Raw genomic sequence first — 54796 nt, 5'->3', positions numbered from 1 at the left:
TTCAGCGACTACGCCCGGTTCTTCTCCGACGCGTACGAGCGGGGCACGATCTGGATCACGCTGCGGATCGCGCTGCCTGCCGCGCTCCTGAACGTCCTCGCCGCCGTGCCGATCGCCTACCGGATGCGCGGTCGGTTCCGGGGCAAGCGGCTGGTCACCACACTGCTGGTCGTGCCGATCACGCTCGGCACGGTGCTCACCGCCCAGGGGCTGCTGAACTTCCTCGGCCCGACCGGTTGGTTCAACCGGATCCTGCTCGCCACGAACCTCGTCGACGAGCCGGTGCGGCTGATCCACAACTACTGGGGCGTGTTCTTCTCGCTGGTGATCACCGGCTTTCCGTTCGCGTTCCTGCTGGTGCTCTCCTATCTCTCGGGCATCGACCCGACCCTGGAACGGGCGGCCGCGACGCTCGGGGCGGACTGGCGTCGCCGGTTCCTGCGGATCACGCTCCCGTTGCTGATGCCGGGCCTGGCCACGACCTTCTGCCTGACGTTCGTGCTGGCGTTCAGCGTGTTCCCGTCGGCCGTCCTGGTCGGCAATCCGGCGGGCGAGACGCGGGTCATCTCCCTCGCCGCGTACCAGGCGGCGTACGAGCAGTACGACTACCCGTACGCCTCGGCGATCGCAATGATCATGGGGTTCGTCGAGCTGGTCATCATCGCGGTGGTCCTGGCGGCGCGCAACCGTCTCTACACCGGCTCCACCGGAGGCAAGGGCTGATGGCAACGATCACCCAGGCGCCACCAGCGCGGCCCCCCGCCACCACCGACCGGCGGCGGCGCATCGCCGCGCGACCGGCCGCCTGGATCGTGTGGGGCGTCGTCATCTTCTTCTTCCTCAACCTGCTGGGCGTCGTGGCGTCCGTGCTGGTCAGCTCGTTCGGCCAGCGCTGGTTCGACACCTGGCTCCCCGACGGCTACACCACCAGCTGGTACGGCCGGGCCTGGGACGAGTTCGCGCTCATGCAGGTCATCGTCGTGACGCTCGAGGTCTCCGTGCTCGTCGTTGGCCTCTCGCTGCTGATCGGCGTGCCGGCGGCCTACGTCCTCGCGCGGCGGTCGTTCCCCGGCAAGCGGCTGATCTTCCTCGTGTTCCTGCTGCCCATCCTGATGCCCCCGATCACGTACGGCATCCCGCTGGCGACCGTCCTCTACAAGTTCGGGCTGGCCGGGAACATGTCCGGGGTCGTGCTCGCCAACCTCGTACCGTCGGTTCCCTTCGTCATCCTGACCATGACCCCGTTCATCGAGCAGATCGACCCGCGGATCGAGAGCGCCGCGCGCATGTGCGGCGCGGGCCTGCGGACGGTCTTCCTCCGGGTCCTCACGCCGTTGCTGGTGCCGGGCATCCTCGCCTCCGCGATCCTCGTGCTCGTCCGGACCGTGGGCATGTTCGAGCTCACCTTCCTGACCGCGGGGCCCGACTCGCAGACCATCGTCGTGGCGCTCTACTACTCGATGTCCGCGTCCGGGATCAGGGCGCAGCAGTCAGTCGACGCGATGGCGGTGATCTACACCTCGATGATGCTCGTGCTCCTCGTCGTCGCGCTGCGGTACGTCAACCCGACCCAGCTCGTGGCCCAGGTCAAGGAGGAGCCGGAGCACTGAAGCCCACGGGTGGGGACGGTCCGGCCGCCACCTCGTCGAGGATCTCACCCACCCGGCCCGCGGCGCTGATGAGCGCGGGCAGCTTCGCGCGCAGGCCGCGATAGGTCGCGGCGAGGGCGGGGTCGACCGCGATCGGCTCGCTGCGGGCACGGCCGGGATCGAGCTGGGTGACAGCCCCCTTGAGATCGGGAGCGAGGCCGATCGCGAAGAGTCCGAGCGCGGCCGCGCCGAGGGCGGCGTCATCGCCGTCACCCGCCGCCTGGACCGGACGATCCAGAACGGCGGCCATCACCTCGCGCCACAGTGGAGAGCGGAAGGCGTCACCGGTCAGCCGGACGCTGCTGATCGGCGTCAGCTCGGCCACGCGGTCGAGGACGACACCGAGTTGCAGGCACACGCCTTCGACGGCGGCCCGCACCAGGTGGCCGCGGGAGTGCTCGCTCCGCAGCCCCAGGTACGCCCCCGGCGGGTCGGATCCTGCTGCCGGGTCGTCGAGCAGATAGGGGAGCATCACGAGGCCGTCGCTTCCCGGGGGAATCCGCTCGGCGAGATCCAGAAGCGTGGGCGCGGCATGGTCGAGGTCGGGCGCGAGGGCACGTCCCGCCCAACGTACGACGTTGCCGCCGTTGCTGACCGCTCCGCCGACAACCCACGCGTCCTCGGTCAGCGCGTCGCAGAAGAGGGTTTCCGCCTCGTCGACGAGCGGAGCCGAGACGACCGTGCGCAGGGCCCCGGTGGCCCCGAGCGACAGGTTGCCGACGGTGCTGTCGATCGCCGCCGCGCCGAGGTTGTGCAAAGGGCCGTCGCCCGCACCCACGACGACGGGTGTACCGGACGGGAGGCCGACGGCCCGTCCGGCAGGGGCCGAGAGCCGCAACGCCGCGGTCGTGGGCAGGACCGGGGGCAGTTGACTCTCCGACACACCGACGAGGTCGAGCACGGCGCGGCTCCACGCCCGACGGTGGACGTCGAACATCCCGGTTCCGGAGGCCGAGGACAGCTCGGTCACCAGCTTGCCGGTGAGCCGGTAGAGCAGGTAGTCCTTGAGGCCGATCCACCACCGGGTCGCCGTGCAGAGGTACGGCTCATGGCGGGCAAACCACATGAGCTTGCACAGCGGGCTCATCGGGTGCACCGGCGTGCCCGTCAACCAGTGCAGTTCCCGGCCCTGCCCGGAGATCCGCAGGTCGCGGGCCGCCTCCGACGACCGCGAGTCGGCCCGGGTCAGCAGCGGCGTCACCGGCGTCATCGCCGCGCCGAGCCCGATCAGGCCGTACATGGCGGAGCTCATCGCGAGGGCGACGACCTCCGCCCCGGCGGTGTCGGCGACACACGCGGACGTCGCCTCCAGGGTGGCCGCCACGAGTACGTCCGGATCCTGTACCTGCCAGCCGGGCGCCGGCTGCAGGAGCGGGTACTTCCGCCTCGCGACGTGTCGCGCGGTGCCGTCCAGCGCGAACGCGGCCGCCCGCACCGCCGTGGCGCCCACGTCGACCCCGAGAATGACACGACGTCCTGGCCGCATGCGCACATGGTCGAGCGGCGTCCGGTGGGCCGGCAAGCGGTTGCGCGCAGTTGTCGTCGCCCTGGTTGAGCAACAACTTGCTGATGCGTGGGATCGGGCTGCTCGAGAGCGGAACGCCAAACCTGACGCGTTACGTGTTCACCGATTCGCGTGCCCGGACATTCTTCCCCGATTGGGAGCAGGTGGCCGACGAGCGTGCCTTCGACCTGTGGCTGGGGCCTTCTGCGGAAACCTCCGAATGGTTCCGTGCCGAGCTCGCCCCCCTGGCTGGCATGGAGTTCACCCGACGACTCAACCGCCACCTGCCCCCACCGCCCGCCCCGTTTCGGCTCAACCATCCCATCGGGCAGGAGCTTCGGTGGCAGCGGGAGAAGCTCGAGTTGCCGCGAACCGACGCGCAGGAGCTGGTCGTTCTCCTGCCGGCCGATGACGCGACGGCGCGGGCGATGGAGCGACTGCGCCGCCAACCCGACCGCATGCTTCGCGCGGTCGGCCTACCGAACAGGGTCAAGGCCCCGTTGATGGAGATGGGCTGCGTGCGGTAGCTGCCCGCAGAGCCTGGCGAGGTCGCCTTCGAGGGCTTACCGGGACCAAACCAGGTCTCTACGGGGTCTCCTTTTGCGTACGCTCAAGGTGCATGTCGGCCGGGGTCACGGGGTGACCAGGGACGTTGATGCACAACTGTCCCGCCTCGGCACCGCACATGGGGCAGGGGCGGTACGACTCGACAGGCCCCGGATCGAGGCCCCTCGCCAGGGCCGCTCGGACGATGTCGTCGGCCGCGTGGTGTAGCTCAAGGTCCCGATGTCTCACGGCAGCCTGGTGGATTCGCTGGAGCGCGCTTCGCGCCAGCTCCGATGGGTCATTCATCCAACCGACCTTCCCGCTGTGCTCGCCGTCGCACGTACTTCCCGTGTTCAACTGCCGATCACCGGCCTGGTTGGCTCCGCTGGCGCGTGGCGGCGCCGACGATGTGCTCCAGCGCGGCCGCGTGCCGCTGAAACGCGTGCCGCCCGTGCCGAGTGAGCTGGACGGAGGTCGGCCGTGCCCGGTGGCGGGGCCGGCAGCCGGCCCGACTGCGGCCAGGACCCGCGCGACGTGGGGGAGCACGCGCGAACCAGGGCGAGAACTCTGCCCGCGGCACTGGGCCATCTGGCAGCGTCTACCCTGTCACCGAGGAAGGCGGATCATGATCGTTACGTGTTGTCGGGCGCGGGTCTTCCCCCCGTCCAGGGTCGGCCGATGAGCGCGATCGCGTTCCTCAACATCGCCATGCACGGGCACATCAACCCGACGCTGCCGGTCGTGGCTGAGCTTGTGCGCCGTGGCCACTCCGTCACCTACCACACGACGCCCGCCTACGCGGAGGAAATCGCCACCACCGGCGCGCGAGTGGTCGCCTACTCCGGGGATGACATACCGCTGTCCGGCCCGCCGACGCCCGTCACGGTGATGGAGCAGCTCGCGCGCACCGCCGTACGCGTGCTGCCCGCCGTCCTCACCGATCTGCGCGGTGCCCGGCCGGATCTGGTCGTGCACGACTCCCTCTGCCTGTGGGGGCCGGTGGTCGCCCGCGAACTCGACGTACCGGCGGCGTCGTCGTTCACCACGTTCGCGTTCAACCGGCACGTGCCCAGCCCCACCCACGGCTCCTGGGAGCTGCTCGCGGCGGCGGCGGTCAAGCCCCGCCCCACCGCGGGGTACCTGAAGTCGCGCTGGGAGCTGAGCCGCCGGTACGACACGGAAGCGGTGCCCCTGATCGACCTGGCGAACATCCGCCAGCCGCTCAACCTGGTCTACACCTCGCGGGCGTTCCACCCCGAGGCCGACAGTTTCGACCAGTCCTACCGGTTCGTCGGGCCGAGCATCGGTGCCCGCCCAGCCGACTCGTCGTTCCCGCTCGATCAGCTGCGCGATCCGGTGCTCTACGCCTCGCTGGGCACGGTGTTCGGCGCCGACCCGCAGTTGCTGCGCACCTTTGCCAACGCGCTCGCCCCGCTGGGCGGCACCGTGATCGTCTCCACCGGGCCCACCGACCCCGCCACGGTCGGTCAGCTGCCGGCCAACGTGATCGTCCACCGCTCGGTACCGCAGCTGAAAGTCCTGTCCCGTGCAGCGCTGTTCATCACCCACGGCGGGGTGAACAGCGTCAACGAGGCCCTGTACGCCGGCGTCCCGATGCTGGTGGTCCCGCAGGGCGCCGACCAGTCGTTGGTGGCGTCCCGCATCGTCGAGCTCGATGCCGGCCTCGCGATCCGCACCGAGGACGTCACGGTGGAGGTCCTGCGCGCCCTCGCCCGGCGCCTGTTGGACGAGCCCCGATTCCGGGCCGCCGCGAACACCCTGCGGGTCGCCCAGCGCGAGGCAGGCGGCTATACGCGCGCCGCCGACGAACTCGAGCGCTACGTGCAGCGGACCGCCTCGTCCGCTCAGCCGGCCTCTGCCGACCTGCCACCGCAGGGCTGACCGATGTCCCCGGTCGTCGCCGTCATGCTGCTGTTCGCCGGGCTGTCCGAGGCCGTCGGGCGCCTCCTGCCCGTGGTGGCACGCCTGTCCGGCGTGTCGCACACCAGGGTGTTGGTGATGGTGCTGGCCGGCGCCGTGGTCGACGGCGCGGTGTTCGCGCTCTGGCCACTGTCCGCGTGGACCCTCGCCGAGCTGGTGCTGCCCGCCGCGTCGTCCGACGAATCCGCGCTGGCCTGGACACCGTGCCTGGCCGCCCCGCTGCTGCTTGCCGCGGTCCTCGCGTTTCCGCTGCTCGGGCCGCTGCTGCACCTGGTCCTCATGGTGGGAGTGGGGGCCGGCCTCGCCACTGCCCTGGCCACGGTGGCCGGGCTCGGCTGGTGGGATGCCGCCGGCTGCGTGGCCGTCGCGGGAGTCGGGCTCGGCGTCGCCGTCGAGGGCATCCGCCGCCTGGTCGTGCGGCTCAACACGACAAGAGCACCGGAGCGGTTTCCGTGATCGAACTTGCGCTCCTGCTGCTGCTCGGCGGGATCGGACCGGTCCTGCTCGCCGAAGCACTGCTCGCCCGCTACGAGGTGGTGGTCTACGCCGCAGGCTGGCGGAGCCCCACCGCGGCGCGACCTAAGGGCATGCCCCCCGCCCGAGGCGCGGACCCGGACCGCCCCCCGGACGCGTACCTGGTCTATCTGGACGGTATCGGGAAACGCCGCTTCCACGACACCCGCGACGGCGGCCGACTGGTCAAGGCCCTGATCGCCGGAGCGCCGGAGCTCAGGGTGCTGGGCCAGGTGCAGCCGTACTCCCCGCTGGCTCTGCCGCTCGCCGACCGGCCGGTGTGGGTCTGGCTGCGCCGCCGCATCGGTCTGGTGCTGTTTCTGCACAACGTGATGCAGACCTTCGTCGCCGCCGACCGCCGGTACCGTCCCCTGTACAACCGCGCCGTCGGCTCGCAGATCGCCACTCAGCTCCGAGACGCCGGCTATCGGCGCGACAGCGGCATTCCCGTGGTGATGCTCAGTTACAGCGGTGGCGCCCAGGTCGCCACCGGCGCGGTGGACGAACTGTGGTCCCAGCTGCGTCCTCCGCTCTGGTTGATCACTCTCGGCGGGTTCCACAACGGCGCCAACGACATCAGCCACGCCCAGCACCTCGACCAGCTCACGAGTGCCGGCGACCGGATCGAGCGGGTCGCCACCTGGATGTTCCCGCAGCGGTGGCGGCTGTTCCGCCGGAGCGGATGGAACCGGGCCGACCGCGCAGGGAAGATCACCGTGCACCGCCTCGACCCGGCCACCCACGTGGGTCCGCGCAGCTACATCAGCCCGGAGGCCCGGCTACCCGATGGCCGCAGTCACCTCGACCGGACCGCCGACACCGTGATCGCGCTGATCCGGGATCGCCTCAGCGCGACCGCGCGGAACGACGGCCCGCTGCCCTGAGCGAACCGCCACCACCGGCGCGCGAGTGGTCCCCTACTCCGGGGATGACGTACCGCTGTCCGGCCCGCCGACGCCCGTCACTCAGTCGACGATACGTACGGATGGCCGCGGCCAGATCTCGCGACCCGCTCTCCAGCCCGAGTCCCGGCAGCTACCGCTCCGGCCGCGCCGAACTCGACGTCGTCTTCCGGCCGACGGGGCGTGATCGGGCCGTCATTGGCCGCCCACCGGAACGGGAGCAGACCCGGTAGTTCCGCGGTCATCGCTGGGCTGCCGAGGAGATGACGCGGGGATGGCGTTGTCGATGAGGACGGCGGCGATGGCGGCGGCGGTGGGGAAGGATTCGCTGTTGAGGACTCGGGTGCGGGCCGAGGCGCCGTCGATGAGCAGCGCCAGTTGTTCGCCGAGTTGTTCGGGGTTGGTGGCGCCGGCTTCGCGGGCGGTTTCGGTGAGCCGCGCGGCGATGGCGGTCTTGTAGTCGCGTGCGTACTGGGATGCGGGGTGTTGGGGGTCGTGGAGTTCGACGGCCGCCCCGATGTAGGGGCACAGGGGCGTGGACGCGGGTATCTCGAAGGCGGCGAGGAGTCGTTCGCGGGGTGTGAGGTCGGTGCGCTCGAACACTCCGGGCATGACGTCGGGATCGAATCGGCGCAGGTATTCGGCGACGAGTTCGTCCTTGCTGGTGAAGTGCTGGTAGGCCGTGCGCTTGGACACCTGGGCCACGGCGCAGAGTTGGTCCATGCCGGTGCGGTTGATGCCCTGATCGCGGAACAGCTGCTGTGACGCGCTGAGGATGCGCTCGCGTGCGCCCCTGCCACGGCGCCGGCCCAGGGGGCCCTTCTCCAACTCCGTCATGCCTTCAGTATAGACCGTTCGGTACAGACCGGTCTACATAGCTTGCGTACGGGTTGATCATCGGTTACGTTAAGCATACAGTACGGTGTACATATGCCTGGACCGTGCGCCGATCGCGATGACCGCGATTTCGCAAGGCGAGAGCGGTCCCGATGATCGTCGGTGCGCCATGGCGCACCGGGCGTCCCACGGGTGGGGTCGGTACCGACCGGTGTATGTAGCTTGCGCCCCGACCAGTCATCGGGTACGTTACGTACACAGCCCGGTGTATATAAGAACCGAACTGTTTCGGATACCCATCAATTCAACGGAGTGATCGTGGGAAAGCTCGATGGCAAGGTAGCGGTGATCACCGGCGGATCCACCGGCATGGCACTGGCCGGCGCCAAACTGTTCGTCGAGGAAGGAGCGCACGTCTTCATCCAGGCCCGGCGGCAGGAAGCACTGGACGACGCCGTCAAGCTGATCGGCCGCAACGTCACCGCCGTCCAGGGTGACGCGGCCGAACTGGACGACCTGGACCGCTTGTACGACACCGTCAAGCGGGAAAAGGGCTCGATCGACGTGCTGTGGGCCAGCGCCGGGATGGGCGAACCCGCCGTCCTCGGCGAGATCACCGAGGAACAGTTCCACCGCGCCTTCTGGCTCAACGCGCGCGGCACCCTGTTCACCGTGCAGAAGGCACTGCCGCTGATCAACGACAACGGCTCGATCTTCATGACCGGATCCAACGCCTCCCTCGGCGCCTTCCCCGGCTGGAGCCTCTACGCGGGAAGCAAAGCCGTCCAGCAGGCCTGGGCCCGCGTCTGGCTCAACGAACTGCGCGACCGCAAGATCCGGGTCAACGTCCTGACCCCCGGCCAGGTCGCCACCGCCAAGCAGGAAGAACTGTTCGACGAGGCAACCAAGGCCGCATTCGAGTCCCTCATCCCCCGCGGAAAGATGGGCCGCCCCGAAGAAATCGCCACCGTCGCCCTGTTCCTCGCCTCCGACGACTCCAGCTACGTCAACGGCCTGGAACTGGTCGCCGACGGCGGCACCACCGCCATCTGAGCACACACCAGGAATGCCGCGGGCACCACCCCACAACGAGACAGAGCGACACCTCGAGAACAGGAAGCACCCTCATGAGCAGCATCACCCTCATCGGTACGGGGAACATGGCCCGTACCATCGGCACGCTCGCGGTGGCGGGCGGCAACACCGTCGAGGTCATGGGACGCGATCAGTCCAAGGCCGATGACCTGGCCGAGGCTCTGGGCGGCGGCGCGACGACGGGCAAGTGGGGCACCGTCCCGGCCGGGGACATCGTCATCACGGCCCTGTTGTACGACGGTGTCGTTCCGGTCGTCGCCGAGTACGGAGACGCCCTCGCGGGCAAGGTCATCGTCGACATCAGCAACCCCTTCAACGCCACGTTCGACGGACTGGCCCACAGCGAGGAGACCTCGATCGCGCAGGAGGTCGCCAAGGTGGCCCCGGCCAGCGCCAGCGTGGTGAAGGCATTCAACACCATCTTCCGTAATGTCCTGGAGAAGGGCCGGCCCAACGTCTTCATCGCTGGCGACAATGCGCAGGCCAAGGCGGGCGTGGCGGCATTCATCGAGAGCCTCGGGCTGCGCCCGCTGGACGTCGGCGGCCTGAAGATGGCGCACTGGCTGGAAGGAGTGGGCGTGGTCACGGTGGGCCTCGCCGGCAACGGGGTTGGCCACTGGGACTTCGCCCTCGGCGTCAACGAATTTACCGGCTGAGCCCCCGGGGCCGAGCAGTCGGCGAAAAGGGCGCCGTGCGCCCTGACAATGGTTGATGGATCACCGACTCGCTGATGTCGGATATCAATGTTGGCGAGGCGCGTACCGGCCGGATCATTCGGCTCGTCCCGGCGCTGGGCGCTGCAGCCCGAGGCGACCAGCAAGCCGGTTCACCACCGCCGCGAGGGCGGCCGGAGTGGGGCGGCGGCTCACCATGAAGAGCGTGAGGCGGCCGGGTACGGGCGCGGCGGACACCCGGTCCCCATCCTGGGCGTAGGCGGGCCCGAGCCCGCGGGGCAGGACGGCCGGGCATCCCAGTAGTCGCGCCATTCGTACGGCCGTCTCCGCGGTGGCCGCCGTGCGAGGCCGGGCGCCGAGGCCGGAGAGTCGTTGGTGCAGGGTGTCCGTGGACATGTCGTAGGTGTAGATGGCAACGTCGAGATCGGCGAACGGCCGCCGGCCCTTGCGCAGCGACGCTGCCGGTGGTGTCAGGACGGCCAGTCGGTCGCTCGCAACCGGTACGGCGCTCACGGTGGTGGGTAGACGCATCTGGTTGGCGACGGCGACGAACGCGGCGTCCAGCGACCCTTCGCCGACCCACTCCACGAGCCTGTCGCCATGGTCCGTCACCTGGTTGACGGTCGAGTCGTCCATCAGCACGTCGAGCGCCGGAAAGAGCAACGGCGCGAGGCTGCTGAAGGTGCCGACGTTGAACGTTCGTGCCCGCGCGGCGGCGCGCGTCCGGTCGAAGATGCGTCCCAGATGATCAAGCACGTGGGTCGCCTCGGCGCACAGCGCACGACCGGCCGGCGTCGGCCGCGCCCCGGTCGTGTCCCGGTCGAAGAGCCGTTCACCGACCCGCCGCTCGAGCGCGGCCAGGCGGTTGCTCGCGGCCGGCTGGCTGATGAGCAGCTCCCGCCCGGCGGCTCCGAGAGAGCCGTGCCGCGCCACGGCCTCGACCAACCGGAGATCCTCGACGGAGGGGAATGAGCTCATATCCCCAGGCTATGAGCTCCGATGCCGATCCGCCAACTACCAGCGCTTTCTGCCCCACCCGACGATTACTGCGTGAACGCCAGACGCGAAATCGCCGCCATGCTGACAACCACCTTCGTGAGCTGGATGGGTCAACGTACGACAGCCGTCGCGCTTCCGCTCGTCGCGCTCGCCGAGACCGGATCCGCCTGGTCCACCGGGTTGGTCGGTGGGGCGGTGGGCCTGCCCATGCTCGCCTCGCCCTGGTGGGCCAGGCGCCTGCGTCAGCGACTGACCACGGGCAGAGCCCTCGCCTGGGTGCTCGCGGTCCAGGTGGTCGGCTTGCTCGTCGTTCCGATCGGCGCGGCTGTCGGAACGGTCAGTGCGGTTCACCTCGCCGTCGCCGGGCTGGTCACCGGATGTGCCACCGCTCTGAGTGGCCCGGGGCAACGGGCGGTGCTCTCGGACATCGGCGACAGCCTCGGGTCCACCGTCGCGGCGAAGTTGCTGGCCTGGCAGGATCTCCTGCACCGCAGCACGATGATCCTGGCGCCACCGCTGGCCGGGTGGGCCGTGGCCGTCGGCGGACCGCTGCCCCTGCTCTGGGCAGAGGCCACCGGCGTCGGTGCGGGAGCGGTCCTCCTGCTCACCGTTCGCGCCACCGCGGCGGTCGCCCCGTCAGCCCGTTCGGCCGGTGCTCCGGCCCTGCGGCACGTGCTGGCGCAGCACAGGGACATCCGTCGTGCCGTGACGATGTCGGGAGTCGGCGGGCTCGTATGGTTCGCGTTCACCCTCGGTCTCGCGATCCTCGGCGCCGAGACCGGGCGGCCCGGGGTACTCATAGCGGCAGGCATGACCGGATACGGCCTGGGCTCGCTCAGCGGTGCGCTGCTGGCGCCGATGCTCGTTCCGCGAATGCCGGCGCTCGCGACGATGGCGATCGGATGGGCCGTCCTCGGCGTGACGTTCATGGCCCTGCCCGCCGTGGCATCGTCCGTCGTCCTGCTGGCGTGCGTGGCCGCCGTTGGTGGCTTCTGCATGCCGCTCGGCATCGGCGCCCTCAACCGGATCATCAGCACGCGCACCGATGGCGCCGACCGGCGAGCGGCCTTCGCAGCGGAGAGTCTCGTACACGACGGCGCGGTGTCCATCGGTCTGCTCGCCGGGGGCGCGGTCATCGGCGTCGTCGGCGCGGGCCCGACTCTCGTCGCCGCCGGAGTCGCCCAGGTCGCCGTCGCGCTCTTCGCCGGCCCGTGGCCGAAAATCTCGCGGCTCGGACGACGGCATCGACGTGGTGCCGGCCGTCGAGTACGTTACCGGCGAGTCCGTCTGGCGATGGTGGACGACGGGGAGGCCGCGTGGCCGGGAAACACCGTTCGTGGTGGGGCTGGGGGCACGTCGAGGACGCGGTGACCGGCGCGGAGGCCACGGCGTTGGTGGATCGGGTGCGTACCCTGCTGCCCGACGCCGACCTGACCGCGCACGTCGCCCCGCTGGTGGCCGATCTGGGCCTGCGCGCGCCGCGGGTCGATCCGCCGGCGTCACTGGCCCGACTGTGCTCGACGGACCTCGCCGACCGGGCCGCGCACACCCACGGCAAGGCGTTCCGGGACGTCGTCCGCAACCTGCGCGGGGACGTCCACGACCCGCCGGATCTGGTGGTCCGGCCGATGACCGAGCAGGACGTCGTCGATGTGCTCGACTGGTGCGCCGGCCGGGGCATCGCGGTGATCCCGTACGGCGGCGGCTCGTCGGTGGTTGGCGGTGTGGAGCCGAGGCTCGACGACGCGTATCCCGCGGCGGTCAGTCTCGACCTCGGGCGCCTCGACCGGGTGCTGGAGGTGGACCCGACCAGCCGGGCGGCGCGCATCCAGGCCGGTGTGTTCGGCCCGGCGTTGGAGGATCAGCTTCGGCGGTACGACCTCACCCTGCGGCACTTCCCGCAGTCGTTCGAGTTCTCCACCCTGGGTGGCTGGTTGGCCACCCGCGCCGGCGGTCACTACGCCACCGTCCTCACCCACATCGACGACCTGGTGGAGTCGATGCGGGTGGTCACCCCGGCGGGCATCAGCCAGTCGCGCCGGCTGCCCGGCTCTGGCGCCGGGCCGTCCCCGGATCGGCTGTTCCTCGGCTCGGAGGGCGTGCTCGGCGTCATCACCGAGGCGTGGATGCGGCTGCAGGACCGGCCCCGCTGGCGGGCGGGCGCCTCGGTGCACTTCACCGACTACGACCGGGCGGTCGCCGCCACCCGGGCCATCGCCCAGTCCGGCCTGTACCCGAGCAACTGCCGGCTGCTCGACCCGGTGGAGGCTCTCCTCAACGCCGGTGTCGCCACCAGCGGCGGTGTGCTCGTCCTGGGCTTCGAGTCCGCCGACCACCCGGTCACACCGTGGTTGGACCGCGCCGTCGAGCTCTGCCGCGACCACGGGGGAGCCCTGCCGGAGCCGTCCCGCGGCGACGACCCGTCCGGCCCACGGCAGCGGACCGCCGCCGACGCCTGGCGCTCGGCGTTCCTGCGGATGCCGTACCAGCGCGACGCGCTCGCCGCCCGGTCGATGATCGTGGAGACGTTCGAGACCGCCTGCACCTGGGACCGATTCCCCGCCCTGCGCGCCGCCGTGCTCGACGCGGCCGGGGAAGCGCTCCGGGCCGTCGCCGCGACCGGTGTGGTCACCTGCCGCTTCACGCATGTCTACCCGGACGGTCCCGCCCCCTACTTCGGCGTGTACGCCACCGGCCGCTGGGGTGCCACCCTCGCCCAGTGGGACCAGATCAAGCATGCCGTCTCCGACGCGTTGCTCGCCGCCGGTGGCACCATCACCCACCACCACGCCGTGGGCCGCGACCACCGACCGTGGTACGACCGGCAGCGTCCGGACCCGGTCGCGCTGGCGCTGCGCGCCACCAAGAGCGCGCTCGACCCGTCCTGGATCCTCAACCCCGGCGTCCTCGTCGATCCCGCCAGCTGACCCACGGCTCTGCCATCGCTGAATGAACAACTCTTCGGCCTGCTGGTACGGCATCGGCGGTGCGCGGTAGCGTGTCTGATATCGCGGGGTTTCGCCCTTTCGGTGAACTCCTCCTATCGGGTCGAGGCTGAGCCAAACTTGAACTGCTCCAGAAAAGTGGACTATGTTCGGCACGTGGCGTCCGACTTCGAGGCTCAGCTGCGGGCGGTCTCGTTGCGCGTGACCCGGCCCCGGCTGGCGGTGCTCTCCGCGCTGCGCGACCATCCGCACGTCAACACCGACACGGTGATCCGGCTGGTACGGACCGATCTCCCCACGGTCTCCCACCAGGCGGTGTACGACGTCCTGCGCGCGCTCACCGACGCCGGTCTGGTGCGGCGTATCCAGCCCGCCGGTGCGACCGCTCGCTACGAAGCGCGGGTGGCGGACAACCACCACCACATCGTGTGCCGCTCCTGCGCTGCGATCGCCGACGTCGACTGCGCCGTCGGCCAGGCTCCCTGTCTCACCGCCTCGGACGACCACGGGTTCGTGGTCGACGAGGCGGAGGTCGTCTACTGGGGCACCTGCCCCGACTGCGCGACCGAACGCACCGCCCAGCGATCCGTCAGTTCGGAAGGAAGTACATGAGCGACACCCAGGACAACGCTCCCTCCAGCGCCCAGGGCGTGGACAAGAAGGAGGCGGCCGGCTGCCCGGTCGCGCACGACTCCGTGACCGCGCACGGCAGCGAGAGCGAGAACCCGGCGATCGACTCGCCGACCCCGAAGACCGGAGGTCGTCCGCGCACCAACCGGGACTGGTGGCCCAACCAGCTCGACCTCTCGGTGTTGCACGCCCACTCGTCCAAGAGCAACCCGCTGGGCGAGAACTTCAGCTACGCCAAGGAGTTCGCCAAGCTCGACGTCGAGGCCCTCAAGCAGGACATCGTCAACGTCCTCACCACCTCGCAGGACTGGTGGCCGGCGGACTTCGGCCACTACGGCGGTCTGATGATCCGGATGAGCTGGCACTCCGCCGGCACCTACCGCATCCACGACGGTCGTGGCGGCGCCGGCGACGGCGGGCAGCGTTTCGCCCCGCTCAACAGCTGGCCCGACAACGCCAACCTCGACAAGGCCCGCCGGCTGCTGTGGCCGGTCAAGCAGAAGTACGGCCAGCAGATCTCGTGGGCCGACCTGCTCGTGCTCGCCGGCAACGTCTCCCTGGAGTCGATGGGCTTCAAGACCATCGGCTTCGGCTTCGGCCGCGAGGACGTCTGGGAGCCGGAGGAGATCTTCTGGGGTCCCGAGGACACCTGGCTGGGCGACGAGCGCTACGTCGGCGAGGCCGAGATGACGCCCGAGGTCGGCGCGACCGAGATGGGCCTCATCTACGTCAACCCGGAGGGCCCGAACGGCAACGCGGACCCGAAGGCGGCGGCGTACTTCATCCGGGAGACCTTCGGCCGGATGGCGATGAACGACGAGGAGACGGTCGCCCTCATCGCCGGTGGCCACACCTTCGGCAAGACCCACGGCGCGGCCCCCGCCGACAACCACGTGGGCCCGGAGCCCGAGGGTGCCCCGCTGGAGGCGCAGGGCCTGGGCTGGCTGAGCAGCCACGGCAGCGGCAAGGGCCGGGACACGATCACCAGCGGCCTCGAGGTGACGTGGACCGACGTGCCGACGCAGTGGAGCAACCGCTTCTTCGAGATCCTCTTCGGCTTCGAGTGGGAGCTCGTCACGAGCCCCGCCGGTGCGAAGCAATGGGTCGCCAAGGACGCCCCGGAGATCATCCCGGACCCGTTCGACGCGTCCAAGAAATACAAGCCGACGATGCTCACGACCGACCTGGCCCTGCGTTTCGATCCCGCGTACGAGAAGGTCTCGCGCCGCTTCCTGGAGAACCCCGACGAGTTCGCGCTGGCGTTCGCCAAGGCCTGGTACAAGCTGCTGCACCGCGACATGGGTCCGATCGACCGCTTCCTCGGCCCGTGGGTGGCGGAGCCCCAGCTGTGGCAGGACCCGGTGCCGGCCGTCGACCACGAGCTCGTGGGTGACGCCGACATCGCCGCTCTGAAGGCGAAGGTCCTGGAGTCCGGCCTCACGACCGCCCAGTTGGTCTCCACCGCCTGGGCTTCCGCCGCCAGCTTCCGGTCGACCGACAAGCGCGGCGGCGCCAACGGCGCGCGGATCCGCCTCGAGCCGCAGCGCAGCTGGGAGGTCAACCAGCCCGAGCAGCTCGCGGCGGTGCTGGAGACCCTCGAGGGCATTCAGCGGGAGTTCAACGAGGCCGGCGGCGCGAAGATCTCGCTCGCGGACCTGATCGTGCTGGCCGGCTCGGCCGCCGTCGAGAAGGCGGCGCGCGACGCCGGCGTCGAGGTGACCGTGCCGTTCCACCCGGGCCGCACCGACGCCACGCAGGAGCTGACCGACGTCGAGTCCTTCCGGGTCCTCGAGCCGCGTGCCGACGGGTTCCGCAACTACCTGCGTCCCGGTGAGAAGACCCAGCCGGAGGTGCTGCTCCTCGACCGTGCCTACATGCTCAGTCTGTCCGCGCCCGAGATGACCGTCCTCGTCGGCGGTCTGCGCTCCCTCGGGGCCAACGTCGGCGGCGCGCAGCACGGTGTCCTCACCAACCGGCCCGGCGTGCTCACCAACGACTTCTTCGCCAACCTGCTCTCCCCGGGCACCCGGTGGAAGGCGTCGGAGTCCGACGAGCACGTGTACGAGATCCGGGACCTGGCCACCGACGAGGTGAAGTGGACCGCGACCGCGGTCGACCTCATCTTCGGCTCCAACTCCCAGCTGCGGGCCCTCGCGGAGGTCTACGCCAGCCAGGACGCGCGCGACAAGTTCGTGACTGACTTCGTCGCAGCCTGGACCAAGGTCATGGAACTGGACCGGTTCGACCTCGACTGACCCGGCTCCACACGGCGAGCCCCGGTCGATCCACCAGCGACCGACCGGGGCTCGCCTGCACGGCGCGTCGACCGTCACGGTGAACGCGCATGGACGATCTATGCCGTTCGGGTCGGGGTTGGCGCGTTGTCGAGCAGCGCGCCCAGTCGAGCGGCGGACTCGTCGGTCAGGCGATAGAGGCCCTGAAGGCTGATGGAGCGTTCGAGACGGCCGTCGGCGACGTACTTCAGGGTGCGCTCGTCCCCGCGTCGGTTGCGCCAGGTCAGCACGGTGAGCAGGTCGCCGGGTACGGCGACGTCGAAGCGGATCGGTGTCGCCCCCACGTGCACAGGGCTCGCCTCGCATCCGCCGGCACCGAGCACCGCCCACTCATCGTGACCGGGATAGACCGTCCCGCCCCATGTTGTCGGCGCGGCGCCGCAACACTCGCGCGGCTGCTTGTCCAACACGCGAAGACGGCTCACCACGTGGACCACGCACCGGTTGACCTGCAACGCGAAGACATCGTCGCCGACGCCGACGCTCGTCCAACTGGGAAGCGACTGGTGCAACCCGCTGAACGCCACCGGGGGCCGCTGCCCCACGCGCTGTCTGCGCAGCTCGCGGCAGACGTCCTGGGTCCACAGGGTGGTGAAGGCAGCCGACATAGCCGTGATCATAAAGACGATGACCGACAGTCCCGATCTCAGCGGCGGAGGTGGAACGGCAACCTCGGCAGCAGTTGCCCCAGTTCGATGGCACCATCAGCCCGATCCAGAGCAGCACCGGAAGCGCGACCAGCCCGAGCGCACCGACGAGGACCACCTGTGTCATCGCGGGACCGACGGGTGTCGCGGGCCGAGGTTCCATCACCCCGGCCAGGCCGCGGATTCGTTCGTCGCCGCTCACGTCGCCCCTGTGTCCGCCGGCTCCACCGGCCCGTCGGCCCGCGCAGCGACTGTGTGTCCGCGCAGCCTCGCACGAACCACGACAGCGGCGGATCCGGTGTTCGGACGCCCTCCCACCGCGACTTGGGGGAGAGCAGCGGTGGTGGTATCGCCCTTCGGGTTGACGGTGTCAGTCGCAGGTTGCCGCGCGGAGTTTCCGGAAGAAGGTCGCTATGTCGTCGACCAGAAGCTCTGGCTGTTCCATCGCCGCGAAGTGCCCGCCCCGGTCGTACTCAGTCCATTGCACGATGTGGTTCGTGCGATCCGCGATGTGTCGCAGCGGGATGAAGTTGTCCTGTGGGAAGACGGCCAGCGCGGTCGGCGCCGTCGACGGCTCGGGGGGCATGCCCGCGTAGTCGGCGTGCGCCCGTTCGTAGTAGATGCGGGCGGACGAGCCGGCTGTGCCGGTCAGCCAGTAGAGCATCACGTTGGTGAGCATCTGGTCGCGGTCGACGGCGTCCTCCGGGCGCTCCGCGGAGTCCGTCCACTCCTTGAACTTCTCGACGATCCAGGCCAGTTGGCCCACCGGCGAGTCGGTCAGGCCATACGCCACCGTGTGTGGCCGCGTGGACTGGATGTCGGCGTACCCCTGACGCTCGCGGCTCCACACCTTGATGCGTTCCCAGGAGGCCAGCGTGCGCTCACGCTCCTTCGGGCTCAGAGCATCCAACTCGTGCGGGTCGGGTTCGTGCGGTTGAAACGAGTTCGGCAGCAGGTTGAGGTGCACGCCGATGACCTGGTTGGATCGGGTGCGGCCGATTTCCCGGGAGATGATCGCTCCCCAGTCACCGCCCTGTACCCCGTACCGCTCGTAACCGAGACGGTGCATCAACACGGCGAACGCCGCGGCGACCCGTTTGAACTCCCAGCCTGTCTCGGTGGTCGGCCCGGACAAGGTGAATCCCGGGATGGTCGGGAGCACCAGGTGAAACGCGTCGTCCGGGCTGCCGCCGTGCGCACGAGGGTCGGTGAGCGGGCCGACGACCTCGGCGAACTCGACGATCGAGCCGGGCCAGCCGTGCGTCATGAGCAGCGGGGTCGCGTCCGGTTCGGGTGACCGGAGGTGGGCGAAGTGAATGTTCGCGCCGTCGATCGTGGTGGTGAACTGCGGCCACCGGTTCAACCTGGCCTCCGCGGCCCGCCAGTCGTAATCCTGACGCCAGTACTGCACGAGCTCCTTCAGGTATTCGCGCGGGACGCCGTACGCCCATCCCACACCTGGCAGTTCGTCGGGCCAGCGGGTGCGGCCGAGGCGTTCCTGCAGATCATCCAGATCCCTCTGCGGAACGTCGATTCGGAATGGATTGATGCCTTCGCTGGCCGTTCCTGTCGTCACTTCGCGCATGGTACGTCCATCCGGCGGGGCTCCGGTGTCAACGTCTCCCGCTCGGCCCATCGGTCCCGTCCTGCTCGGCGGCGGCCAGGATCTGACGGGCGGGGGCTTCGTCGTCGGCGGCGACCAGCACGTGGACCCCTTGCAGTTGTAGGTGCGGCTCCTGCCCGCCGACGTCATCCGCCGCCACGACGGCTCTGAGGCCGTAACTGCGCAGCAGGCCGACGATGAGCTCCGCCTCCGTGCGGCTGCCGACAACCGTCAACGACACCGTTCCGCGTTCCTCCATGCATTCCCTCCTTCGTTCCAGCTCGCTCAGCGGCCAACGCCAGGAACGGCTGGATGACATCGAACGACACCGACCGGGGCGTGCGGGCGTGAATCGCCAACCTCGGTAGGACACCCGCCGTCGAGCAGCTCAGGGCAGGCCGGCCACCCAGCGCGCATTGCGGACGAAGGTGCGGCGGGTGGCGTCGGGGTCGTCGAGGAAGCAGCCGACCATGAGGGCGTCTCGCAGCATGGCGAGGGTCTCGGACTTGGCGTCGACGTCGTCGCGGCCTGCCTCGCCGAGCAGGCGCCGCAGCTCGGCGAGGGACCAGGCGCGGTGCTTGCTGATCACCTGGCGCGCCCTGGCCGATCCGACGCGATCAGCTTTCGCGGACTCTCGAATACCCCCCAGTCCCACACCCCCGACCAGCATTTTAGTGAGATCTATCTATATTGACGTTCGGCGTTGGCAGCGACAGGATCTCGGCACCACCAAACACCGTCATCCCCCTGGGAGGCGCCATGACCCGTCCCCGCCTGCCGTTCCTGCCGGCAGCCGCCCGATTGGCCGCACTCGCCGTGGCCACCGTCGGCGTGCTGCTCGCCGTCGCCACACCCGCCAGCGCCGCCGTGCCCGCCGGCCGCTACGTCGCGCTGGGCGACTCGTACACCGCCGGTCCGCTGATCCCCACCCAGATCGACCTGAACTGCCTGCGGTCCAACCGCAACTACCCTTCGCTGGTTGCCGCGTCCGGCTCGTCGTCGTTGGCCGACGTGAGCTGCTCCGGCGCCACCACGGACGACATCCTCTACGGTGGCAGCGGCCAGTTGGGCATCGCGGTGCCACCGCAGCTCAGCGCAGTCACGTCGAACACGGCACTGGTGACGGTGCAGATCGGCGGCAACGACATCGGCTTCTCCGGGATCATCAGTGCCTGTGCGGAGGCGAGCCTCAGCAGCCCGCTCGGATCTCCGTGCAAGAACCGGTACACCGCCGGCGGCACCGACCAGTTGCAGGCCCGGATCGCCGCTGCCACGCCGAAGGTGACCGCCGTGCTGCAGGCGGTCCGCCGGGCCGCGCCGGGCGCGCGGGTCGTGGTGCTCGGGTACCCGGCGATCCTGCCGGACACCGGGTACGGCTGCTGGCCCGTCGTCCCGATCGCCTACCAGGACGTGCCGTACCTGCGCGGCATCGAAAAGTCGCTCAACGCGATGCTGGCCAGCACCGCGACCGCAAACGGCGCCACCTACGCCGACGTCTACACCCCGTCGATCGGCCGCGACGCGTGCAAGGGCAGCGGCACCCGGTGGGTCGAGGGACTGGTGCCACAGAACTCGGCTGCACCGTTCCACCCGAACGCGCGGGGCGAGCAGGGCATGGCCACCGACCTGCTCGCCACGCTGAACAGCTGACCGGCGCCGACCGGTCGAGCCGGCCCTGTCGCGCAGCGGCGGGGCCGGCTCACCGCGCCGCGTAGAACGGCCGTGGGATGCTTCGCAGATGTCCTCCCTCCCGGCGACGTTCGCCGAAGACGTGATCGCCCAACCGGCCAAGGTCCAGTTCGAGGCGTTTCTCGATGAGCACCGCCGCGTGCTCAATGACTGCTTGGACGGGCTGACCGAGGAGCAGGCGCGCCGTTCGTTGGTGCCGTCCCGGACCACGCTGCTGGGCCTGGTGAAGCACGCGACCTTCGTCGAGAAGGTCTGGTTCGACGAGGCCGTCACGTGCCGGCCACGCGCCGAGATCGGTATCCCCGCGACTCCGGACGAGTCCTTCATCCTCGATGACGACGACACGGTCGCCAGCGTGCGACGAGCACACCACGAGGCATGCCAGGCGTCACGCCACGCGACGTCATCCCTCGGGCTGGACGACATGGTGTACGGCAACCGACGCGGCCCGCTCCCGTTGCGCTGGGTGTACCTCCACGTGCTGCGCGAGCTCGCCCAGCACTGCGGGCACGCAGACATCCTGCGCGAGCAACTCCTGGGCGAGTAGCGCTCCGGCGTCCGCACCTGCGGGTCAACGGGGGAGAGGTCAACGAGCCCACCACCCGGCGTCATCAGTCATCTGGACCACGCCGGTCAGGTACTCCCTACGTCGCTGCGGTTCAAACTTCTCGATCGCGTACCGCAGCATGACGCGCGGCATGACCCGGTAGTGCCGGGCCAGGAACTCCTCCTCCGCCGCTCTGTCCCGGTTTCCTGCCTCGCGCAGCATCCAGCCAACCGCCTTGTGAACCAGGTCGTGCGGATCGCGCAGGAGCCGTTTCGCTGAGGCGGAAGGTCCAATCGAAGTCACCGGCCTTGATGAAGGCGAACGTTGCCATGATGGCGATGCGCCGGTCCCACACCAGGCTCGACCCGGCCAACCCGATCCAGGACGCCGCGGTCCTTGTCGATCAGCCAGGGGCCGACGATGTACGGCGCGGACGAGTCCACCAGGTCCCAGTTGTTGATGCGGCCGGTGTTGGCCAGGACGAGGCGGAAGATCTGGCCCCGTTCCTCCTCGTCACCCTTGGTGAACTTCCGCACCAGGATGAACAGCGACGTCAGCCTCTCCTCGTGCACGCTGCTGCTCAGCAGCTCCGCTGTCTCGGCGAGGGAGAGGTCGCGCCAGTACCGGGCGGCCACCCTGCGTTGCTCCGGCACGGAGACGCCGATGGCCCGGTCGCCCTCGCCGTATCCGCCCGGGATCATCTGGAGAAACCGGCTCGATCCCTCGGCCCGACGTGGGTCGGCGAGGCTGGCGAGTTCGTGACGGACGTCGGCGGTCGTGGCCATGACTCTGCAACCTACCGCGACAGCCGTGTGCGCCGCGGTCTGCGGCGACGTCTCGCCACGAGCACGAAATGTCGAGCTTCTCGTCGCGTGAGGCCCCAGGCCAGCCGATGAGTCTGGGATGATGCGCCGGTCTACCCACCGACACCACCTGACACGAAGGGATCACCCCGATGGCAAAGGTCATCTCTACGCTGTTCATCTCCGCCGACGGTGTGGCGGAGATCGACCCCGATTGGCACTTCCCGTACTTCGACGACAACATGGGTCGCGCCGTCGGCGAAGACTATGACACCTCCGACGTGCTGCTCATCGGGCGCGAAACCTATGACAGCTTCGCCGGAGCATGGCCGGACCGCGAGACCGCGGGTGGCGAGGACGCACCGCTCGCCAAGCAACTCGGAGACGTGCGCAAGGTGGTCGTCTCGCGCCAGCCGCTGGAGTTCTCCTGGCGCAACTCCGAGCTGATGAAGGGCGACCTCATCGGTGCCGTCACCGCGCTCAAGGCCGATGCCGCCAGCAAAGGCATCCTCATCCCCGGGTCGATCTCCGTGGTGCAGCAACTGCTCGCCGCGGGGCTGGTCGATGAGCTGCGCCTCCTGGTGCATCCGGTCGCGGCACGCAAGGGCCGCAAGCTGTTCGACGAGGGGGACACGGCGTACCACCTGAAGGTGACGGCGACGGAGGCGTTTCCGACGGGCGTCATCCGCGTGATCTACGCGCCGACCGTGGCACCCACCAAGGTCGGCTACGACGAGGTCAAGGACCAGGTGCCCGCCGGCAGTTAGTCCGCCTTCGCGGAGCCCGATCGCCGTGCACCGCCAGCGCGTTCCTTCTCCATCTGTTGAGCGCGCTCGTCGCCTGGCCGGGATCGGGCTCGCGAGGGAAACTCCGGTCAGAGTGTCGCCGGCGGGATGCTCTGCTCGTACTGGAAGACGTTGTGGGGGTCGTACTTCGCCTTGATCTTGCGCAGGCGGTTGAAGCTGCGCCCCCAGTAGGCGGTTTCCCATTCCGCCATGCCGATGTTCGGCACGTTGACGTAGGCGCCGTCCACGTAGGGCCGCGACCCGAGGGTGCTCTCCACCGCGTCCACCCGGTCCGCCGCGAGCAGGAGCAGCCAGTGGGCGGCGCGTCCCTCGCTGTACCTGCGGTAGGAGTACCGGCGGATCATCCCGGAGAGGCCCTTGGGTGGGCACGAGGTGCCGAAGACCGGGTGAGGAACTTGCGGTCCGGGGGCAAACCGTGACCCGGCGCCGGCGCGGCGCGGTGCGTCCCTCCCTCGGTCCTGCCAGCGGCGGTACCCCGGCAACCGGCGCGGAAACCGGACCGGCCAACCCGGCCACGACGGCAGGCTGCGCGCTCGTGGTCAGCCGCGACAACCGGGGGTACGTGACACCCCGTCATGCCCCGCCGAGATCGGTGCAGTGTGCGATCGTCGCGTCGTCCGCCGCCACCGCGTCGTGCGCCTCCGCCTGCCGGACGCGGCGGATGATCTCGGCCGGTCCGCTCGACGCCAGGCCGGCCAGGACGTCTGGCCAGTCGGCGAGATGGAACCGGTCCACGATGCGGCTGGCTCCGTTGCTGAGCAGGACGGCGCCGGTCAGCTCGGAGACCGGACAGCTGCCGGTGATCGCCTCGTCTGCCGCCCGCGGGTCGTCCTTGGCCACCCAGAAGCCGCCCGGCTGGTTCCGGTTGGCGCGCAGGTCCCGGAGGATCCGGTGGTACTCGTCGCTGCCCTCGGCGACGGCCTCGAGCGCGGACTGGTACGACCGACTGATGATCACCTCTCGGGGATCGGAGACGACGAGGGGCGCAGCATCCGCCCGGTCGAGCACGACGACCGAGTCACCGAGCACCAGGTGCTCCATGAGGCCGTCGGACAGGCGCAGGATCGCCACGGTCGCCGACGGACTGATGGGGTCGGCGACGTCGCAGGTGTCCCGGTGGACGTTCGTCACCTGCTCGATGGCCTCGGCGAGCAGTGCCGGAAGGCTGCGGTCCGGCACGAGTGACAGGAGGCTGAGAAGGCTGCCTCCCAGGCGGCTGGCGTACCAGGCCACGCCGTGCTGGCAGATCGACTCGGCGCCGGGAATGCCGGCGCCGTCGATCAACACCGCCGCCGTCGGTACGGCCCCGGTGAAGTCCTCGTTCGCGCGGCCGGGCCGAGCCGCGGCACTCGTCATCGTCACCCGCATGGCCTGCCGCCGCCCCTCCGCCGCGCAGACGGGGTCTGACCCCGCATCAGCGAGGCTACCGACCATCAACATGACGGATTTCGGCAGCCATCTGCGACGAGCTGTGGTCGGTCTCCGCTCCCTCGACGAGGATCACCTCGCCGGTGAGGTGCCTCGTCCGCAGGGGTTTGATCTCCTGGTAGGCACTGGAGTGGTACCAGGACCGAGCCGCGGCCAGGTCGGGAAATTCGATGATCACCACGTCACCCGGCCAGTCGCCTTCCAGTACGTCGATGGTCCCGCCGTGGACGACGAACCGGCCCTCGAACGGGGCGAGGGTGGCCTGGATGCGCTCTAGGTACTCCAGCACGTCGGCGTGGACTGGTGCCTTGCGCAGGTGTGCGAGCGCGTACGCGGTCATGAGTCTTCCTTCGTTGAGACCGGTTTCCCGGCGGCTGTGCCGGTCGTGCCGAGCAGTGGGGGCCGCGGGGCGGCCGGCGGTGTCCGCGGCCCCGGAGCTCCCTACGCCGCTGGGAGCCGGTCCAGGAAGCCGAGCACCTGGGTCAGCCGTCCGCTGCCGTCGGTCACTGCGACGTCGAAGCCGGCGATTGGCGCCTCGACGTTCTCCGGCCCGAGTTCCCAGGTGAAGCGGGCCTGGTTGTGGTGGCCGTCGACCGGCCCGGCCAGCCGGAACGTCATGCCGGGAAACTGGCTCTGCGCGGCGGCGATCGTCGCGTCGATCGCGTCCCGGCCCTCGGCGACGGCCAGCGGGTCGACGTAGCGGCCCTCGGGTGCCCACAGGTCGTCGATGTCGCGGCGCCGCCTCGCCGGATCGGTCTCGTTCCAGATCGCGATGTACCGCTCGGCCAGCAGGTCGAATGTGGTTGCCATGGATCTCTCCTCGATCGCCAGGAATGGTCGCCTCTGGAGCAGATGATTTCCGGCGCCGTGGCGGGCTGTCGATTACGTCGCAGGTAATGGCCGCCGCGCCGACGCGGTCGTTAGGGTCGGTGGCGTGACGACCATGACCAGGCCGGGACGACCGGTGGGGGAGCTGCTGCGCGACTGGCGCCGAACTCGCGGGATGAGTCAGCTCGACCTGTCGATCGAGGCGGGGGTGTCGGCCCGGCATCTGAGCTTCGTCGAGACCGGGCGATCCCGGCCGAGCCCGGAACTGATCCTGCGGCTGGCGGAGCAGCTTGAGATGCCGCTGGCTGAGCGCAACACGATGCTGCTGGCCGGCGGCTACGCGCCCGCCTACCCCAGTCACGAGCTGAGCGATCCGGAACTGGCGCCGGTACGTGCCGCCGTACGGCAGATCCTCGACGGACACGGTCCGTACCCCGCGCTACTCGTCGACCGGCACTGGCATCTCGTCGAGGCCAACCCTGCCGTCGCCCTGTTCACCGCCGGTGCGCAGCCGTACCTCCGCACACCACCGATCAACGTGCTGCGGCTCAGCCTGCACCCCGACGGCATGGCACCGCGAATCCTGAACCTGCCGGAGTGGCGCGCCCACCTGCTCAACCGGCTGCGCCAGCAGGCTGCGGCGGCCAACGACCCGGTTCTGTACGAACTGCACGAGGAACTGCGCGGCTATCCCGGCGGCAACGCCCACGCGGCACCGATCGACGACGCCGTTTCGCGCGTCGTCGTTCCGCTCCGGTACCGCCACAACGACCGGGCGCTGTCCTTCGTCAGCACCACGACCCTCTTCGGTACGCCGCTGGATGTCACCGTCTCCGGGTTGGCCATCGAGGCCTTCTTCCCCGCCGACCCGGCGACCACCGAAACGCTGCACACCCTCGCCACGCCCTGAGCCGGCAGGGCGGATGGCAGCAGTCCACCAGCAGATCCGCGGCACTGCGGCGGATGCGCAGGGCCAGCGCCGACGCCGACGCGTGCAGCGACCGGGTGACCGGCCGGGACACGCGACGACGTCGACGAACTGCCCTACGTCGGCGTCATCGACCTCGACGAGCGCAGCACCGATGAGGTCGCCGTCGGCGACTGGTCACGTGCCCGGCCGGTAGCGTCGCTCGACATGGCCCTTGAGGTCCTCGGGGTAGAAGTAGACGGGCCGGAGGTTGCCGCTCGCGTAGCGTTCGGCCTGGTCGTTGAAGTGCGGCGAGTCCGGGTGGCCGCTCGCGCCCCCCGCCGTTACGGCCCAGGCCCGCAGCCTCGGCCCGAACTCCACGACCGCCACGAAGCTGTTGCCGCTGGTGCCGTAGTAGCGCTTCGTTCCCGGGTAGCGCCTTGCCCCGAACGAGGCGAGCGAGCCCCACTGCGCGGACGTGAAGGGCACCGGGCTGCTCGGTTTGGCGTCGTCGAACGTCTGGACGATCGCGCCGTCGTTGCGCTGGAAGCGGTTGATCTCGCCCCAGGGCACCTGCCAGCTGCCGAAATCCTGCGTCAGCCGATCCGCCGCGGCCTCCAGCGCCGCGAGCCGCTGCGCGTCGGTGGCGCGCTCGGCCAGGTAGTCCCACATCGACATGCCCGCGTCTCGCGCCGCCTGGGCCAGGGGTGCCCAGAGCGCCTCCCCCCAGAACACCGCCAGCGACGTCGCGGTCGACTGCGCGCTCCAGCGGTAGTTCCAGCCCCGCAGCAGGCCGATGGGACCGGTGAGCGTCGCCTTCTGCTGGTTGCCCTCGGGCAGCTTGTCCCACGCCGCGACCAGCCCGGGCACGAGCCGGGCGAAGGCGGTGAGGTAGGTGTCGAAGGCCGCGGCGATGAGCGTCTGCGGGGTGAAGTCGTTCCGGGCGCTGAGCACCCGGATCGCCTGCGGTCCGCGGGGGTTCTCCCCGGCCTGGTCGAAGTAGCGCGGATAGTCGGCGGCGTCGGGGCTGTCCGTGCCGGCCGCGGTCCAGGGCCAGTTGTTCGTGTTGAACGCCCAGCCGTTTCTCGGGTTCACCGCCTGCGGGAGACTCCGGAGACTGTGCAGTCCGCGCCAGTCGGTCTCCGGGTCGCTGCCGTCGACGGGCCTGCGGTAGTCGAAGCGATCGTCGCGCCTCGGCATGAACTGCGGCACCAGGAACGCGATCTCGCCCCTGGAGTCCGCGAAGAGCGTGTTGTTCGAGCTGTTGGCCTTGAGGCCCGCCACCTGGATGAAGTCCGCGTAGTCCCGCGTCTTGGTGCGCAGGAAGCTCTGCTGCAGCGCCTCGACGGGCTTGTTCATCAGCGCGAACGCGATCCACTTGCCGTCCGCTTCTCGCACGATCGGGCCGTGGTGGGTGGCGAAGGTGGTGAAGCTGCGCCGAGCGCGCCCGCCATCGGCCGTGCGATACGACAGTGTGATCGTCTTCGTCAGCACCGGCCGGAGGGCGTCGCCGTAGCGGTAGGAGTGCCGCCCATCCGCGCCGGTCACGATCGTCTCGGCGAACTCGTCGACGTTGTCGACGCCGCTCGACGTGTGCATCCAGCCGGTGTTCGGGTTGAAACCCTGGTAGATGAAGAACTGCCCCCAGGTGGCCGCGCCGTAGGCGTTGAGCCCCTCCCGGCTCGTCACGTGCTGCTCGGAGCGGAAGAAGAAGCTGGTGTGCGGATTGATCAACAGCAACGCGTGGCCGTTGCGCGTGTGGCTCGGCGCGATCGCCATGCCGTTCGAGCCACTGGGCTCGCGGAACAGCAGCCCGCGCTCTTCATCGGTCAACGGCACCGAGCGCCCGGTGTAAAAGGCTTCGAGCTGGGTGAGTGGCACCCGTTCGATGTCGCCACCGATGCTGCCCTCGGAGAAGCTCAGCGGCATCCACGGCTCGAACCGCCTGATCACGCGCGGCTGCACCTCGGGGTGTGTCGCGAGGTAGTAGTTGAGCCCGTCGGCCCAGGCCTGCATCAGCTTGCGCAGCCAGGACGGGCAGTGCGCGTAGTCCCGCTTCAGCGCCGAGGGATCGACGTACAGCCGCTGGCGCAGGTCCTGCCAGATGGCGCTCTCGCCCTCGGCCTCGGCGAGGCGACCGAGGCTCACCAGATAGTTTCTCTCGATCCGGTTGAAGTCGTCCTCGGCCTGGGCGTACATCATCCCGAACACCGCGTCGGCGTCGGTCCTGCCCACCACGTGCGGGATGCCCCAGTCATCCCGGGTGATCGTCACGTGTGCGGCCTGCCTGCGCCAGCGGGCGACGTCGGGCGCGGTCCGCGCGGGTGCGGCGGCGGCAGCGGACGGCAGCCCCGCGGCGACCACCGCGGCACCAGCGGCCAGTCCGGCTGCTCCGCCCAGCATCCGGCGCCGGCTCAGCCCTTCGTTCTGCGGGTGGTTCATCAATTGGTCCACCTTTCTCGGGGGTGCGGGAGATCGTGCCGGGTTGGCCGACCGGCACGGTGGGGCCCGCGCCCGAGGGACCGCCGGGAGCGGTCGGGACGGGAGGGTTCGGCCGCTCGTGGTTCCGCCGCGCCGGCTGCGGGGATCACCGCCGCCGGCGCGGCGACGCCCGCCAGCCGTACCCCGATGTCTCGGTGCGATGGACGGGCCACGGGTTTCGAACACTCGCCGGTCGATCCCTACCGGACAGAGGTGGTCGCGGTGCCGACCATCCGGGTGCTCGGATGGCTGGACGCGGCTACGAGCATGGTCGCCTCCCGGGTCGCTTGGTGATCAACCTTCTCCAAGATGACTACCACTCGTTCAGCCCGGTGGGCAATAGACATCCGATGATGGCGCAACACGCGACGTGCCCACGACCGTCGAGGTCGGCCGTCGCACAGGCCGTGCTGTCGCCGTCGCCGATCAGCCGGCGCGGCGGAAGCGAGCCAGGGCCACGCCACCGAGAACCACGGCGATCAGCCCCACCACCAGGGCCACGTAGGCTCCGCCTCGCCCGTTGCCGGTGCCGATGCCACTGTCGGAGGTGGCCACGACCAGACCGCCGAGGGCGATGCCGATCAGCCCCACCGCCAGGGCCATCGTGGCTCCGACTCGTCCGTTTCCGATGCCGATACGACTGGCGGGGCGGGCCAGGGCCAGCCCACCGATGATCACGCCGGCCAGCCCCAGCAGGGCGCCCACGGATGCCCCGAGTCGCCCGGTGCTCATGGTGCCGACACCGGCGGCGATGGGCCCAGCCGCGACGTGCGCGGCGGCCGGCGCGGCGAGCCCGAGAGTTCCGATCAGGGCGGCTCCGGTCGAGGCAAGGACAAGTCGGACTGACATCAGGGCTCCGGATCGGCTCATGTCTAGCTCCTCTTTGGTGTGTCTGGATACGAGGCTCAGCATGTCGCCGGTGGTGCCGCCGGTCGTCCCACAGCCGGATGCACTTCGCGCTGCCGCCGCTGCCGCACCCGGCTGCCGCAGACGCCGCAGGCGCCGCGAAGATACTGCGTGCGCGGTAGGCGGCCGGTCCTCCGTGAGCAGGAGTCGCCGGCAGGCGGCATCCAGCTAAGGTGCGCGCATGAGCACAGGACCGTCCGGTGTTCGGGCCGGTGTCAGAGACTGGGCGATCGCGGTCTGCGTGGCGGCCGTGCTGCTGGTCGCCGGGCGGTCCGGGAGCCCTGCCGCGGATACCGACCTGCTCGGCTATGCCTTGTTGGCGGCCGGTGGCCTGGCGCTGGCCGCGCGCCGCCGGGCTCCGGTTCCCGTCCTGGCCGTCACCGGGCTCTGCGCGGTGGGCTACCAGGCGGTCGGTATTGAGGTGCCCGCCGTCGCGTTCCTGTTCGCGGTGTACGCCGCCGTGCGGGCGGGCCACCGCGTCAGCACGGTCGTGGCGGCCGTGCTGATGCTGGCCGCTCTCCCGCTCGCGGCCCTCGCCCCGCCGCAGGACATGCCCGTGGGTGAGGCGCTCGCGCGGGCCCGGGGTGCTCTCGAACTGGCGTGGCTGATCGCCGCCGGTGCCGCGGGGGAAGCGCTGCGGCAGGCCGAGCGGCGGGCGGACGAGGCCGAGCGCACCCGGGAGGAGACCGCGCGGCGGCGCGCGGACGAGGAGCGGCTGCACATCGCGCGGGAGCTGCACGACTCGCTCACCCACCAGATCTCGATCATCAAGGTGCAGGCCGAAGTGGCCGTCCACCTGGCCCGCAAGCGCGGAGAGCAGGTGCCGGAGGCCCTACTGGCGATCCGCGAGGCCGGTCGTGAGGCGAACCGCGAACTGCGCGCGACCCTGGAGACGCTGCGCGACGACGCGACCCCGCCACACGGGCTCGACCACCTCCCGGAACTGGTGGAACGGGCCCGCATGGCGGGCCTGGACGCGACGTTGACCATTGAGGGACAACGGCATGACGTGCCGGCCGCGGTGGACCGGACCGCGTACCGAATCGTTCAGGAGTCGCTGACCAACATCGCCCGTCATGCCGCCGCCGCCACGGCGTCGGTCCGGGTCGACTACCGTTCGGACGCCCTCGCGATCCGAGTCGACGACGACGGCAGGGCTACACCCGACGCCGCCCCGATTCCCGGCGTCGGGCTGCTCGGGATGCGCGAACGAGTCACCGCCCTCGGCGGTCGACTGCGCGCCGAACCACGCAACGAGGGCGGCTTCACCGTCCAGGCCGATCTGCCCGTGGCCTGGCCGTCATGATCCGCGTCCTGCTGGTCGACGACCAGCCGCTCCTTCGCAGCGGTTTCCGGGCGCTCCTCGACGTCGAGGACGACATCGAGGTGGTGGCCGAGGCCGCCGACGGGAAGGAGGGCCTGGCTCTCGCCAGGGAACACCTGCCCGACATCGCGCTCATCGACATCCAGATGCCGGTCATGGACGGCATCGAGGCGACCCGGCGCATCGCCGCGGACCCGGCGCTGGCCCGGGTGCACGTCGTCATCCTGACCAACTACGGCCTCGACGAACATGTCTTCCACGCCCTGCGCGCCGGGGCCGCCGGATTTCTCGTCAAGGACATCGAGCCAGAGGACTTCCTGCACGCCATGCGCGTCGCCGCGCGCGGCGACGCGCTCCTCGCACCGTCGATCACCCGCAAGTTGATCAATCGGTACGTCACCGAGCCGCTCCACACAGCCGCTGACAGGCGGCTGGAGGGGCTGACCAACCGCGAGCGCGAGAGCGTGGCCCTCGTCGCGCAGGGCCTGTCCAACGACCAGATAGCGGAACGCATGGTGATCAGTCCACTGACCGCCAAGACCCACGTCAACCGGGCCATGGCCAAGCTCCATGCCCGCGACCGCGCCCAACTCGTGGTCCTCGCCTACGAATCGGGGCTGGTGGCACCACGCAACCGGTGACACCTCCGGCCCGAGGAGGCTGGTGCCTGCTCGGGCCGACACGATCCCGAGCCCCGGGCTATGGGGCTCCGCCCCCAGCATGGCGGGTGTAGGCGCCCAACCGGCGGGTAGGGGGTGGCCATGCTGAAGCGTGCGGTGTGGCAGGGGCTGGTGGCCGGGCTGGCGGGGGCGGCGGTGATGATCGCTACCGGAGCGGTCGCGGATGCCCTCGCCTCCCGCGACGGCGCCTGCCCCGGCCAGCGGCACGCGGCGTTGCGTCCCGGTCGCCGTTCCGACGTGGGCCCGCTGCCGCGCGCCGCCGCCCACGCCGAATCCGGACGGCGGAGGTAGGGGCCCGCGCCGGGGCGCGGCCTCCGGTGGGTGGTCGGTGACCAGGCAGAACCGGCGCGCCGCGGATCCAGGCCGTCACCGGGCGGTGGTCTGTGTCGCCAGCAGATCCAGCACGGCGTGGAGGTCGCCGGTGCGCTCGAGCGTCCGGCGCTGTCGATGGGCGCCGGTGCCGTCACGGCGTAGCCGGGCCAGTTGGGCCAGAACGTAGCCGAGGTTGCCGTGGCGCAGGAGCGCCGGTGCGACGGTGGCGAAGAGTTCGTCGATGAGTTCCCAGGCGGGGCGGGCTCCGCCGGCGCGCAGGTCGATCAGGGTGCCGTCGAGGCCATCGTGCGCTGCCCGCCAGTGCGCGGCGGAGACCAGGCAGCCTCGGACCCGGGGCGCGGCGACTCCGGCGTTGATGTCCTCGATCACGGTCGCGACCAGCGCGCGGACCAGCCCGGCGACCAGCACCGTGTCGTCGACGGTGGAGCACACGTCGCCGACGCGGATCTCCACCGTCGGGTAGGCGGCGGACGGTCGGGCGTACCAGTAGACCATCGCCTCGTCGAGCATCACTCCGGCGGTGACCAGCGCGGCGACGGTCTGGTCGTAGTCGGCGGTGGAGGCGAAGTGCGGGGTGGGGCCGATGCTGGGCCAGCGTTCGAGTTGCATGGAGCGCCAGCTGGCGTGGCCGGTGTCGGCCCCGTCGTGCAGGGGTGAGTTGACGGTGATGGCCTGGACGACTGGCAGCCAGACCCGCAGGTGGTTGCAGACCTGCACGGCCAGTTCCCGGTCGGGGATGCCGACGTGGATGTGGCAGGCGCAGACGGCGGGGTCGTGGGCGACGGGCCCGTAGCGGTCCGACATGGCGTGGTAGCGCGGCCTGTCCGGCACTGACAGGTGTGGTTCCGCGACGGGGGTCGCACCGACCGCCACCAGGCGGGCGCCCGCGTTCGCAGCGGCCCGCGACGCGGCCTCGCGCAGCTCCACCAGCTGGTCCCGGAGCTCGTCGAGGTCAGTGCAGACGGGCGTGACCATCTCGATCATGCTGTGCCGGAACTCCTGACGGCTCTGTTCGCGGGCTTCGCCATGCAGGGCGGTCAGGACCTGGTCGGCCACCGGCAAGTTCGCGCCCGTCTCCGGATCCAGGAGCAGGTACTCCTCCTCCACGCCGAGCGTGAGCACGTCCGTGCCCGGTCGCGCGGCGGTGGTGACCGTGGAACGTCGCGTCATCGTTCGTCCGCTCCTGTCGTGGCCAGAGTGAGGTCGCCCCGAGTTCCCGGCCCTCAGGCGGACAAACCCTGCGGGCGGGTTGGTTGTTTGCGCTGACCAGGACGGGAGAAGTGTGACGATCAGAGGCGGAGGGGAGGCTGATGAGGCAGCTGCGGCGGTCGGTGCACGCCTTCGCGGGCAGCGCGCTGGCGGTCGTCGTTGCCGGCGCGGTCGCGGTCCTCACCCATCAGCCGTGGTTGTTTCCCAGTCTCGGGCCGGCGGTGATGCTGCACGTGGAGAAGCCGGACGCGCCCCAGTCGTCGCCCCGCAGCACCTTCATCGGGCACGGGGTGGCCCTGCTGGCCGGGTACGTGTTCCTTGTCGTCTGCGGACTGTCCGATGACCCCTCGGCGCTTCAGGAGGGGGTCGACGGGCTGCGGGTCGTCGCGGCGGCAGGGTCGCTGGCCGTGACCATGCTGGTGCTGGTGCTGCTGAAGGCGTCGCATCCCCCGGCGGGCGCGACGACGCTGATCGTGAGTCTGGGCCTGCTGCGTACCCCGACGCAGTTGCTCATCGCGGCCGGCGCGGTGGTCCTGGTCACCGCTGTGGACTGGTCGTACGGTCGGGTGTCGGGTCGGCCCATGCCGGTGTGGGCGGTGTCCGACATGTCCTCGACGAGAGGAGCGCGTGATGGTTGATCGGATCGCCGATCCGTGGGGTGCGCGAACCCCGTACGGGCCGGGGCAGGAGTGGCCGGTCCGGGTGGACCGGTTCCTCGACGGTGACCGCACCGAGGCGGACGTCGATCGGTGGGTCCAGTCGGCGTCGGTGTTGCACTCCAACGGAGACGCGATGGACATCGCGGTCGCCGGCGGCAGGATCGTCGGGGTGCGTGGCCGCGCCGTCGACCGGGTCTATCGGGGACGGCTCGACCCGAAGGATCTCTGCGGTGACACCGGACGTGGGCAGCCACCAGTTTGGACGCGTTCAGTGTTGTACGGTGCGCGGGGGAGGGCCGGTGCGACGTTCCGGCCGGGTGGGTCGGCGGGTACGAAACGGGGTGCCGTCGCGGCGATGAGTCTGCCGGCGCCCACAGGTCTACCTCCCGACCGAGACGATCAACCCATCAGGAGTACGGCATGGGCCTCCTCCACATCGAACTGTTCGCGACCCTCGACCTCGTCGGGCAGGCGCCCGGCGGCCCCGACGAGGACCCGGTGGGGTTCCCGTTCGGCGGCTGGCAGGCGCCCCTGCTGGACGAGGTCGCCGGGGCGCAGGTGTTCGCCGCGTACGAGGGCACGGACGCCCTCCTGGTCGGCCGGCGGACGTATGACATCTTCGCCGCCTACTGGCCGCACCAGGAGGGCGGCGAGGACAACGAGATCGCCACACTCTTCAACCGCGTCCCGAAGTATGTGGCCTCCCGCGGCAGGCCCGACCTCTCCTGGGCCGGGTCCACGCAGCTCGGCCCCGATCTGGCCGACGCGGTACGCGAGATCCGTGACCGGCACGAACACGTGAAGGTCGTCGGGAGCCTGAACCTGGTGCAGACCCTCCTGCGCGAGAAGCTCTTCGACCGTCTGGACCTCTGGGTGCACCCGATCGTGCTCGGCGTCGGCAAGAAGGTGTTCGACGGTGGCGCGGTGCCCGCGAACCTCACACTTCTCGAACCGCCGGTGGCCAGTCCGAAGGGCACTGTGTACCTGCGCTACGGGCTCGCCGGTGGCACGCCCGGGACGGGGGACATGAGCGCGCCCGATCGCGGTGCAGGGCGCGACTGAAGCCGGCCCGCGCCAGGCCCGCACATCGGACCACTCTCACGCGCCGCCCCAGCGCCCGGCCGGGTCGAGCTGCTTCTCGAACCAGTGGTGAGCGAAGTGCTCGCTGTTGTACGGCTCGATCTCCCGGTACCCGGACGAGTGGTACATGGCGATCGCCTCGGTGAGGTTCCGGTTCGTGTCCAGCCGCATGCTGGTCCAGCCTCGCTCGGCCGCGTACCGCTCCAGGTCGCTCAGTATCCGCCGGCCCATGCCGAGACCGCGCACGGTGTCCGCCACCCAGACCCGCTTGATCTCGGCAGGTGCGTCGGGGTGCAGTTTGACCGCGCCGCAGCCGACCGGCTCGGAGTTCAGCGTGGCCAGCAGGAACACGCCGGCGGGCGGGACGAGTTCCTCGTCGTGGACAGGCTTGCTCAGTGCCGGGTCGAACCCGTCGTCGAAGCGCCGGGCGACGTCCCGGGCGTAGGCGCGCAGGCATGCCCGGGCGCGCGGATCGCTGGGCGGGCAGGGCTCGACGACCACCATCGACGCGATGAGCAGCCGCTCGACCTGGGTCATCGCCGCGACGAGCTGCTCGCGTCGTTGCCCTGACAGCGGTTCGAGGATCGACCAGGCGAGCTGGTCGGAGCGCGCGTCGAGGGCGGTCCACTCCGCCCGCCCGGCTTCGGTGAGCGTGGCCACCCGGACCCGCGCGTCACCGCCGACCGGTTCGGCCGGCCCGACCGTGACCAGCCCGTCGCCTTCCAGGGTGCGCAGCAGCCGGCTGAGGTAGCCCGAGTCCAGGCCGAGTCGGGCCCGTAGCGCCGCGACCTCGGCGCCGTCCGGACCGATCTCCCACAGCAGTCGCGCCTGCGCGAGAGGGCGTCCGGAGGCCATGTACTCGTCGTCGAGCGCGCCAACGCGCTGGGTCACCGTCCGGTTGAAGCGCCGCACCGCGGCGACGAGATCGAGCGTCATATAGCTGACTTTAGTCAGGCAATGGGGATTGGGCCAGTCAAACGGGTCCAGACCACCGCCGTCACCCTGACCGAGGTCGGGGTGACGGCGGCATGGTGGGCGAGGGGCTATCCGCCGACGGCGGCGGCTCCGGTGGGCAGTCCGAGACGGTCCACCACGGCCGACACGAGCTGCTCCGGAGACAGCGCGACGTCGAGCACCAGGCCCGGCGGCTCGCCGGGTTCGAACCGCTCCAGTATGGCCAGTTGAGAGTCCAGGAGGCTCGCCGGCATGTAGTGCCCGGCGCGTCGGGCCATCCGCTCCCGGATCACCTCCGCGGTCCCGTCCAGGTGGACGAAGTCCACGCTCGGCGGTCCCTGCCGGAGCACGTCACGGTAGGACCGCTTCAACGCCGAGCAGGCCAGCACCGTCGACACGCCCTCGGCGTCACGGGTGGCCATCCAGTCGGCGAGGGCGCGCAGCCAGGGCCAGCGGGCTTCGTCGTCGAGGGGTACCCCGGCACTCATCCTCGCCACGTTGGCCGCGGAGTGGAACTCGTCGGCCTCGGCGAAGGTCAGCCCGGCGACGTCGCTGATTCCCCTCGCCACGGTCGTCTTGCCGGCACCGGACACGCCCATCACGACGACGTGCCGGGGTGGCTGTCGGCGGCCGGGCCCGGCGGCGGCACCCTGCTCACCAGTCATGGACGGTCCCGTCCTTGAGCCGGTTGAACGGCAGGTAGGCCGGCACGTACGGGAACCGCTCGGCGGCCTCCTCGTCGAGTTCGACGCCCAGACCCGGCTGCTCGCCGGGGTGGAGGTAGCCGTCGGCGAACGTGAAGGACTGCCGGAAGACCTCGTCGGTCAGGGCGCCGTGCCGCATGTACTCCTGGATGCCGAAGTTGTGGATGGCCAGGTCGAGGTGCAGGGCGGCGGCCATGCCGACCGGCGAGATGTCGGTCGGGCCGTGGATGCCGGACTTGATCTGGTACTGCGCGGCGAAGTCGAGCAGCTTGCGCATCGCCGTGATGCCCCCGGTGTGGGTGACGGCGGACCGGACGTAGTCGATCAACTGTTCGCGGATGAGCGTCTGGTAGTCCCACACGGTGTTGAAGACCTCGCCGATCGCGAGCGGCGTTGTCGTGTGGTGGCGGACCAGGCGCAGGGCCTCCTGGTTCTCGGCGGGAGTGCAGTCCTCGAGCCAGAACAGGTCGTACGGCTCCAGGTCCTTGCCGAGCCGGGCGGCCTGGATCGGGGTCATCCGGTGGTGACCGTCGTGCAGCAGCGGAAGCTCGGGTCCGAACTCGTTGCGTACCGCCTCGAAGACGCCGGGCAGGTGACGCATGTAGGAGCGGGTGTCCCAGTCCTCCTCGGCCGGCAGTGGCGTGCGCTGCGCCGGCTCGTAGTCGTACCGCGTGCCGTCGGCGCTGGGCTGCGCGGCGACCCCGTAGACGGCGTTGATGCCCGGGACGGACGTCTGGACCCGGATCGATCGGAAGCCGAGTTCGAGATGGTGGCGGATCGAGTCGAACAGCTCCGGGACGTCCCGCCCCGAGGCGTGGCCGTACGCCATGATGCCGGTCCGCGACGCGCCGCCCAGCAGCTGGTAGAGCGGCATGCCGGCGGCCTTGGCCTTGATGTCCCAGAGTGCGACGTCCACGGCCGCGATCGCCGCCATGGTCACCGGGCCCCGCCGCCAGTACGCGGAGCGGTAAAGGAACTGCCAGGTGTCCTCGATGCGGTGCGGGTCCCGCCCGATCAGCAGCGGGACGACGTGGTCGCGCAGGTACGAGGCGACCGATAGTTCCCGCCCGTTGAGGGTGCCGTCGCCCAGTCCGGTGACCCCGTCGTCGGTGGTGATCTTCAGGGTGACGAAGTTGCGGTCCGGGCTGGAGACGATGACGTCCGCTGCGACAATCTTCACGGGGTGCCTTTCTCAGGTGCCGCGCTGGGCGGGTTTACCGGATGGTGCTTCCAGTCTCGTGTTCGTCGAGAAGGGACAGTTCGGCGCGGCGCGGCAGGCCCTCCCAGTCACCGTGAGCGGCGACGGCGAAGGCGCCCACGGTCACCGCCCGACGCAGGCGGCCGTCGAGGTCGAGCCCGTCGAGGTGCCCGGAGAGGTAGCCGGCGCTGAACGCGTCACCGGCGCCCACCGTGTCGACCGCGGTCACCGGCACCGCCGCGACGTGCCGGACGCCCTGGCGGGTGTGGGCCCGGGCGCCGTCGGCGCCGAGCTTGACCAGGACGGTCCGCACGCCGCGCGCCAGTAGGCGCGCGACGACGCTGGGCTCGTCCGCCCCGGGCTCGTCGACGAGGTCCAGCTCGTCGGCGGAGGCGATGACCAGTGAGGCGTACGCGGCCAGCGGGGTGAGCGCCGTGCGGGCCGCTTCCCGGGTCCAGAGCCGGGCCCGGTAGTTGACGTCGAGGCAGACCAGCGTCCCGGACCGGGTGGCCGCCTCGGCCGCCCAGGTGGTGGCCTCGCGGGCGCTGTCGGACAGCGCCGGGGTGATCCCGCTCAGATGCAGCACCCGGGCGCCCTCGGCGATCGGCGCGCGCACGTCCTCGATGCTCAGGGCGGACCCGGCCGAGCCGGACCGGTGGTACCGCACCCGGGTCACGTCGGCGGTGCGCCGTTCCAGGAACATCAGCCCGGCGGGCCGGGTGGGGTCGGTGGTCACGCCGTCGACGCGTACGCCTTCGGCGCGCAGTTGCCGCAGCACGTACTCGCCCAGCTCGTCGTCGCTGACCCGACCGACCCAGGCGGCCCGGTGGCCGAGCCGGGCCAGGCCGATCGCGACGTTCGACTCCGCGCCGGCCAGGTGCATGGTCAGGGCGCCACCGACCGCGAGCGGTCCGGCCGCCCGCAGCGACACCAGTGACTCGCCGAAGGTGAGCAGGTCGACCGCGGTCATGGGACCGGCCGGTGGGTCGCCGCCGTCAGGTAGCCGCGCGCCCGGGCGCGCAGCGCGTCGAGGTCGCCGCCGGACGCGGCGTCGCCCACCAGCGGGCCGCCGACGCCGACGGCGATGGCCCCGGCGTCGAGGTAGGCGGGCATCTCGGCCAGACCCACCCCGCCGACCGCGAGGAGGGGAAGTTCCGGGAACGGGTCGCGTAGCGCCCTGAGGTACGCCGGGCCGCCGAGCGAGGCGGGGAAGAGCTTCACCGCCGCCGCCCCCATCCGGACCGCGGTGTACGCCTCGGTCGGGGTGAGCGCCCCGGCGGCGACCGGCAGACCGCGGCGAACGGCCTCGGGGATCGAGTCGACGACGGCCGGGGTGACGACGAAGTGCGCTCCGGCGGCGGCCACGTCGGCGACGTCGGCGGCGGTCAGCACCGTTCCCGCGCCGACCAGCGCGCCGACCGGCGCGGCCGCCCGGATGGCCTCGATGACGCGTAACGCTCCGGGTGTCGTGAGGGCCACCTCGACGATGCGTACGCCCTCCTGGAGCAGCGCCACGCCGGTGGCGATCGAGGCGGCCGTGTCGGTGCCGCGGATGATCCCCAGAAGGCGGGCCGCGGCGAGTTCACCGGTCAGGTCCAGGGTCATGCTCACCATTCCGCGTAGGAGCCGTCGGGGTGCCGGAAGGTGGGGCTGCGCCACACGTGCCCGCGCTTGTCCGCCGCGCGTACCGCCTGCTCGTCGACCTCGATGCCGAGCCCGGGCGCGGTGAGCCGCTCGATGTGCCCGTCGACGAAGAGCAGCGGGGTGGTCTCCACGACGTAGTCGAGGACCTCGGCCCCGAGGTTGTAGTGGATGCCGATGCTCTGTTCCTGAATCAGGTAGTTGGGTGTGGCGAAGCCGATCTGCAGGCACGCCGCGAGGGCGATCGGCCCGAGCGGGCAGTGCGGGGCGAGCTGCACGTCGTAGACCTCGGCGAGCGCGGCGATCCGGCGTACCTCGGAGATCCCGCCGGCGTGCGAGAGGTCCGGCTGGGCGACCGCGATGCCGGCCTGGAAGACGGGCAGGAACTCCTGCCGGCTGTAGAGCCGCTCCCCGGTCGACACGGGCGTGGTCGTGGACCGCACGAAGTCGCCGATGAGGTGGGAGTTCTCCGGTACGACCGGCTCCTCGAGGAAGAGCGGGCGGTACGGCTCGAGCAGCGGGGCGACGCGGCGGGCGTTGGCGAGGGTGAACCGGCCGTGGAAGTCGACGGCGACGTCACGCTCGTCGCCCAGCACCTCCCGGGCGGCGGCGACCCGCTGGACCACCCCGTCCAGCTCGGCGACGGACGCGATCGGGCTCATCCGCCCCGAGGCGTTCATCTTGACCGCGGTCAGTCCGGCCTCCACCTGCGCCGCGATGTGGTCGCGGACCTCGCTGGGCTCGTCGCCGCCGACCCAGCCGTAGACCCGGATCCGGTCCCGGACCGGGCCGCCGAGCAGCTGGTGCACCGGCGCCCCGTACCGCTTGCCGGCGATGTCCCACAGCGCCTGGTCCAGGCCGGACACCGCGCTGGCCAGGATCGGGCCGCCCCGGTAGAAGGAGCCCTTCGTCATGGTCTGCCAGTGGTCCTCGATCCGCAGCGCGTCCCGGCCGATCAGCAGCTCGCTGAGCTGCTCCACGGCGGTGCGGACGGTTTCCGAGCGGCCCTCGCAGGTCGCCTCGCCCCAGCCGACGATCCCTGATTCGGTCTCGACGCGGACGAAGAGCCAGCGGGGGGCGACCAGGAAGGTCTCGACCCGAGCGATTGTCGTCACGGTGTCCTCAGCCCTTCGTCGCGCCGGCGGTGAGGCCGGAGACGACGTACTTCTGCACGAACAGGGCGATCAGCATGATCGGCAGGGTGACGACGCTGGCCGCGGCCATGAGTCCGCCCCAGTCGATGCTGGCGTAGCCGACGAAGTCGAAGATCGCGACCGGCAGGGTCTTGGTGTCGGCGCCGGAGAGCACCAGGGCGAACATGAAGTTGTTCCAGGAGAAGATGAAGGACAGGATGCCGGCGGTGGCCACGCCCGGTATCGACAGCGGCAGCGTGATCCGGCGGAACGCGCCGATGTGGGTCAGCCCGTCGACGAGCGCCGCCTCCTCGAGTTCGATGGGCAGGCTGTCGAAGTAGCCCATCATGATGTAGACCACCAGCGGCAGCGACACGAACATGTGGCTCAGGATGAGCACGCTGAAGCCGCCGACCATCTTCAGGTTCGAGAAGACGTAGTACCAGGGCACCAGCAGGGAGACGCCGGGGATGACCCGCGCCATCAGCACGACGAGCGCGGACTTCCTCATGTTGAAGCGGCTCATGGAGTACGCCGCGGGCACGCCCAGGACGATGGAGAGCACGGTGGCCGCGAAGGCCACCCAGAGGCTGTTGACGATGAACTCGACGTAGTTGGCCTGCTCCAGGACGTTCGCGTAGTTCGTCAGGGTGGGCGAGAAGGCGAACGCCTTGCCCGTGTCGTAGATGTCGACGTTCGTCTTGAACGAGGCGGCGACCATCCAGAGCAGCGGCGCGAGCAGCGCGATCACCACGACGGTGAGCGCCACCACGCGGAACACCCGGTAGGCGAGGCTGGACTTCATCGCTTCGCCTCCTTCCTACGCGAGGTCAGAGCCCACATCGACCCGATGATGATCAGGAAGAAGACGATGAGGACCGTCGATGAGATGCCGTACTCGTTGTAGTCGAAGCTCAGTCCGTAGGCGTACACGTTGAGCGTCTCGACCTCGTGGAAGGAGCCGCCGCCGCGGCCCTTCGTGGCGTAGAGGATGTCGAAGGTCTTCAGCGCGTCGATGCCGCGCAGCAGGATCGCGACGATCACGGTCGGCATCACCAGCGGCAGGGTGACGTGCCGGAACCGCTGCCAGGTGCTGGCGCCGTCGATACGCGCCGCCTCCTGGGGCTCGTCGGACAGCGAGGTCAGGCCGGCGAGCAGGATCAGCACCACCATCGGGGTCCACTGCCAGACGTCAATGAAGATCGTCGTGGGCAGCGCCGAGTGCTGGCCGGCCAGCCACGGTTGGGGTCCGATGCCGACCCAGCCGAGTACCTGGTTCGCCATGCCGATGTTCGGGTCGAAGATGAGCCGCCACATCATGCCGACCGCGACCGGGGTGGCGACCAGCGGCATCAGGATGGCGACCCGGACCCATTTCTGACCCCGGAACGGTCGCCACAGCAGCAGCGCGACCGCCATGCCGAGGACGACCTCGAACAGCAACGCGACGACGGTGAACGCGGCGGTCCGGCCGACGGCGGGCCAGAACCGGTCGGTGTCCGAGAGCACTTCGACGTAGTTCTGGAAGCCCACGAACTCGGACTCCGCCCGAACCGAGCCCTCGGCGTCGGTGAGGCTGAGGTATCCGGTCCAGGCCAGCGGAAAGACGATCAGCGCGGCGACGAAGACCATGGCCGGCGTCGCGAAGAGCCACTTGCGATGGTCGTTGGCCCAGCGGGCCCACGCCGGCGTGTCCGGCGTCTCCGATGCTCGGCGGGGCGGTCTGGTGGGGGTGGTCACTGCTGCCATGAGATCTCCGGGGTGGGCGGGCCCGGCGGGGGTGGCGGAGCCGGACGGCCCCGCCACCCCCGCGCCAGGCTTACTTGGCCTCGTCGTCCAGGAACTGCTGGAACGCCTCGTTGGCGGAGTCGGCCGCCGCCGCGGCGTCCTTGCCCGCGATGGCGTCGACGATCGGCTGGCCGACGATCTCCCGGGCCTGGGCGACCTTGTTGACCAGCGGGCGGTCGTGACCCACGCCGTCCTTCGTGCTGGCCGCGATGGCCTCGACGAGGTCCTTCGGGTACGTGGCGGTGCCCTCCGGGTTGGCCCAGACCGAGGTACGCGCGCCCGGCACGCCGGACTTCTGCTGCGCGAGCGTCTGCTCCTTGCTGGTCGCCCACTCGACGAACTTCCAGGCGTTGCTCTGGTTCTCGGAGTTGTCGTTGATGCCCAGCGCCCACGAGGGGATGTTGTAGGGCTTCGAACCGGCGGGGCCGGCCGGGAAGGGCGCGAAGCCGACGGTGTCGGAGACCTTCGACTTGGCCGGGTCGGTGGCGTTCTTGTAGAGCGAGTTGGCCTCGGTGTAGAACGCCGCCTTGCCCTGGGTGAAGATGGCCATCGCCTCGGGCCAGCTCATGTCGGTGCTGACGTTCGCCGGGCCGTGGTCCTTCAGGAGCCCGCCGTAGTAGGCGTACGCCTGCTTGGCCTGCTCGCTGTTGACGGTGGCCTTGCCGCTGCTGTCGACGAAGTCACCGCCGAAGCTGTAGAGGAAGCTGGAGAACTGGGTGACCGCCGGCGACTTGCCGGTACGCGCCACGAAGCCCGCGATGCTCGGGTCGGCGGCCTTGATCTTGGCCGCGGCCGCCTTGAGCTCGTCGAGGGTCTTCGGTGCGGCGGTCAGACCGGCCTTGCCCAGCAGGTCCTTGCGGTAGTAGAGGACCTCCTGCTCGGTGATGATCGGGACGCCGACCGCCTTGTCCTCGTACGAGGTGGCGTCCACCGGGCCGGCCTGGAAGTCGCTGAAGTCCCAGTCCTTGTTGGACTTCACCTTGTCGGACAGGTCGGCGAGGTACTTGTTCTTGGCGAACAGCTTCCCCTCCTGCAGGGGGCGGTACATCATCACGTCGATGTCGCTGGAGCCGGCGTTCAGCTTGACGTTGTACTGGTCGGAGAGCTGGTCCTCGCCGAGCTGCGTGATCTCGACCTTCAGGCCGGACTGCTTCTCGAACTCGGGCAGGGCCTGCTTGATGTTCTCCGTCCACACGTGGTTGGCCAGGGTCACCCGCACGGTCTTCGACGAGGCGCTGTCGTCCCCGCCGCCGCCGCACGCTGACAGGCCCATGGCGGCAACCACGGCCAGAGAAGTTCCAAATATCGATCGACGCCGCACGTCCATCTCTCCTTCTGTCGTGGTCGCCGCTTCGGGGGTAGAGCACGACCTCGCTGTTAACGTCCGCTTAACGTCCGGATGCTAGGCCGATAAAGCGGATTTATTCAAGGGGTGATCTCCAACTGATATGCTGCAACGCGTGGACCGGTCCTCATCAGGGGTTGCAGCCGTCCAGAAGAAGGCCCCTGCCGAGGCCGGGCTGCACGCACAAGTTCTCGACCACCTCGGCACCGCCATCTGCGGAGGCCAGCTGACGCCGGGCTCCGTCCTCAACATCGACGAGCTGGTCGACCGGTACGGCGTGTCCCGCTCGGTTGTCCGCGAGGTCCTGCGGGTGCTCGCCGCCATGGGGTTCATCGAGACCCGCCGCCGGGTCGGGGTGCTGATCCGGCCGACACGCGACTGGAACGTCTTCGACCCGCAGGTGATCCGCTGGCGACTGGCCTCGGACGGCCGGATGGCACAGATGCGCTCGATCACCGAGCTACGGACGGCCGTCGAGCCGCACGCCGCCTGGCTGGCCGCTCGCCGGGTCGACCACGACGAGGCGAGCGACCTCGTCGGGTTGGCGGCCAAGATGTGGGCCGCCGGGAAGGCCGGGGACGAGGAGCGCTTCCTCCACCTCGACATCGAGTTCCACCGTCGGGTGCTGGCCGCCTCGGGTAACGAGATGTTCGTCAGGCTGCAGGACCTGGTGGCGGAGGTGCTCACCGGCCGCCACCACTACGACCTGATGCCGCACTACCCTCACGAGCAGGCTCTCCAACTGCACGCCGACGTGGCGCAGGCGATCCAGCGCCGCGACGGCGACCGTGCCCGCGCCGCGATGGTCCAGATCATGGAGCAGGCGTTCGGCGAGATGAAGTCGATGTGGGAGCAGACCGGCGAACCCGGCCAGGGCTGAGCTGCTGATGGCTGACATCTCCGTGCGTCCCATGGCTGCCGGTGACGCCGAGCGGGTCCTGGCGATCTACCAGGCCGGGCTCGACGCCGGCAACGCCAGCTTCGAGGTCACCGCGCCGACCTGGTCGGCGTTCGACGCCACGCGCCTGACCGCGCACCGGTTCGTGGCCGTCAGCGGCGAGAGCGGCGTCGTCGGTTGGATCGCCGTCTCGCCGACCTCGACCCGCGCGGTCTACGCCGGCGTCGTCGAGCACTCCGCCTACGTCGATCCGGCCGCCCACGGGCGCGGGATCGCCCGACTGCTGCTGGACACGCTGATCGCCTCGACCGAAGCCGCCGGCATCTGGACGATCCAGTCCGGTGTCTTTCCGGAGAACACCGCCAGCCTGACCCTGCACGAGCGTGCCGGGTTCCGCGTCATCGGCGTTCGCGAGCGCGTCGGTCGCCATCACGACCGTTGGCGGGACGTCGTCCTGCTGGAACGCCGTAGCCCCGCCATCAGCTGACGAGCGCGGCAGGTCGCCGCACCAGCCGCGACGTCACAGGTGAGCCGCCTCAGTCCAGGCAGAACTCGTTGCCCTCGGGGTCGGCCATCACGATGAAGCCGGCGTCCAGTGGGGGAGCGGGCTCGGAGCGACGTACCCGCGTCGCCCCCAGCGCGAGGAGCCGGTCGCACTCGGCCTCCAGCGCCGCCATCCGCTCCTCTCCCTGCAGCCCGGGGGCCGCACGGACGTCGAGGTGGACGCGGTTCTTGGCGACCTTGTCCTCCGGCACCTGCTGGAAGAACAGCCGTGGGCCGTGCCCGTCCGGGTCCTCGATGGCCGATCTCGTGTTGCGCTCCTCCTCCGGTACGCCGATCCGCGCGAGGAAGTCGTCCCATGCGGCCAGCGGGTCGGCGCCCTCGGGCAGGTCGACTCCGGGCGGGCCGGGGAGCACGTAGCCCAGCGCCTCGCACCAGAAGCGCGACAGCGCCCGCGGGTCGTGGGCGTCGAAGGTGACCTGGATGTGGCGGCTCATCGGGTTGCTCCGTTCGTAGTGGGTCTCGGAGGTCGCGCTGCGGGCAGACCTTCTTCCATGAGTCACCCTGCCACGCCCAGCGGACAGAATCGGTCCGCTACTCCCGCCGGTGGGCCGTGCCGTGGCGCCGCTCTCCGAGGGCATTCGCAACGACCGTCGGGTGTGTACCTTGTAGAAATCGAACGCGGCGATGGGGGGTCTGGTGACTGGCCGGAGCGGGGAACTGTCAGCGGCGGACCGGATCGACACCACGGTCGCGCACCCGGCTCGCAGGTACAACTACCTGTTGGGCGGCAAGGACAACTTCGCTGCTGACCGGGAGTCTGGTGACGCCCTCGCGGCCGCGATGCCCACGATCCGGCTGGCCGCGGTCGAGAACCGGATGTTCCTGCAGCGGGCGGTGCGATTCCTGGCGCAAGAGGGCGTCCGGCAGTTCCTGGACATCGGCACCGGCATCCCGACCGCCGACAACACCCACGAGGTCGCCCAGGCGATCGATCCGTCAGCCCGGGTCGTCTACGTCGACAACGACCCGATCGTCCTCGCCCACGCCCGCGCGTTGCTGAACAGCACAACCGAGGGCCGCACCGCCTACCTCGACGCCGACCTGCGTGAGCCCGACAAGATCCTCACCCATCCGGACCTGCGGACCACGTTGGACCTGTCCCAGCCCGTCGCGCTGATGCTGGTGGCGATCCTGCACTTCATCCGTGACGACGAAGACCCCAAGGGCATCCTCGACCGACTCGTCGCCGCGCTCCCTGCCGGCAGCTACGTGGTCGCTTCGCACGTCACCTGGGAATACATGCCACCGACCGTGACCGCGAAGCTCGAAGCCAGCAATCACGACGGGCGGTTCCGCGCCCGGCGCACGGAGCAGTTCGCCGAGCTGCTCGCCGGGATGGAGCTCGTCGATCCGGGCATCGTGTCCGTGGCGCGGTGGCGCGCGGATGACGCGCCGCAGCCACGACCATCCGTGCAGGACGTGTCCGTCAACGGCGCCGTCGCCCGCATTCTGCGATAGCCAGCGACGGAAGCCTGCTCGCTAGCCGCAGCGAGGCCCTGCGCCCGCGCGGGGGACAGGCGCGCCCCGCACCGTGATCTGGTTCAGGCAGCTCGGGCCTACGCCGGGCGGGCGGGTGCCCCGGTCTGTGCGGGGGTCGTCCAGCCGGGATGTCTGCCCTCGATCGTGAGCGTGGCCAGCAGCCCGGGGTGGTCCGTCGCCCCGTGCATTCCTATCGAGCGGCGGCAACAGATCGTGACGTCGGGTGTCGTCATGACATGTTGCAGCGCGCCGTCGTCGATCCGCAGGTACTCCGGCGGCACGCAGGATCGCACGTCGGGGGAACGGTCGTGCCGGAGATTGAGGTCGCCGATCAGCACCGTCGGCGCGTACCCCACGCTCCTGCGGATCGCTGGCACGACCGCGTCGAGCAGGTGACGGCACTGGTCGAGCGCGACGGTGATGCTGGTGGCCGCCAGATGTGTGGTGCAGGCGTGCAGCGAGCCGGGGACCTGGACGCAGAGCCAGGCTCGTTCCTCAGGGTCCGAGACATCCTGCGCCGGGTAGATCCCGCTCCGCACCGTGTAGGGGGTGGTCGTCGCATCGACGCGGGTCAGCAGTCCGATGCCGTAGGGCTCACCGTTGAGGCATCGGGTGACGGCGCCGCTGGGGCGGTCGCCGGCGGCCTTGAAGGCGGACATGACCGTATCGTCGGGGTGGACGGTCGCCAGCGCGGCCTCCAGCACCGCCACATCGCCCCGGCAGGTCTCGTTGAGAGAGACCACGTCGGGCACCTCCGCGCTGATCACCTCGACCGCCGCGGTCACCGACCGACCCGTGTAGCAGCCGGCGCGGCCGCTGTTGCAGAGGTTCAGCTGGAGCACCCGCAGGGCCGAGGATTCGGTCCTGGTGGCCAGCGGCGGACGGGCCGGCACCGTGGCGGCGGCGACCAGGCACACGACGGCCAGTGCCCAGCGGAGAGATCGGTACCAACGGTCAGCCACGCGCGGTCCGCGGAATATGACCAACGGTGGCACCGTCCAGCAGGAGGCGCCTCCGGAGACGGGTCTCGCGGGTGACGTCGACGGCTGACTGCTCGGACACGCGGACTCCGGATGAAGCAGGCGACAGTCGTCGCCGAGGTGCAGCGATCCTACTGCCGGCCCACCGGCAGGAGCACCATGCCCGCGGGCCGTGTGGGGCGCGGAGCCCCACACGGCCCGGTCGTGCTCCGGTGACCCTCGTCGGCTCAGCCGAAGCGGTCGGTCAGCGGCGCGGCTTCGGAGTGGTGCGCGGCAGGACGTACGGCGGGCCGGCGAAGATCAGGTCGGACTTCAGCTCGTGGTACGCCCGCTTGGGCTGGTAGTTCTCGTCATAGATGGTGGCCAGGCCCTCTGGCGGGTCGTTGAACCAGCCCGGCACCCAGGAGTGCCGGTCACTGAAGCCCCAGACGGTGTACGACAGGCAGCTGCGCACGGCCAGGCAGGCCTTCATCAGCACACTGAAGTTGGCGGCCGACGCCTGCAACCGGGGGTTGATCTCGGCCGCGTTGCCGGCCCGGACGGCCTCGGTCATCTCGCTGCGGACGTCGACCTCGGTGAACGCGGTGGCGACACCGAGCGCGGTGAACTTCTTCAGCGCGGCGGTCACCTGGAGGGTGTCGTAGTTGCCGTACTGCGTGCCCAGGTGGCCCTGGGAGCCGATGCCGTCGACCGGGACGCCCTGGGCGCGCAACCCCTTGACCATGTCGTAGACGAACTGAGACTTGTCGTCGGCGGGGTTGCCGGAGCCGAACGCCTCGATGTTGTAGTCGTTGTAGAACAGCAGCGCCCGGGGGTCGGCGGCCCGCGCCCAGCGGAACGCGTCGGCGATGTAGCCGGGCCCGAGGTTCTGCGCCCAGAAGCCCTTGTAGTGCAGGGTCGACGGGGTGTCCCAGGGGTCACTGACCGCCTCGTTGACCACATCCCACTGCCAGATCTTGCCCTTGTAGCGGTTGACGACGGTGGTGATGTGCTTGCGCAGCAGCTCGCGCAGCTCCTGCTTGCTGATGGAGCCGTCGGCGACGCCACTGGTCAGCCAGGTGGGCAACTGGTTGTGCCAGACCAGCACGTGGCCGCGCACGCTCTGCTTGTTGCGCCTGGCGAACTCGACGAGTTGGTCGGCCGCCGCCCAGTCGTAGACGCCGCGGGTGGGCTCCAGGCTCTCCCATTTCATCGCGTTCTCCGCGGTGACCGAGGAGAACTCGGAGGCGACCAGCCTGCGGTACTGCGGGTCGTTGGCGTCGTTGAGGGCCGCCATGTCCACCGCGGTGCCGACCTGGAGACCGTGCCGCAGCCCGAGAGCCGCCAGGCTCTGGGCGGTGGGATCGTACGGCCGACTCGCGGTGGCCGGCACCGCGTTCAGTGCCGCGACGGTCGCGACCGCGACCGCGCCGACACTGATCCACCGTCGTTGCTTCATCTGCCTTCCTTTCGGCACCAATCGATCTTTATCGATCATCAGATGGAGGGTGCGGGCATGGTGCTGATGGGCTGGGAGCAGGGTCGGTGTCGGGTGTCCGAGGTCTCGGGCTGACCGTGGTGGCTCCGACAGCTCTTCGGGTGGAGACCCGAAACCTGCCCGAAACGTTAAGGCTGTCGATGGACCCCATTAAGGTCGAACACTTCCGGAAATCCGCCGCGTGACCTGCGAAGTGCTGGTGTCGTTCGGTTCGAAACTTCCGAAGGTTGGTGGCGCTGGCAGATCAACGGGCGGCTCGACCGCAGGTGGGGACCGGCGCGGCCGGCCGATCATGGCGGCGCCGGGCCGGTGTTTCGGGTCGTATCCGCCCCCTCGCCGCCGCACGGTTCGGCCCATCTGCCGCTCGCCGCGCCTGAAGCGCCGTTCGCCGCACCGGGTCGACCGCTCCCGGCGACTGTGTCGTCGCTCAGGCATGGTCCCGTACGGCAAGAACTACAGTCGGCAGGAGCGCGTCCGATCGATCACCACGCATGTCACGGTGAGGAGCGAGTCGATGACCATCCCTGCGGGCGTCGAGGTCACAGGCCCGATGCACCCCCGGTACGACGAGATCCTCACCCCGGAGGCGCTGGCCTTCCTCGCCGATCTGCACCGCGCCTTCGACCCGCGTCGCCGGGACCTGCTCGCCCTGCGACGGCAGCGTGAGGCAGAGCTGGCCGACGGTGGGCTGCTGGACTTTCTGCTGGAGACCCGGGAGATCCGCGAGGCCGACTGGCGGGTCGCCGAGCCGGCACCGGGCCTGGTCGACCGCCGCGTCGAGATCACCGGACCCACCGACGCGAAAATGACCATCAACGCCCTGAACTCCGGCGCGAAGGTGTGGCTGGCCGACCACGAGGACGCCAACACCCCGCTCTGGGAGAACGTCATCTCCGGTCAGCTCAACCTGCGCGACGCCATCGACGGCAAGCTCGCCTTCACGTCCCCCGAGGGCAAGCAGTACGCGTTGCACGACGGCGAACTGGCCACGATCGTGGTACGACCGCGCGGCTGGCACCTCACCGAGAAGCACATCCTCGTCGACGGTGAGCGGACCTCCGGCAGCCTCGTCGACTTCGGGCTCTACTTCTTCCACTGCGCGCGCCGGCAGCTCGACCGCGGCGCCGGGCCCTACTTCTACCTGCCCAAGATGGAGAGCCACCTCGAGGCGCGACTGTGGAACGACGTCTTCCTGGCCGCCCAGGAGAGGCTCGGCATCCCGCGCGGCACCATCCGGGCCACCGTGCTGATCGAGACCTTCCCGGCCGCGTTCGAGATGGACGAGATCCTCTACGAGCTGCGGGAGCACTCCGCCGGGCTGAACGCCGGCCGGTGGGACTACATGTTCAGCGTGATCAAAAAGTTCCGCACCCGGGGCGCGGACTTCCTTCTGCCGGACCGGAACGCGGTGACGATGACCGTGCCGTTCATGCGGGCGTACACCGAACTGCTGGTGCGGACCTGCCACCGACGCGGCGCGCACGCCATCGGGGGGATGGCCGCCTTCATCCCCAGTCGACGCGACCCGCAGGTCAACGAGACCGCCCTGGCGAAGGTCCGCGACGACAAGACCCGCGAGGCCGGCGACGGTTTCGACGGCTCCTGGGTGGCCCACCCCGACCTGGTGCCGATCTGCCGGGAGGTCTTCGACACGGTGCTCGGCGACCGGCCGAACCAGCTCGACCGCACCCGCGAGGACGTACGGGTCGTCGCCGCCGACCTGCTCTCGGTGGGCGCCACCCCCGGCCCGCACAGCGAGACCGGGTTGCGCAACGCGGTCAGCGTCGGGGTGCAGTACCTGGCCAGCTGGCTGCGTGGCTCCGGCGCGGTGGCCATCTTCAACCTGATGGAGGACGCCGCCACGGCGGAGATCTCCCGCAGCCAGGTGTGGCAGTGGCTGCACAACGACCTCACCCTCGACGACACCGGCACCCGGGTCACCCGGGAGTTGGTCGAGCGGATCGCCGACGAGGAGATCGCCAAGCTCCCCGGCGACCCGGGCGACTACACCGCCGCCCGGGCGCTGTTCATGGAGGTCGCCGTCGCCGACGACTTCGCCGACTTCCTCACCGTGCCGGCGTACGAACGGATGCCCTGACCGACGACCGACCCTACGCGCGGAGGTGGGCGATGAGCACAGCCGGAACGGACCTCGAAGCTCTCACCGCCGCGCTGCGAGCCGCCATCGGCGCGGACCGGGTGATCAGCGACCGACAACAGCTGCGCACCTACGAGTGCGACGGGCTGGCCCAGTACAAGGTGGTCCCGGCCCTCGTCGCCCTCCCCGCCGACGCCGCACAGTGCGCCGCCGTGGTCCGCGCCTGCGTCGCCGCCGACACCCCGTTCGTGGCCCGTGGCTCGGGCACCGGGCTCTCCGGGGGCGCGCTGCCGCACGCCGACGGCGTCCTGATCGTCACCTCGCAGATGCGGGAGATCCTGGAGATCGCCCCGTCCGACGAGCGGGCGGTGGTGCAGCCCGGCGTGATCAACCTGGCGGTCACCCGGGCCGCCGCCCCGCACGGCTGGTACTACGCGCCCGACCCGTCCAGCCAACAGATCTGCTCCATTGGCGGGAACGTGGCGGAGAACTCCGGCGGCGCCCACTGCCTCAAGTACGGCTTCACCACCAACCACGTCACCGGCGTCGAGCTGGTCACCCCCGACGGCGACCGGGTACGCCTCGGCGGCCGGGCGCCCGACGCCCCCGGCTACGACCTGCTCGGAGCGTTCGTCGGCTCCGAGGGCACCCTCGGCATCGCCACCGAGGTGACCGTGCGGCTGACCCGGTTGCCCGAGTCGGTGCGCACCCTGCTGGCCGCCTTCGAGAGCACCGACCAGGCGGGCGCGGCGACCTCGGCGATCATCGCGGCGGGAGTGGTGCCGGCGGCGGTGGAGATGATGGACGCGCTCGCCATCTCCGCTGCCGAGGCGGCAGTGCACTGTGGCTACCCGGCCGGCGCCGGCGCGGTGCTCATCGTCGAGCTGGACGGGCCCGACCCGGAGGTGGCCGCCCAGTTCGACCAGGTCGTACAGCTCTGCCGGGACAACCGGGCGTTCGAGATCCGGATCGCCGCCGACGACGCCGAGCGGGCGCTGTTCTGGAAGGGTCGCAAGTCCGCGTTCGCCGCCGTCGGACGGATCAGCCCCGACTACATCGTCCAGGACGGGGTCATTCCGCGCACCGCCCTGCCTGCGGTGCTGCGCCGCATCGGTGAACTCTCCGCCGAACGTGGCATCCGGGTCGCCAACGTCTTTCACGCCGGTGACGGCAACCTGCACCCGCTCGTCCTGTTCGACGCGGGCGTCGACGGGCAGACCGAACGCGCCGAGGAGGTCTCCGGCGCGATCCTCGACCTCTGCGTGAGCCACGGCGGGTCGATCACCGGTGAGCACGGCGTCGGCATGGACAAGGCGAAGTACATGCCGCGCATGTTCACCGACGACGACCTGGACACCATGCAGTTGCTGCGCTGCGCGTTCGACCCGGCCGGTCTGGCGAATCCGGGCAAGGTCTTTCCGACCCCCCGGCTCTGCGGCGAGATCCCCGGTCGACGCAAGGGGGTCCACCCCGCGCAGGAGGCCGGTCTGGCGGAGGCGTTCTGATGCCCGCCGACGCGATCCTCGACCGGCTCCGCGCCGCCGCCACCGAGACCACGACCGACGGCCGGCGCCCGGACGGCTCCGAGTCGGTCCGGCCGGCCGGCGACCACGACGTGATCGCCGGGATGCCCGCGCGCTACGTCGCCACACCCCGCGACACCGCCGGAGCGGCGACCCTGCTGCGGGCGGCCGCCGCCCTCGACCTCGCGGTGACGGTCCGCGGCGCGGCCACGAAGCAGGCGTGGGGAAGCCCGCCCCGGCGACTCGACCTGATCCTCGACACCACGGCGCTGGCCGGGGTGGTCGAGCACGCCGCCGGTGACCTGATCACCGTGGTCCGGGCCGGCACCCGCCTCGACGAGCTGGCTGCCACCCTGGCCGGCGCCCGCCAGCAACTCGCCCTCGACGCGCCGCTGTCCGGCGGCACCGTCGGCGGCGCGGTCGCCACCAACACCAGCGGACCTCGCCGGATGCTCTACGGCACCGTGCGCGACCTGATCATCGGGGTCACCCTGGTCCGCGCCGACGGTGTGGTCGCGCACGCCGGGGGCAAGGTGGTCAAGAACGTCGCCGGCTACGACCTGGCCAAGCTGGTCACCGGCGCGTACGGCACGCTCGGGCTGATCACCGAGTGCGCGTTCCGGCTGCACCCGCTGCCGTCCGCGGTCGCGTACGTCACCCGTCGGACCGACGACCCGGCCGAGGCGGGACGGCTCGCCGGCACCGTGCGCGCCGCGCAGCTCGTGCCCACCGCGCTGGAGGTGGACGCGCCGGCCGGTGGGGGAGCGGTGGTGACGGTGCTGCTGGAGGGCACCGCGGCCGGGGTGGCTGCCCGCGTGGAGGCGACCCGTCGGCTCCTCGGCGGCGACGCCACCGCTTCCGACGAGCCTCCGGACGGTTGGGGCCGGTACCCGTGGCGGGACGGCGACATTGGGCTGAAGCTGACCGCCGCGCTCTCCGGCGTACCGCGGTTGCTGGCCGACGCCCGGGCGGCGGCCGATCGGTGTGGTCTGCCGCTCGCGCTGCGCGGCTCGGCCGGCGTCGGGGTGCTCTACGCCGGGCTGCCCGGCACGGCCGACCCGGAGCGGGTCGCCGGCCTGATCGACGCGCTGCGGACGGCGAGCGCCGCCGTCGCCGGGCACGCCGTGGTGCTCACCGCGCCCCCGCCCGTACGGGACCGCGTGGACCTGTGGGGGCCCGTCGACGGTCTGGCACTGATGCGCCGGGTCAAGGAGCGCTTCGACCCCGATGCCCGGCTCGCGCCCGGCCGATTCGTGGGAGGGATCTGATGTCCATTCCCCGGCAGCCCGACCGTCGGGATCCGGCGGGCGCGGCCCGGTCCGCGGAGACCGCGCCGCTCAGCTCGCCGGGCGGAACCCGCCCGGCAAGTGGGCCCCGCGACGTGCTCGGGCTGGCCGCCCAACCGCCCGGCCAGGGCGCGTTTGACGCGCACCATCCGCCCGCCGCCGAGCTGGTCTCGGACTGTGTGCACTGTGGCTTCTGCCTGCCCGCCTGCCCCACCTACGTGCTGTGGGGCGAGGAGATGGACTCGCCGCGCGGGCGGATCTACCTGATGAAGGAGGGCCTGGAGGGTGAGCCGCTGTCCGACTCGATGGTCACCCACTTCGACCAGTGTCTCGGCTGCATGTCCTGCGTGACCGCCTGCCCGTCCGGTGTCCGCTACGACCGCCTCATCGAAGACACCCGGCAGCAGGTCGAACGCCGGCACCACCGCGGTCCCCGGGAGCGGGCGCTGCGGGCGGCGATCTTCGCGCTCTTCCCGTACCCGCGGCGGCTGCGGCTGTTACGCGGCCCGCTGCGCGCGTACCAGGCCAGTGGAGTGCGCCGTCTGGTCCAGCGGACCGGACTGCTGCCCCGGCTGGCGCCCACCCTGGCGGCGCTGGAGTCCCTGGCCCCCCGGCTCCGCCGGCCGCAACGCCCACCGAAGCGGGTTCCCGCGGTCGGTCCCCGGCGGGCCGTGGTCGGCATGCTCATCGGCTGCGTACAGGGTGCGTTCTTCCCCGAGGTCAATGCCGCCACCGCCCGGGTGCTCGCCGCCGAGGGCTGTGACGTGGTCATTCTGCCCGACCGGCAGGGTTGCTGCGGTGCGCTGAGCGTGCACAACGGGCGCGAGGCGGAGGCGCAGCGCTTCGCCCGCCGGATGCTCGACACGTTCGCCGCCGCCGGCATCGACTTCTTCGTGGTCAACGCGGCGGGCTGCGGCTCCACCCTCAAGGAGTACGGCGACCTGCTCCGGGACGATCCCGGCTACGCGGCGCTCGCCGCCGACTTCGCCGGCAAGGTGCGTGACCTGTCCGAGCTTCTCGACGAGCTGGGTCCGGTCGCCACCCGGCACCCGCTGCCGGTGACCGTCGCCTACCACGACGCCTGCCACCTGGCCCACGCCCAGGGCGTCCGCGCCCAGCCCCGCCGGCTGCTGCGCGACATTCCCGGGTTGGAGCTGCGGGAGATCGCCGACCCGGAGATCTGCTGCGGGTCGGCGGGGATCTGGAACGTGCTCCACCCCGGGCCGGCCGCCGAACTCGGCGACCGCAAGGCCCGCACCGTACTGGCCA

Annotated in this window: 57 protein-coding genes (2 of these 57 only partly in view); 28 read left to right on the top strand and 29 right to left on the bottom strand. The window is 70.5% G+C overall.

What is annotated here, in order from left to right; genetic code table 11:
• Window positions 1–723, top strand: partial view of an ABC transporter permease gene (locus tag ACWD6N_RS16925; protein ID WP_354965755.1) — the 3' portion only. The gene continues 177 nt to the left of window position 1, outside the view; 723 of the gene's 900 nt are visible here — the last part of the coding sequence; its start codon lies off the left edge, out of view; its stop codon occupies window positions 721–723.
• On the top strand, window positions 723–1610 hold the full coding sequence (locus ACWD6N_RS16920; RefSeq protein WP_354965754.1) for an ABC transporter permease: 888 nt from the start codon (window positions 723–725) through the stop codon (window positions 1608–1610). Before ACWD6N_RS16925 ends, ACWD6N_RS16920 begins: the two co-directional genes overlap by 1 nt.
• On the opposite strand, the gene ACWD6N_RS16915 is transcribed toward ACWD6N_RS16920, so the two are convergent.
• The gene (locus ACWD6N_RS16915; RefSeq protein ID WP_354965753.1) at window positions 1588–3135 is read right to left on the bottom strand and encodes a gluconokinase; all 1548 of its coding nucleotides are present in this window, start codon (window positions 3133–3135) and stop codon (window positions 1588–1590) included. The genes ACWD6N_RS16920 and ACWD6N_RS16915 overlap by 23 nt on opposite strands.
• A 65-nt stretch (window positions 3136–3200) precedes the next feature.
• Between ACWD6N_RS16915 and ACWD6N_RS16910 the strand changes: the two genes are divergently transcribed.
• On the top strand, window positions 3201–3680 hold the full coding sequence (locus tag ACWD6N_RS16910; RefSeq protein WP_354965752.1) for an MmyB family transcriptional regulator: 480 nt from the start codon (window positions 3201–3203) through the stop codon (window positions 3678–3680).
• A gap of 58 nt (window positions 3681–3738) precedes the next feature.
• On the opposite strand, the gene ACWD6N_RS16905 is transcribed toward ACWD6N_RS16910, so the two are convergent.
• Complete coding sequence (locus ACWD6N_RS16905; RefSeq protein WP_449937544.1) at window positions 3739–4005, bottom strand: zinc finger domain-containing protein; 267 nt, start codon at window positions 4003–4005, stop codon at window positions 3739–3741.
• A gap of 372 nt (window positions 4006–4377) precedes the next feature.
• On the opposite strand from ACWD6N_RS16905, the gene ACWD6N_RS16900 reads away from it, so the two are divergent.
• From ACWD6N_RS16900 to ACWD6N_RS16890, 3 genes are read left to right on the top strand one after another with little or no spacing between them, the layout of a single operon-like run.
• Entirely contained in the window at window positions 4378–5601 is a 1224-nt protein-coding gene (locus tag ACWD6N_RS16900) for a macrolide family glycosyltransferase (RefSeq protein ID WP_354965751.1), read from the top strand.
• 3 nt (window positions 5602–5604) lie between these two features.
• Complete coding sequence (locus tag ACWD6N_RS16895) at window positions 5605–6096, top strand: hypothetical protein (protein ID WP_354965750.1); 492 nt, start codon at window positions 5605–5607, stop codon at window positions 6094–6096.
• Window positions 6093–7037, top strand: coding sequence for a hypothetical protein (locus ACWD6N_RS16890; RefSeq protein WP_387327572.1), 945 nt, complete (start codon window positions 6093–6095; stop codon window positions 7035–7037). Before ACWD6N_RS16895 ends, ACWD6N_RS16890 begins: the two co-directional genes overlap by 4 nt.
• 213 nt (window positions 7038–7250) lie before the next feature.
• Here ACWD6N_RS16890 and ACWD6N_RS16885 read toward each other — a convergent pair whose 3' ends face one another.
• On the bottom strand, window positions 7251–7892 hold the full coding sequence (locus ACWD6N_RS16885; RefSeq protein ID WP_354965748.1) for a TetR/AcrR family transcriptional regulator: 642 nt from the start codon (window positions 7890–7892) through the stop codon (window positions 7251–7253).
• Between the two features lie 318 nt (window positions 7893–8210).
• Here ACWD6N_RS16885 and ACWD6N_RS16880 point away from each other — a divergent pair, with 318 nt between their 5' ends.
• Complete coding sequence (locus tag ACWD6N_RS16880) at window positions 8211–8945, top strand: SDR family NAD(P)-dependent oxidoreductase (protein WP_354965747.1); 735 nt, start codon at window positions 8211–8213, stop codon at window positions 8943–8945.
• 74 nt (window positions 8946–9019) lie between these two features.
• Window positions 9020–9643, top strand: coding sequence for an NADPH-dependent F420 reductase (locus ACWD6N_RS16875; RefSeq protein ID WP_387327568.1), 624 nt, complete (start codon window positions 9020–9022; stop codon window positions 9641–9643).
• Between the two features lie 114 nt (window positions 9644–9757).
• Here ACWD6N_RS16875 and ACWD6N_RS16870 read toward each other — a convergent pair whose 3' ends face one another.
• Complete coding sequence (locus ACWD6N_RS16870; protein ID WP_450004973.1) at window positions 9758–10639, bottom strand: LysR family transcriptional regulator; 882 nt, start codon at window positions 10637–10639, stop codon at window positions 9758–9760.
• Between the two features lie 72 nt (window positions 10640–10711).
• Between ACWD6N_RS16870 and ACWD6N_RS16865 the strand changes: the two genes are divergently transcribed.
• The 4 genes from ACWD6N_RS16865 (at window position 10712) to katG (ending at window position 16490) form a co-directional block, all read left to right on the top strand.
• A complete protein-coding gene (locus ACWD6N_RS16865; protein ID WP_387327561.1) occupies window positions 10712–12031 on the top strand; it encodes an MFS transporter in 1320 nt (439 codons plus the stop codon).
• Complete coding sequence (locus tag ACWD6N_RS16860) at window positions 11977–13587, top strand: FAD-binding oxidoreductase (RefSeq protein ID WP_387327558.1); 1611 nt, start codon at window positions 11977–11979, stop codon at window positions 13585–13587. The genes ACWD6N_RS16865 and ACWD6N_RS16860 overlap by 55 nt, the downstream gene beginning before the upstream one ends.
• Before the next feature lie 174 nt (window positions 13588–13761).
• Window positions 13762–14217, top strand: a complete 456-nt coding sequence (locus ACWD6N_RS16855) for a Fur family transcriptional regulator (RefSeq protein WP_387327555.1) — start codon at window positions 13762–13764, stop codon at window positions 14215–14217.
• The gene (katG, locus tag ACWD6N_RS16850; protein ID WP_387327552.1) at window positions 14214–16490 is read left to right on the top strand and encodes a catalase/peroxidase HPI; all 2277 of its coding nucleotides are present in this window, start codon (window positions 14214–14216) and stop codon (window positions 16488–16490) included. The genes ACWD6N_RS16855 and katG overlap by 4 nt, the downstream gene beginning before the upstream one ends.
• A 98-nt stretch (window positions 16491–16588) precedes the next feature.
• Here katG and ACWD6N_RS16845 read toward each other — a convergent pair whose 3' ends face one another.
• The 4 genes from ACWD6N_RS16845 to ACWD6N_RS16830 all read right to left on the bottom strand — a co-directional run bounded on the left by ACWD6N_RS16845 (window position 16589) and on the right by ACWD6N_RS16830 (window position 19368).
• Window positions 16589–17137 (bottom strand): hypothetical protein, encoded by a 549-nt coding sequence (locus tag ACWD6N_RS16845; RefSeq protein ID WP_387327549.1) that lies wholly within the window; start codon window positions 17135–17137, stop codon window positions 16589–16591.
• Between the two features lie 409 nt (window positions 17138–17546).
• Window positions 17547–18725, bottom strand: coding sequence for an epoxide hydrolase family protein (locus tag ACWD6N_RS16840; RefSeq protein WP_387327674.1), 1179 nt, complete (start codon window positions 18723–18725; stop codon window positions 17547–17549).
• A gap of 64 nt (window positions 18726–18789) precedes the next feature.
• The gene (locus ACWD6N_RS16835) at window positions 18790–19038 is read right to left on the bottom strand and encodes a putative signal transducing protein (RefSeq protein WP_387327546.1); all 249 of its coding nucleotides are present in this window, start codon (window positions 19036–19038) and stop codon (window positions 18790–18792) included.
• Window positions 19039–19167: 129 nt separating this feature from the next.
• Entirely contained in the window at window positions 19168–19368 is a 201-nt protein-coding gene (locus ACWD6N_RS16830) for a hypothetical protein (RefSeq protein WP_387327543.1), read from the bottom strand.
• 170 nt (window positions 19369–19538) lie between these two features.
• Between ACWD6N_RS16830 and ACWD6N_RS16825 the strand changes: the two genes are divergently transcribed.
• Window positions 19539–20429: an SGNH/GDSL hydrolase family protein gene (locus ACWD6N_RS16825; protein ID WP_387327541.1), complete on the top strand. Its 891-nt coding sequence runs from the start codon at window positions 19539–19541 to the stop codon at window positions 20427–20429.
• A gap of 88 nt (window positions 20430–20517) precedes the next feature.
• Complete coding sequence (locus tag ACWD6N_RS16820; protein WP_387327538.1) at window positions 20518–21015, top strand: DinB family protein; 498 nt, start codon at window positions 20518–20520, stop codon at window positions 21013–21015.
• A 39-nt stretch (window positions 21016–21054) separates the two neighbouring features.
• On the opposite strand, the gene ACWD6N_RS16815 is transcribed toward ACWD6N_RS16820, so the two are convergent.
• Window positions 21055–21237: a DNA alkylation repair protein gene (locus tag ACWD6N_RS16815; protein ID WP_387327535.1), complete on the bottom strand. Its 183-nt coding sequence runs from the start codon at window positions 21235–21237 to the stop codon at window positions 21055–21057.
• A 77-nt stretch (window positions 21238–21314) separates the two neighbouring features.
• Window positions 21315–21800: a DNA alkylation repair protein gene (locus ACWD6N_RS16810; RefSeq protein ID WP_387327532.1), complete on the bottom strand. Its 486-nt coding sequence runs from the start codon at window positions 21798–21800 to the stop codon at window positions 21315–21317.
• 170 nt (window positions 21801–21970) lie between these two features.
• On the opposite strand from ACWD6N_RS16810, the gene ACWD6N_RS16805 reads away from it, so the two are divergent.
• The gene (locus ACWD6N_RS16805) at window positions 21971–22585 is read left to right on the top strand and encodes a dihydrofolate reductase family protein (RefSeq protein WP_354965731.1); all 615 of its coding nucleotides are present in this window, start codon (window positions 21971–21973) and stop codon (window positions 22583–22585) included.
• A gap of 107 nt (window positions 22586–22692) precedes the next feature.
• Here the strand turns inward: ACWD6N_RS16805 and ACWD6N_RS16800 are convergent, their stop codons facing one another.
• The 4 genes from ACWD6N_RS16800 to ACWD6N_RS16785 all read right to left on the bottom strand — a co-directional run bounded on the left by ACWD6N_RS16800 (window position 22693) and on the right by ACWD6N_RS16785 (window position 24862).
• Window positions 22693–22968 carry a BBE domain-containing protein gene (locus ACWD6N_RS16800; protein WP_387327529.1) on the bottom strand — a complete coding sequence of 92 codons (276 nt, stop codon included), beginning with the start codon at window positions 22966–22968 and terminating at the stop codon, window positions 22693–22695.
• A gap of 229 nt (window positions 22969–23197) precedes the next feature.
• Window positions 23198–23980, bottom strand: a complete 783-nt coding sequence (locus ACWD6N_RS16795) for a hypothetical protein (protein ID WP_387327671.1) — start codon at window positions 23978–23980, stop codon at window positions 23198–23200.
• A gap of 67 nt (window positions 23981–24047) precedes the next feature.
• Window positions 24048–24392 carry a DUF1330 domain-containing protein gene (locus tag ACWD6N_RS16790; RefSeq protein WP_387327526.1) on the bottom strand — a complete coding sequence of 115 codons (345 nt, stop codon included), beginning with the start codon at window positions 24390–24392 and terminating at the stop codon, window positions 24048–24050.
• Window positions 24393–24493: 101 nt separating this feature from the next.
• On the bottom strand, window positions 24494–24862 hold the full coding sequence (locus ACWD6N_RS16785) for a nuclear transport factor 2 family protein (RefSeq protein ID WP_354965728.1): 369 nt from the start codon (window positions 24860–24862) through the stop codon (window positions 24494–24496).
• A 133-nt stretch (window positions 24863–24995) separates the two neighbouring features.
• Here ACWD6N_RS16785 and ACWD6N_RS16780 point away from each other — a divergent pair, with 133 nt between their 5' ends.
• On the top strand, window positions 24996–25790 hold the full coding sequence (locus ACWD6N_RS16780; protein ID WP_387327669.1) for a helix-turn-helix domain-containing protein: 795 nt from the start codon (window positions 24996–24998) through the stop codon (window positions 25788–25790).
• A gap of 195 nt (window positions 25791–25985) precedes the next feature.
• On the opposite strand, the gene ACWD6N_RS16775 is transcribed toward ACWD6N_RS16780, so the two are convergent.
• Entirely contained in the window at window positions 25986–28229 is a 2244-nt protein-coding gene (locus tag ACWD6N_RS16775; RefSeq protein ID WP_387327523.1) for a penicillin acylase family protein, read from the bottom strand.
• A gap of 465 nt (window positions 28230–28694) precedes the next feature.
• Window positions 28695–29138 carry a DUF6223 family protein gene (locus tag ACWD6N_RS16770; RefSeq protein ID WP_387327520.1) on the bottom strand — a complete coding sequence of 148 codons (444 nt, stop codon included), beginning with the start codon at window positions 29136–29138 and terminating at the stop codon, window positions 28695–28697.
• A gap of 217 nt (window positions 29139–29355) precedes the next feature.
• Here ACWD6N_RS16770 and ACWD6N_RS16765 point away from each other — a divergent pair, with 217 nt between their 5' ends.
• The 3 genes from ACWD6N_RS16765 (at window position 29356) to ACWD6N_RS16755 (ending at window position 31469) form a co-directional block, all read left to right on the top strand.
• Window positions 29356–30480 carry a sensor histidine kinase gene (locus ACWD6N_RS16765; RefSeq protein WP_387327517.1) on the top strand — a complete coding sequence of 375 codons (1125 nt, stop codon included), beginning with the start codon at window positions 29356–29358 and terminating at the stop codon, window positions 30478–30480.
• Window positions 30477–31139: a response regulator transcription factor gene (locus tag ACWD6N_RS16760; protein ID WP_354965724.1), complete on the top strand. Its 663-nt coding sequence runs from the start codon at window positions 30477–30479 to the stop codon at window positions 31137–31139. Before ACWD6N_RS16765 ends, ACWD6N_RS16760 begins: the two co-directional genes overlap by 4 nt.
• A gap of 120 nt (window positions 31140–31259) precedes the next feature.
• The gene (locus tag ACWD6N_RS16755; protein WP_450004972.1) at window positions 31260–31469 is read left to right on the top strand and encodes a hypothetical protein; all 210 of its coding nucleotides are present in this window, start codon (window positions 31260–31262) and stop codon (window positions 31467–31469) included.
• Window positions 31470–31544: 75 nt separating this feature from the next.
• Here ACWD6N_RS16755 and ACWD6N_RS16750 read toward each other — a convergent pair whose 3' ends face one another.
• Window positions 31545–32681: a carboxylate-amine ligase gene (locus ACWD6N_RS16750; RefSeq protein ID WP_387327511.1), complete on the bottom strand. Its 1137-nt coding sequence runs from the start codon at window positions 32679–32681 to the stop codon at window positions 31545–31547.
• Between the two features lie 140 nt (window positions 32682–32821).
• Here ACWD6N_RS16750 and ACWD6N_RS16745 point away from each other — a divergent pair, with 140 nt between their 5' ends.
• Both ACWD6N_RS16745 and ACWD6N_RS16740 read left to right on the top strand, forming a co-directional pair.
• Window positions 32822–33358 (top strand): HPP family protein, encoded by a 537-nt coding sequence (locus tag ACWD6N_RS16745; RefSeq protein WP_354965721.1) that lies wholly within the window; start codon window positions 32822–32824, stop codon window positions 33356–33358.
• A gap of 441 nt (window positions 33359–33799) precedes the next feature.
• Complete coding sequence (locus tag ACWD6N_RS16740) at window positions 33800–34441, top strand: dihydrofolate reductase family protein (RefSeq protein WP_387327508.1); 642 nt, start codon at window positions 33800–33802, stop codon at window positions 34439–34441.
• Between the two features lie 36 nt (window positions 34442–34477).
• On the opposite strand, the gene ACWD6N_RS16735 is transcribed toward ACWD6N_RS16740, so the two are convergent.
• The 9 genes from ACWD6N_RS16735 to ACWD6N_RS16695 all read right to left on the bottom strand — a co-directional run bounded on the left by ACWD6N_RS16735 (window position 34478) and on the right by ACWD6N_RS16695 (window position 43150).
• The gene (locus ACWD6N_RS16735; RefSeq protein ID WP_450004971.1) at window positions 34478–35395 is read right to left on the bottom strand and encodes a GNAT family N-acetyltransferase; all 918 of its coding nucleotides are present in this window, start codon (window positions 35393–35395) and stop codon (window positions 34478–34480) included.
• A gap of 107 nt (window positions 35396–35502) precedes the next feature.
• A complete protein-coding gene (locus ACWD6N_RS16730) occupies window positions 35503–36078 on the bottom strand; it encodes a gluconokinase (protein ID WP_387327502.1) in 576 nt (191 codons plus the stop codon).
• Window positions 36068–37297, bottom strand: a complete 1230-nt coding sequence (gene manD / locus ACWD6N_RS16725; protein ID WP_387327499.1) for a D-mannonate dehydratase ManD — start codon at window positions 37295–37297, stop codon at window positions 36068–36070. Before manD ends, ACWD6N_RS16730 begins: the two co-directional genes overlap by 11 nt.
• 34 nt (window positions 37298–37331) lie before the next feature.
• Window positions 37332–38285, bottom strand: coding sequence for a sugar kinase (locus ACWD6N_RS16720; RefSeq protein WP_450004970.1), 954 nt, complete (start codon window positions 38283–38285; stop codon window positions 37332–37334).
• Window positions 38282–38920, bottom strand: a complete 639-nt coding sequence (locus ACWD6N_RS16715) for a bifunctional 4-hydroxy-2-oxoglutarate aldolase/2-dehydro-3-deoxy-phosphogluconate aldolase (protein WP_387327492.1) — start codon at window positions 38918–38920, stop codon at window positions 38282–38284. The genes ACWD6N_RS16720 and ACWD6N_RS16715 overlap by 4 nt, the downstream gene beginning before the upstream one ends.
• A 2-nt stretch (window positions 38921–38922) precedes the next feature.
• A complete protein-coding gene (dgoD, locus tag ACWD6N_RS16710; protein WP_354965714.1) occupies window positions 38923–40071 on the bottom strand; it encodes a galactonate dehydratase in 1149 nt (382 codons plus the stop codon).
• A 7-nt stretch (window positions 40072–40078) separates the two neighbouring features.
• Window positions 40079–40894 carry a carbohydrate ABC transporter permease gene (locus ACWD6N_RS16705; protein WP_450004969.1) on the bottom strand — a complete coding sequence of 272 codons (816 nt, stop codon included), beginning with the start codon at window positions 40892–40894 and terminating at the stop codon, window positions 40079–40081.
• Entirely contained in the window at window positions 40891–41838 is a 948-nt protein-coding gene (locus ACWD6N_RS16700) for a carbohydrate ABC transporter permease (RefSeq protein ID WP_387327486.1), read from the bottom strand. Before ACWD6N_RS16700 ends, ACWD6N_RS16705 begins: the two co-directional genes overlap by 4 nt.
• A gap of 70 nt (window positions 41839–41908) precedes the next feature.
• Window positions 41909–43150 (bottom strand): ABC transporter substrate-binding protein, encoded by a 1242-nt coding sequence (locus ACWD6N_RS16695; protein WP_387327483.1) that lies wholly within the window; start codon window positions 43148–43150, stop codon window positions 41909–41911.
• A 187-nt stretch (window positions 43151–43337) separates the two neighbouring features.
• On the opposite strand from ACWD6N_RS16695, the gene ACWD6N_RS16690 reads away from it, so the two are divergent.
• Both ACWD6N_RS16690 and ACWD6N_RS16685 read left to right on the top strand, forming a co-directional pair.
• Window positions 43338–44102 (top strand): FadR/GntR family transcriptional regulator, encoded by a 765-nt coding sequence (locus ACWD6N_RS16690; protein ID WP_354965711.1) that lies wholly within the window; start codon window positions 43338–43340, stop codon window positions 44100–44102.
• 7 nt (window positions 44103–44109) lie between these two features.
• A complete protein-coding gene (locus tag ACWD6N_RS16685; RefSeq protein WP_450004968.1) occupies window positions 44110–44607 on the top strand; it encodes an N-acetyltransferase family protein in 498 nt (165 codons plus the stop codon).
• Between the two features lie 49 nt (window positions 44608–44656).
• Here the strand turns inward: ACWD6N_RS16685 and ACWD6N_RS16680 are convergent, their stop codons facing one another.
• Window positions 44657–45118, bottom strand: coding sequence for a VOC family protein (locus ACWD6N_RS16680; protein WP_387327477.1), 462 nt, complete (start codon window positions 45116–45118; stop codon window positions 44657–44659).
• 202 nt (window positions 45119–45320) lie between these two features.
• Here ACWD6N_RS16680 and ACWD6N_RS16675 point away from each other — a divergent pair, with 202 nt between their 5' ends.
• Window positions 45321–46142, top strand: a complete 822-nt coding sequence (locus tag ACWD6N_RS16675) for an SAM-dependent methyltransferase (RefSeq protein WP_387327474.1) — start codon at window positions 45321–45323, stop codon at window positions 46140–46142.
• 98 nt (window positions 46143–46240) lie between these two features.
• On the opposite strand, the gene ACWD6N_RS16670 is transcribed toward ACWD6N_RS16675, so the two are convergent.
• Together ACWD6N_RS16670 and ACWD6N_RS16665 are read right to left on the bottom strand one after the other, a co-directional pair.
• Window positions 46241–47125 carry an endonuclease/exonuclease/phosphatase family protein gene (locus ACWD6N_RS16670; protein WP_449935777.1) on the bottom strand — a complete coding sequence of 295 codons (885 nt, stop codon included), beginning with the start codon at window positions 47123–47125 and terminating at the stop codon, window positions 46241–46243.
• Between the two features lie 262 nt (window positions 47126–47387).
• Complete coding sequence (locus ACWD6N_RS16665; RefSeq protein ID WP_387327468.1) at window positions 47388–48581, bottom strand: endo-1,4-beta-xylanase; 1194 nt, start codon at window positions 48579–48581, stop codon at window positions 47388–47390.
• Window positions 48582–49134: 553 nt separating this feature from the next.
• Between ACWD6N_RS16665 and aceB the strand changes: the two genes are divergently transcribed.
• The 4 genes in view from aceB to ACWD6N_RS16645 are tightly spaced (at most 32 nt apart) and all read left to right on the top strand, a layout consistent with a single transcriptional unit that may run on beyond the window.
• The gene (gene aceB, locus ACWD6N_RS16660; protein WP_387327465.1) at window positions 49135–50718 is read left to right on the top strand and encodes a malate synthase A; all 1584 of its coding nucleotides are present in this window, start codon (window positions 49135–49137) and stop codon (window positions 50716–50718) included.
• A 32-nt stretch (window positions 50719–50750) separates the two neighbouring features.
• Window positions 50751–52223, top strand: a complete 1473-nt coding sequence (locus ACWD6N_RS16655) for an FAD-linked oxidase C-terminal domain-containing protein (RefSeq protein ID WP_387327462.1) — start codon at window positions 50751–50753, stop codon at window positions 52221–52223.
• Window positions 52223–53509: an FAD-binding oxidoreductase gene (locus tag ACWD6N_RS16650; RefSeq protein ID WP_387327459.1), complete on the top strand. Its 1287-nt coding sequence runs from the start codon at window positions 52223–52225 to the stop codon at window positions 53507–53509. Before ACWD6N_RS16655 ends, ACWD6N_RS16650 begins: the two co-directional genes overlap by 1 nt.
• On the top strand, window positions 53509–54796 hold the 5' portion of the coding sequence (locus tag ACWD6N_RS16645) for a (Fe-S)-binding protein (protein ID WP_387327456.1). It continues 152 nt past the right edge of the window; only the first 1288 of its 1440 coding nucleotides appear in the window; its start codon is at window positions 53509–53511; its stop codon lies off the right edge, out of view. Before ACWD6N_RS16650 ends, ACWD6N_RS16645 begins: the two co-directional genes overlap by 1 nt.

This window comes from Micromonospora sp. NPDC005163 (genome assembly GCF_053599835.1).
This window is presented reverse-complemented; position numbering and strand designations above follow the sequence as displayed.

What these genes read in the sequence shown, in the direction of transcription:
- ACWD6N_RS16655 (WP_387327462.1), top strand. Translation starts at nt 50,751, where the DNA reads ATGAGCACAGCCGGAACGGACCTCGAAGCTCTCACCGCCGCGCTGCGA.
- ACWD6N_RS16700 (WP_387327486.1), bottom strand. Translation starts at nt 41,838, where the DNA reads ATGGCAGCAGTGACCACCCCCACCAGACCGCCCCGCCGAGCATCGGAG.
- ACWD6N_RS16735 (WP_450004971.1), bottom strand. Translation starts at nt 35,395, where the DNA reads ATGACGCTCGATCTCGTCGCCGCGGTGCGGCGCTTCAACCGGACGGTG.
- ACWD6N_RS16650 (WP_387327459.1), top strand. Translation starts at nt 52,223, where the DNA reads ATGCCCGCCGACGCGATCCTCGACCGGCTCCGCGCCGCCGCCACCGAG.
- ACWD6N_RS16740 (WP_387327508.1), top strand. Translation starts at nt 33,800, where the DNA reads ATGGGCCTCCTCCACATCGAACTGTTCGCGACCCTCGACCTCGTCGGG.
- ACWD6N_RS16810 (WP_387327532.1), bottom strand. Translation starts at nt 21,800, where the DNA reads ATGGCCACGACCGCCGACGTCCGTCACGAACTCGCCAGCCTCGCCGAC.
- ACWD6N_RS16835 (WP_387327546.1), bottom strand. Translation starts at nt 19,038, where the DNA reads ATGGAGGAACGCGGAACGGTGTCGTTGACGGTTGTCGGCAGCCGCACG.
- katG (WP_387327552.1), top strand. Translation starts at nt 14,214, where the DNA reads ATGAGCGACACCCAGGACAACGCTCCCTCCAGCGCCCAGGGCGTGGAC.
- ACWD6N_RS16800 (WP_387327529.1), bottom strand. Translation starts at nt 22,968, where the DNA reads ATGATCCGCCGGTACTCCTACCGCAGGTACAGCGAGGGACGCGCCGCC.
- ACWD6N_RS16685 (WP_450004968.1), top strand. Translation starts at nt 44,110, where the DNA reads ATGGCTGACATCTCCGTGCGTCCCATGGCTGCCGGTGACGCCGAGCGG.
- ACWD6N_RS16845 (WP_387327549.1), bottom strand. Translation starts at nt 17,137, where the DNA reads ATGTCGGCTGCCTTCACCACCCTGTGGACCCAGGACGTCTGCCGCGAG.
- ACWD6N_RS16770 (WP_387327520.1), bottom strand. Translation starts at nt 29,138, where the DNA reads ATGAGCCGATCCGGAGCCCTGATGTCAGTCCGACTTGTCCTTGCCTCG.
- ACWD6N_RS16745 (WP_354965721.1), top strand. Translation starts at nt 32,822, where the DNA reads ATGAGGCAGCTGCGGCGGTCGGTGCACGCCTTCGCGGGCAGCGCGCTG.
- ACWD6N_RS16765 (WP_387327517.1), top strand. Translation starts at nt 29,356, where the DNA reads ATGAGCACAGGACCGTCCGGTGTTCGGGCCGGTGTCAGAGACTGGGCG.
- ACWD6N_RS16755 (WP_450004972.1), top strand. Translation starts at nt 31,260, where the DNA reads ATGCTGAAGCGTGCGGTGTGGCAGGGGCTGGTGGCCGGGCTGGCGGGG.
- ACWD6N_RS16900 (WP_354965751.1), top strand. Translation starts at nt 4,378, where the DNA reads ATGAGCGCGATCGCGTTCCTCAACATCGCCATGCACGGGCACATCAAC.
- ACWD6N_RS16795 (WP_387327671.1), bottom strand. Translation starts at nt 23,980, where the DNA reads ATGACGAGTGCCGCGGCTCGGCCCGGCCGCGCGAACGAGGACTTCACC.
- ACWD6N_RS16715 (WP_387327492.1), bottom strand. Translation starts at nt 38,920, where the DNA reads ATGACCCTGGACCTGACCGGTGAACTCGCCGCGGCCCGCCTTCTGGGG.
- ACWD6N_RS16875 (WP_387327568.1), top strand. Translation starts at nt 9,020, where the DNA reads ATGAGCAGCATCACCCTCATCGGTACGGGGAACATGGCCCGTACCATC.
- ACWD6N_RS16885 (WP_354965748.1), bottom strand. Translation starts at nt 7,892, where the DNA reads ATGACGGAGTTGGAGAAGGGCCCCCTGGGCCGGCGCCGTGGCAGGGGC.
- ACWD6N_RS16815 (WP_387327535.1), bottom strand. Translation starts at nt 21,237, where the DNA reads ATGCTGCGCGAGGCAGGAAACCGGGACAGAGCGGCGGAGGAGGAGTTC.
- ACWD6N_RS16730 (WP_387327502.1), bottom strand. Translation starts at nt 36,078, where the DNA reads ATGACTGGTGAGCAGGGTGCCGCCGCCGGGCCCGGCCGCCGACAGCCA.
- ACWD6N_RS16870 (WP_450004973.1), bottom strand. Translation starts at nt 10,639, where the DNA reads ATGAGCTCATTCCCCTCCGTCGAGGATCTCCGGTTGGTCGAGGCCGTG.
- ACWD6N_RS16720 (WP_450004970.1), bottom strand. Translation starts at nt 38,285, where the DNA reads ATGACCGCGGTCGACCTGCTCACCTTCGGCGAGTCACTGGTGTCGCTG.
- ACWD6N_RS16775 (WP_387327523.1), bottom strand. Translation starts at nt 28,229, where the DNA reads ATGAACCACCCGCAGAACGAAGGGCTGAGCCGGCGCCGGATGCTGGGC.
- ACWD6N_RS16820 (WP_387327538.1), top strand. Translation starts at nt 20,518, where the DNA reads ATGTCCTCCCTCCCGGCGACGTTCGCCGAAGACGTGATCGCCCAACCG.
- ACWD6N_RS16790 (WP_387327526.1), bottom strand. Translation starts at nt 24,392, where the DNA reads ATGACCGCGTACGCGCTCGCACACCTGCGCAAGGCACCAGTCCACGCC.
- ACWD6N_RS16805 (WP_354965731.1), top strand. Translation starts at nt 21,971, where the DNA reads ATGGCAAAGGTCATCTCTACGCTGTTCATCTCCGCCGACGGTGTGGCG.
- ACWD6N_RS16895 (WP_354965750.1), top strand. Translation starts at nt 5,605, where the DNA reads ATGTCCCCGGTCGTCGCCGTCATGCTGCTGTTCGCCGGGCTGTCCGAG.
- ACWD6N_RS16705 (WP_450004969.1), bottom strand. Translation starts at nt 40,894, where the DNA reads ATGAAGTCCAGCCTCGCCTACCGGGTGTTCCGCGTGGTGGCGCTCACC.
- ACWD6N_RS16695 (WP_387327483.1), bottom strand. Translation starts at nt 43,150, where the DNA reads ATGGGCCTGTCAGCGTGCGGCGGCGGCGGGGACGACAGCGCCTCGTCG.
- ACWD6N_RS16915 (WP_354965753.1), bottom strand. Translation starts at nt 3,135, where the DNA reads ATGCGGCCAGGACGTCGTGTCATTCTCGGGGTCGACGTGGGCGCCACG.
- ACWD6N_RS16905 (WP_449937544.1), bottom strand. Translation starts at nt 4,005, where the DNA reads ATGAATGACCCATCGGAGCTGGCGCGAAGCGCGCTCCAGCGAATCCAC.
- ACWD6N_RS16920 (WP_354965754.1), top strand. Translation starts at nt 723, where the DNA reads ATGGCAACGATCACCCAGGCGCCACCAGCGCGGCCCCCCGCCACCACC.
- ACWD6N_RS16780 (WP_387327669.1), top strand. Translation starts at nt 24,996, where the DNA reads ATGACCAGGCCGGGACGACCGGTGGGGGAGCTGCTGCGCGACTGGCGC.
- ACWD6N_RS16680 (WP_387327477.1), bottom strand. Translation starts at nt 45,118, where the DNA reads ATGAGCCGCCACATCCAGGTCACCTTCGACGCCCACGACCCGCGGGCG.
- ACWD6N_RS16665 (WP_387327468.1), bottom strand. Translation starts at nt 48,581, where the DNA reads ATGAAGCAACGACGGTGGATCAGTGTCGGCGCGGTCGCGGTCGCGACC.
- ACWD6N_RS16825 (WP_387327541.1), top strand. Translation starts at nt 19,539, where the DNA reads ATGACCCGTCCCCGCCTGCCGTTCCTGCCGGCAGCCGCCCGATTGGCC.
- aceB (WP_387327465.1), top strand. Translation starts at nt 49,135, where the DNA reads ATGACCATCCCTGCGGGCGTCGAGGTCACAGGCCCGATGCACCCCCGG.
- ACWD6N_RS16750 (WP_387327511.1), bottom strand. Translation starts at nt 32,681, where the DNA reads ATGACGCGACGTTCCACGGTCACCACCGCCGCGCGACCGGGCACGGAC.
- ACWD6N_RS16760 (WP_354965724.1), top strand. Translation starts at nt 30,477, where the DNA reads ATGATCCGCGTCCTGCTGGTCGACGACCAGCCGCTCCTTCGCAGCGGT.
- ACWD6N_RS16785 (WP_354965728.1), bottom strand. Translation starts at nt 24,862, where the DNA reads ATGGCAACCACATTCGACCTGCTGGCCGAGCGGTACATCGCGATCTGG.